Annotated in this window: 49 protein-coding genes and 5 tRNA genes (2 of these 54 only partly in view); 9 read left to right on the top strand and 45 right to left on the bottom strand. The window is 55.0% G+C overall.

The genetic code is table 11. From position 1 onward, the window contains the following. Positions 1-147, bottom strand: partial view of a tRNA preQ1(34) S-adenosylmethionine ribosyltransferase-isomerase QueA gene (queA, locus tag ACAM29_RS18195; protein WP_369625158.1) — the start only. 906 nt of this gene lie to the left of the window's left edge; the window shows 147 of its 1,053 coding nt (coding positions 1-147); it begins with the start codon at positions 145-147; its stop codon lies beyond the left edge, outside the window. Between the two features lie 147 nt (positions 148-294). On the opposite strand from queA, the gene ACAM29_RS18190 reads away from it, so the two are divergent. Then, positions 295-381: transfer RNA gene (locus ACAM29_RS18190), tRNA-Leu, on the top strand. A gap of 325 nt (positions 382-706) precedes the next feature. Beyond that, entirely contained in the window at positions 707-1,780 is a 1,074-nt protein-coding gene (locus ACAM29_RS18185; RefSeq protein WP_369624977.1) for a type I restriction endonuclease, read from the top strand. A gap of 518 nt (positions 1,781-2,298) precedes the next feature. On the opposite strand, the gene ACAM29_RS18180 is transcribed toward ACAM29_RS18185, so the two are convergent. The 10 genes from ACAM29_RS18180 to ACAM29_RS18135 form a co-directional block, all read right to left on the bottom strand. Beyond that, positions 2,299-3,009: a hypothetical protein gene (locus tag ACAM29_RS18180; RefSeq protein WP_369624976.1), complete on the bottom strand. Its 711-nt coding sequence runs from the start codon at positions 3,007-3,009 to the stop codon at positions 2,299-2,301. 38 nt (positions 3,010-3,047) lie between these two features. Continuing rightward, complete coding sequence (locus ACAM29_RS18175) at positions 3,048-4,388, bottom strand: hypothetical protein (RefSeq protein ID WP_369624975.1); 1,341 nt, start codon at positions 4,386-4,388, stop codon at positions 3,048-3,050. A 43-nt stretch (positions 4,389-4,431) separates the two neighbouring features. After that, on the bottom strand, positions 4,432-7,659 hold the full coding sequence (locus tag ACAM29_RS18170; RefSeq protein ID WP_369624974.1) for a type I restriction endonuclease subunit R: 3,228 nt from the start codon (positions 7,657-7,659) through the stop codon (positions 4,432-4,434). A gap of 48 nt (positions 7,660-7,707) precedes the next feature. Beyond that, positions 7,708-8,730 (bottom strand): virulence RhuM family protein, encoded by a 1,023-nt coding sequence (locus ACAM29_RS18165; protein WP_369624973.1) that lies wholly within the window; start codon positions 8,728-8,730, stop codon positions 7,708-7,710. 92 nt (positions 8,731-8,822) lie between these two features. Then, positions 8,823-10,172, bottom strand: a complete 1,350-nt coding sequence (locus tag ACAM29_RS18160; protein ID WP_369624972.1) for a restriction endonuclease subunit S — start codon at positions 10,170-10,172, stop codon at positions 8,823-8,825. Continuing rightward, complete coding sequence (locus ACAM29_RS18155) at positions 10,162-11,808, bottom strand: type I restriction-modification system subunit M (RefSeq protein WP_369624971.1); 1,647 nt, start codon at positions 11,806-11,808, stop codon at positions 10,162-10,164. Before ACAM29_RS18155 ends, ACAM29_RS18160 begins: the two co-directional genes overlap by 11 nt. A 104-nt stretch (positions 11,809-11,912) precedes the next feature. Continuing rightward, a complete protein-coding gene (locus tag ACAM29_RS18150) occupies positions 11,913-12,656 on the bottom strand; it encodes a DUF4197 domain-containing protein (protein WP_369624970.1) in 744 nt (247 codons plus the stop codon). Between the two features lie 84 nt (positions 12,657-12,740). Then, positions 12,741-14,051 carry a guanine deaminase gene (gene guaD, locus ACAM29_RS18145; protein ID WP_369624969.1) on the bottom strand — a complete coding sequence of 437 codons (1,311 nt, stop codon included), beginning with the start codon at positions 14,049-14,051 and terminating at the stop codon, positions 12,741-12,743. Positions 14,052-14,078: 27 nt separating this feature from the next. Next, a complete protein-coding gene (locus ACAM29_RS18140) occupies positions 14,079-14,267 on the bottom strand; it encodes a DUF4113 domain-containing protein (protein ID WP_369624968.1) in 189 nt (62 codons plus the stop codon). After that, on the bottom strand, positions 14,260-14,799 hold the full coding sequence (locus tag ACAM29_RS18135; RefSeq protein ID WP_369624967.1) for a hypothetical protein: 540 nt from the start codon (positions 14,797-14,799) through the stop codon (positions 14,260-14,262). Before ACAM29_RS18135 ends, ACAM29_RS18140 begins: the two co-directional genes overlap by 8 nt. An 86-nt stretch (positions 14,800-14,885) precedes the next feature. Between ACAM29_RS18135 and ACAM29_RS18130 the strand changes: the two genes are divergently transcribed. From ACAM29_RS18130 to ACAM29_RS18115, 4 genes are all read left to right on the top strand, one after another. Further along, positions 14,886-15,122, top strand: coding sequence for a hypothetical protein (locus ACAM29_RS18130; protein WP_206836180.1), 237 nt, complete (start codon positions 14,886-14,888; stop codon positions 15,120-15,122). A gap of 195 nt (positions 15,123-15,317) precedes the next feature. Beyond that, positions 15,318-16,649, top strand: coding sequence for an FAD/NAD(P)-binding oxidoreductase (locus tag ACAM29_RS18125; RefSeq protein WP_354406798.1), 1,332 nt, complete (start codon positions 15,318-15,320; stop codon positions 16,647-16,649). Positions 16,650-16,658: 9 nt separating this feature from the next. Beyond that, a complete protein-coding gene (locus ACAM29_RS18120) occupies positions 16,659-16,973 on the top strand; it encodes a hypothetical protein (RefSeq protein ID WP_091828120.1) in 315 nt (104 codons plus the stop codon). 82 nt (positions 16,974-17,055) lie between these two features. Next, a complete protein-coding gene (locus ACAM29_RS18115) occupies positions 17,056-18,597 on the top strand; it encodes a cryptochrome/photolyase family protein (RefSeq protein ID WP_369624966.1) in 1,542 nt (513 codons plus the stop codon). Here ACAM29_RS18115 and ACAM29_RS18110 read toward each other — a convergent pair. Continuing rightward, complete coding sequence (locus ACAM29_RS18110; RefSeq protein WP_206836189.1) at positions 18,594-20,207, bottom strand: response regulator; 1,614 nt, start codon at positions 20,205-20,207, stop codon at positions 18,594-18,596. The two genes, ACAM29_RS18115 and ACAM29_RS18110, sit on opposite strands and share 4 nt — an antisense overlap. 328 nt (positions 20,208-20,535) lie before the next feature. On the opposite strand from ACAM29_RS18110, the gene ACAM29_RS18105 reads away from it, so the two are divergent. Then, positions 20,536-21,468, top strand: coding sequence for a histone deacetylase family protein (locus tag ACAM29_RS18105; RefSeq protein WP_369624965.1), 933 nt, complete (start codon positions 20,536-20,538; stop codon positions 21,466-21,468). A 74-nt stretch (positions 21,469-21,542) separates the two neighbouring features. Here the strand turns inward: ACAM29_RS18105 and ACAM29_RS18100 are convergent, their stop codons facing one another. From ACAM29_RS18100 to ACAM29_RS18035, 14 genes are all read right to left on the bottom strand, one after another. Beyond that, a complete protein-coding gene (locus ACAM29_RS18100; protein WP_369624964.1) occupies positions 21,543-22,844 on the bottom strand; it encodes a sodium ion-translocating decarboxylase subunit beta in 1,302 nt (433 codons plus the stop codon). Between the two features lie 11 nt (positions 22,845-22,855). Beyond that, positions 22,856-24,640: a sodium-extruding oxaloacetate decarboxylase subunit alpha gene (oadA, locus tag ACAM29_RS18095; protein WP_369624963.1), complete on the bottom strand. Its 1,785-nt coding sequence runs from the start codon at positions 24,638-24,640 to the stop codon at positions 22,856-22,858. A gap of 44 nt (positions 24,641-24,684) precedes the next feature. Beyond that, the gene (locus ACAM29_RS18090) at positions 24,685-24,927 is read right to left on the bottom strand and encodes an OadG family protein (RefSeq protein ID WP_091828125.1); all 243 of its coding nucleotides are present in this window, start codon (positions 24,925-24,927) and stop codon (positions 24,685-24,687) included. A gap of 349 nt (positions 24,928-25,276) precedes the next feature. After that, the gene (thiI, locus tag ACAM29_RS18085; protein WP_091828126.1) at positions 25,277-26,737 is read right to left on the bottom strand and encodes a tRNA uracil 4-sulfurtransferase ThiI; all 1,461 of its coding nucleotides are present in this window, start codon (positions 26,735-26,737) and stop codon (positions 25,277-25,279) included. Between the two features lie 65 nt (positions 26,738-26,802). Next, positions 26,803-26,879 (bottom strand) — tRNA-Arg (locus ACAM29_RS18080). A gap of 21 nt (positions 26,880-26,900) precedes the next feature. Next, positions 26,901-26,977 (bottom strand) — tRNA-Arg (locus ACAM29_RS18075). Between the two features lie 31 nt (positions 26,978-27,008). Next, positions 27,009-27,085, bottom strand: a tRNA-Arg gene (locus ACAM29_RS18070). A 4-nt stretch (positions 27,086-27,089) separates the two neighbouring features. Then, positions 27,090-27,177 (bottom strand) — tRNA-Ser (locus ACAM29_RS18065). 64 nt (positions 27,178-27,241) lie between these two features. Beyond that, a complete protein-coding gene (gene csrA, locus ACAM29_RS18060) occupies positions 27,242-27,430 on the bottom strand; it encodes a carbon storage regulator CsrA (protein ID WP_354470474.1) in 189 nt (62 codons plus the stop codon). A 185-nt stretch (positions 27,431-27,615) separates the two neighbouring features. Further along, positions 27,616-28,851, bottom strand: a complete 1,236-nt coding sequence (locus ACAM29_RS18055; RefSeq protein ID WP_206836204.1) for an aspartate kinase — start codon at positions 28,849-28,851, stop codon at positions 27,616-27,618. 59 nt (positions 28,852-28,910) lie between these two features. Continuing rightward, complete coding sequence (gene alaS / locus ACAM29_RS18050) at positions 28,911-31,505, bottom strand: alanine--tRNA ligase (RefSeq protein ID WP_369625157.1); 2,595 nt, start codon at positions 31,503-31,505, stop codon at positions 28,911-28,913. A 158-nt stretch (positions 31,506-31,663) separates the two neighbouring features. Continuing rightward, entirely contained in the window at positions 31,664-32,128 is a 465-nt protein-coding gene (locus ACAM29_RS18045; protein ID WP_369624962.1) for a regulatory protein RecX, read from the bottom strand. 70 nt (positions 32,129-32,198) lie between these two features. Next, positions 32,199-33,242 carry a recombinase RecA gene (gene recA, locus ACAM29_RS18040; RefSeq protein ID WP_091828129.1) on the bottom strand — a complete coding sequence of 348 codons (1,044 nt, stop codon included), beginning with the start codon at positions 33,240-33,242 and terminating at the stop codon, positions 32,199-32,201. Between the two features lie 89 nt (positions 33,243-33,331). Then, positions 33,332-33,808, bottom strand: a complete 477-nt coding sequence (locus tag ACAM29_RS18035) for a CinA family protein (RefSeq protein ID WP_091828134.1) — start codon at positions 33,806-33,808, stop codon at positions 33,332-33,334. A 116-nt stretch (positions 33,809-33,924) separates the two neighbouring features. Here ACAM29_RS18035 and mutS point away from each other — a divergent pair, with 116 nt between their 5' ends. Beyond that, positions 33,925-36,525, top strand: a complete 2,601-nt coding sequence (gene mutS, locus ACAM29_RS18030; RefSeq protein WP_369624961.1) for a DNA mismatch repair protein MutS — start codon at positions 33,925-33,927, stop codon at positions 36,523-36,525. Positions 36,526-36,581: 56 nt separating this feature from the next. After that, on the top strand, positions 36,582-36,905 hold the full coding sequence (fdxA, locus tag ACAM29_RS18025) for a ferredoxin FdxA (RefSeq protein WP_091828131.1): 324 nt from the start codon (positions 36,582-36,584) through the stop codon (positions 36,903-36,905). A 56-nt stretch (positions 36,906-36,961) separates the two neighbouring features. Here fdxA and rpoS read toward each other — a convergent pair whose 3' ends face one another. From rpoS to bamA, 19 genes are all read right to left on the bottom strand, one after another. After that, positions 36,962-38,011: an RNA polymerase sigma factor RpoS gene (rpoS, locus tag ACAM29_RS18020; protein WP_091826898.1), complete on the bottom strand. Its 1,050-nt coding sequence runs from the start codon at positions 38,009-38,011 to the stop codon at positions 36,962-36,964. Between the two features lie 63 nt (positions 38,012-38,074). Continuing rightward, the gene (locus ACAM29_RS18015; protein ID WP_369624960.1) at positions 38,075-38,899 is read right to left on the bottom strand and encodes a peptidoglycan DD-metalloendopeptidase family protein; all 825 of its coding nucleotides are present in this window, start codon (positions 38,897-38,899) and stop codon (positions 38,075-38,077) included. Between the two features lie 15 nt (positions 38,900-38,914). Further along, a complete protein-coding gene (locus ACAM29_RS18010; protein WP_206836321.1) occupies positions 38,915-39,835 on the bottom strand; it encodes a DUF368 domain-containing protein in 921 nt (306 codons plus the stop codon). A gap of 19 nt (positions 39,836-39,854) precedes the next feature. Beyond that, positions 39,855-40,520, bottom strand: a complete 666-nt coding sequence (locus ACAM29_RS18005; protein ID WP_242530025.1) for a protein-L-isoaspartate(D-aspartate) O-methyltransferase — start codon at positions 40,518-40,520, stop codon at positions 39,855-39,857. Further along, positions 40,517-41,272 carry a 5'/3'-nucleotidase SurE gene (surE, locus tag ACAM29_RS18000; RefSeq protein ID WP_091826896.1) on the bottom strand — a complete coding sequence of 252 codons (756 nt, stop codon included), beginning with the start codon at positions 41,270-41,272 and terminating at the stop codon, positions 40,517-40,519. The genes ACAM29_RS18005 and surE overlap by 4 nt, the downstream gene beginning before the upstream one ends. 14 nt (positions 41,273-41,286) lie before the next feature. Further along, entirely contained in the window at positions 41,287-42,327 is a 1,041-nt protein-coding gene (truD, locus tag ACAM29_RS17995; RefSeq protein ID WP_369625156.1) for a tRNA pseudouridine(13) synthase TruD, read from the bottom strand. Continuing rightward, positions 42,327-42,623 (bottom strand): cell division protein FtsB, encoded by a 297-nt coding sequence (gene ftsB / locus ACAM29_RS17990; RefSeq protein WP_091826894.1) that lies wholly within the window; start codon positions 42,621-42,623, stop codon positions 42,327-42,329. Before ftsB ends, truD begins: the two co-directional genes overlap by 1 nt. 59 nt (positions 42,624-42,682) lie before the next feature. Next, positions 42,683-43,978: a phosphopyruvate hydratase gene (gene eno / locus ACAM29_RS17985; protein WP_369624959.1), complete on the bottom strand. Its 1,296-nt coding sequence runs from the start codon at positions 43,976-43,978 to the stop codon at positions 42,683-42,685. A gap of 32 nt (positions 43,979-44,010) precedes the next feature. After that, positions 44,011-45,639, bottom strand: a complete 1,629-nt coding sequence (locus ACAM29_RS17980; RefSeq protein WP_091826892.1) for a CTP synthase — start codon at positions 45,637-45,639, stop codon at positions 44,011-44,013. A 77-nt stretch (positions 45,640-45,716) separates the two neighbouring features. Beyond that, the gene (gene tilS, locus ACAM29_RS17975; RefSeq protein ID WP_369624958.1) at positions 45,717-47,000 is read right to left on the bottom strand and encodes a tRNA lysidine(34) synthetase TilS; all 1,284 of its coding nucleotides are present in this window, start codon (positions 46,998-47,000) and stop codon (positions 45,717-45,719) included. A gap of 19 nt (positions 47,001-47,019) precedes the next feature. Next, entirely contained in the window at positions 47,020-47,979 is a 960-nt protein-coding gene (gene accA, locus ACAM29_RS17970) for an acetyl-CoA carboxylase carboxyl transferase subunit alpha (RefSeq protein ID WP_091826890.1), read from the bottom strand. Between the two features lie 89 nt (positions 47,980-48,068). Beyond that, positions 48,069-51,566, bottom strand: a complete 3,498-nt coding sequence (gene dnaE / locus ACAM29_RS17965) for a DNA polymerase III subunit alpha (RefSeq protein ID WP_369624957.1) — start codon at positions 51,564-51,566, stop codon at positions 48,069-48,071. Beyond that, entirely contained in the window at positions 51,559-52,167 is a 609-nt protein-coding gene (gene rnhB / locus ACAM29_RS17960; protein ID WP_369624956.1) for a ribonuclease HII, read from the bottom strand. Before rnhB ends, dnaE begins: the two co-directional genes overlap by 8 nt. Continuing rightward, on the bottom strand, positions 52,154-53,314 hold the full coding sequence (gene lpxB, locus ACAM29_RS17955; RefSeq protein ID WP_369624955.1) for a lipid-A-disaccharide synthase: 1,161 nt from the start codon (positions 53,312-53,314) through the stop codon (positions 52,154-52,156). Before lpxB ends, rnhB begins: the two co-directional genes overlap by 14 nt. Before the next feature lie 8 nt (positions 53,315-53,322). Further along, positions 53,323-54,093, bottom strand: a complete 771-nt coding sequence (gene lpxA / locus ACAM29_RS17950; RefSeq protein ID WP_175527647.1) for an acyl-ACP--UDP-N-acetylglucosamine O-acyltransferase — start codon at positions 54,091-54,093, stop codon at positions 53,323-53,325. 2 nt (positions 54,094-54,095) lie between these two features. Beyond that, positions 54,096-54,533: a 3-hydroxyacyl-ACP dehydratase FabZ gene (fabZ, locus tag ACAM29_RS17945; protein ID WP_091826885.1), complete on the bottom strand. Its 438-nt coding sequence runs from the start codon at positions 54,531-54,533 to the stop codon at positions 54,096-54,098. Then, complete coding sequence (lpxD, locus tag ACAM29_RS17940) at positions 54,520-55,584, bottom strand: UDP-3-O-(3-hydroxymyristoyl)glucosamine N-acyltransferase (RefSeq protein ID WP_369624954.1); 1,065 nt, start codon at positions 55,582-55,584, stop codon at positions 54,520-54,522. Before lpxD ends, fabZ begins: the two co-directional genes overlap by 14 nt. 9 nt (positions 55,585-55,593) lie before the next feature. Beyond that, positions 55,594-56,088 carry an OmpH family outer membrane protein gene (locus ACAM29_RS17935; protein ID WP_091826883.1) on the bottom strand — a complete coding sequence of 165 codons (495 nt, stop codon included), beginning with the start codon at positions 56,086-56,088 and terminating at the stop codon, positions 55,594-55,596. A gap of 9 nt (positions 56,089-56,097) precedes the next feature. After that, a protein-coding gene (gene bamA / locus ACAM29_RS17930) for an outer membrane protein assembly factor BamA (protein ID WP_369624953.1) crosses the window boundary here: on the bottom strand, positions 56,098-57,671 show its 3' portion. The gene runs 715 nt beyond the window's last position; only the last 1,574 of its 2,289 coding nucleotides appear in the window; its start codon lies beyond the right edge, outside the window; its stop codon occupies positions 56,098-56,100.

The following is a 57,671-nucleotide window of genomic DNA, read 5'->3' as shown; positions in this document are numbered from 1 at the left end:
CAATGTAAGAAGGTCGGTAAACTGTCGGTGGGTCCGTTCACCGGTATTGCCGTCAAGGCAGAGCAAGCGGCTGGCACTGCGCTGTTCCAGTGGATAACGCGCAATCAGCTCTTCCGGCAGCTCGAAATAGAAGTCTTTTACCTGCATGGGACTCAAACTGGAAACCTGTTGGAAAGATTGAATTCTACCTGAGTAACAGGTTTTTTTCAGTCCTGATTGACGAACCAGCAAAGACAAATATAATATGCGCCTTCACTGCAGGGGCTTCACACTTCGAAACCCCGTCGATACAGTGCCAGCGTGGTGAAATTGGTAGACACAGGGGATTCAAAATCCCCCGCCTTAACGGGTGTGCCGGTTCGAGTCCGGCCGCTGGTACCACTTAAAAGCTTTTCATTTCAGCAGGTTACAACGCTGAAGCCACATCCTAGCAAACAACTTATATGTCCACACTCGTCTGAGTGTCCACAAAGTGTCCACTTTGATTCAGTATAGCCGCGCGAAATTTTTGACAACGATTAGCGCATAATTTGGCACAAGCATAAAACGAAATGGCACGTTAGAAACACCCTAATCATCCTCATATCCAGCCCCTCCTTGCGCCTCCAAGATATTTGTCGCAAGCTTGCAGCACTGCCTTGCATGATCGGAGGGGATCGATTGCTCACATGCTTGGCGATGGATCTAGCTCAACATGGAGTGAATTATGGATATCAGTAGCGCCCTAGCCTCACTGGCCAAGAAAATTGAACAACGCGGCAGCATAATCGAAACGGAAGAAGCAACCAAAAACGCATTTGTAATGCCATTCCTCAACAACGTCTTAGGGTACGACGTTTTCGATCCTTCGGAAGTAATCCCTGAGTTCACGGCCGATACTGCAACAAAGAAAGGCGAGAAAGTAGATTATGCCATCATCAAAGACGGCATAGTGCAAGTTCTGATTGAATGTAAAAAGTTTGGTGAGCAACTATCACTGAAGCACGCCTCTCAACTTTATCGATATTTCTCTGTGACCAATGCTCGAATTGCCATCCTGACCAACGGCGTTGTATATCAGTTTTTCACTGATTTAGACGCGCCCAACAAGATGGATGAAAAGCCATTCCTAGAACTAGATCTATCCAACATTGACGAGCACATTGTTCCAGAAGTCGCAAAGCTGACCAAGGAAGACTTCGATGTTAACTCTGTGATCAATTCGGCAGGCGAACTGAAATACATGAACCAGATCCGTAAGGTGATTGCAGCGCAGCTGGCAGAGCCTGACGACGACTTCATACGGTTCTTCGCATCTAGAGTTTATGATGGGGTGATTACGCAGAAAGTCCGTGAGCTATTTGCGGACTTAACGGTCAAAGCATTTAAGCAGTATCTCAATGACAAGGTCAATGAACGTCTCAAATCAGCTCTTCAGCGTGACTCAGAGTCTACAGCCTCCACCAAGGAAGCAGAAAACAAAGACGATGAAGATGACTCTGAAGAAAGCAAGGTTGTGACAACCGAAGAAGAAGTCGCAGGTTTCAACATTGTCCGCGCAATTATGTGTCAGAATGTTGATATCGAACGAGTGACTCCACGAGATACACAAAGCTACTTCGGTGTGCTGCTGGATGACAACAACCGCAAACCTATATGTCGTCTGCATTTCAATCGCTCACAAAAATATATCGGTATCTTCGATAAGGATAAAAAGGAAACCCGTCATGCCATTGACAGAGTTGAAGACATCTTCCAATTTGCGGATCAACTCAAAGAAACCTGTTCATTCTACGAATGATTAAGCCTACTCGGCAGCATGTTCAGTAAAGCATCAACTCATGCCTCGGCAGTGCCGGGGCTTTTTGTATGACCGCCCACCTCTGATAAACACCATTTCCCCCCGTTGCGACACCCACTCCGTCACTCACGTTTACCCTGTACCCTAATACCCGTGGTGCTCAGAGTGCGGCAGACTCGCTATGAATCAGAGCAAAAATTAGAACAAGGTCTTGGTGTAACCCTCCCCTAACATCCGTACATGTGTGTGCAAGCCCTCTATCCATATCAACATTCATCGCACCAGATATTAAACCACCGGGTATCCATTCCCGGAGGTTTCAATGTACAAGCAATTCAAGTTCACTAATGCCCGCATACGGGCATTACCCGCCGACCCTGCCTCATCACTCAGTACCGAGTGACCGACCGTGCCTGTCGGCAAGAATGGCAGCAAGCGCTTTTAGCCGGCTTCCTGTATCTTTGCCGGGCACACACCGGGACAGCCCCGCTGGTAACACTCTTTTGGTTTTGCTCACCTCACCGCCAAGCAGAAATTTTCCTCTGCAGCTCTATCCGTTGTTGCACCAGCGCCTGACTGACTTCAGGCCCTACAAATGCTGCTTTTGCAGATGTTCGAAGCATACTTTCAGGGACATCATGATACTGCCCCGGCTGTAATGGTTTGATTTTGAGACAACCTCGACACAGGTACTTATTCAGAATACCCAAAGAATCCTGGAATTCCTCTTGCCTCTCCACCCCGCGCTTGGTCAAGGGACGGGGCTTATCCGGACACACTCTGTTCCATGCATAGCGGTCTGCCAGTACCTCATTCACGCAGGTGATCCGTCCATGGCATTCATCTCTCGCTTCGACATTCTGCATACACATCAGATCAACAAGGCTAAAGTTATCGACTCTATGCCCGATCTCATGCCACAGAACAAAAGAGTAGATTTCGTCGTCGGCAAGTGCCGACCAATCCAGTTCGGGCCGGGTCCTCCCGCACTCACGAAAGGTTCGTGTATTAATAGCAGACGCCAGTGAAATAACACCTCGCTCATGTGCCACCTGCCTTTCCTCACGAACATCGGGAAAAATCGGCATCGCCCAAAGACTATACCGTCCCCATGCCTTTTCCGGCTCCGTATAGGTACAGATTTCCAGCGCGACACCGGAACATTTGGCAATTTCGGCGAATTTACGGTACTGGCCTCGGGTAAGACGCAAAATCACATCACTTTTCATGACTGCCACCTCGACAAACTAAGCCAGAACAGCAAAACCTATAAATAACTCACGGATGCCACTTCCTGATTATAGTTCAATCGCGACCTGGGATCATTTTCGCCTGTAAAGTATAGGCAGCTTCGAAAATTTATTACCAATGTTTCAGCAACCCACTGTGCATCACGGATATCTTTCGTTTTTTTGGACTGCCTATAGTCCTGCAAAATTCGAAAGGCATTTAATGCCGACCATTTTGAAAAGTAGCTGTCGATTATTTTTTCAGCTGGCTGTCCATCAAAAAGAATAAATGGATATTTTGAGGTATCCAGCTTAATGTCTTTTATGGTGTGCAAAAGTGCCTTCCGTGGTTGCCTTATGCTATTTTTAAGATCACTTAGCCATACTTTTTCATTATCCACAAAATCATGACTGGGCGGTATTTCATCTACTGGTATTTTGCTCTTGATATATTCATCTATAGCCTCCAGCATTAAATTAATGGACGCTTCATACTCAGAGCGATTGAATAAAAACTGGATATACCCACTCTTTCCCTGCAGGTCAGACGACCACCAGGCATCATATCCCTTAATGTCCATTTCCCAGGCAATAGTTTCTTTGTCAGGATGGCTGACGCACACCCTTTCATGAATATCGGTATCTTCAGGAAATCCGCATGAGCAGTTGAATACATGGTACCCTCCTGGCTCGATCGTTGATTTCACCAGAGCCCCGATATCCCACACCAGATCATCGTTATCGAATACATTTTCACCTGCAGAGAAGGGAAGTGGATCTTGTGTTTTACCGGTATCGATCTCGTACTTGGTACGTTCAGAGGACAGCTGCAATCGGGGCTGAAAAAAAAGATCATGGCCCGGAGGATCGGAGTATGTTTTTCTGACATCCAAGTGCCAATCCAGTTTCACTCTGTATGACTGACGGGCAAGCCTGGCGAGACAAGGAAGGTCTATTTCACTTATGGCTTGCCATTGTGTTTCGATTTGCTCTGACGACTGTGTATTCATTAACAGGTCATAAGCCTGCCTCAGTTCTCTTTTGGCTTTTTGCGCTCTGTGACTGAACAGTTGCCACCGGAATGAAGGAGAAAAATCATCCTGTTCATGCCAGTCCCACACACATAAGGTTTGCTCAAAATATTGGCGTGCCTCCGACAGAGTATTGTCGTTGGGCGGGGCCATATCATCTGCATTTGACTCCCCCCTGTAATCCCAACTGTCCCAACCGCAAAAAAAACAGTAATAGTCGGGCGATGGACCAAGCGTCGGATAGCCACAGGCCGGGCAGACTCCATGCCCGTTACAGTAGTCGGGGTGACTACAAAAAAACCGGTATCTTGCCGTAAAGTCGCTGAGCTGCCGGGTATCAGTATCCATCTTTCCGCCTGATGTTTTTCTGTTATTGATATTCAGGCGTCATTCAAGCCAGCTGCATCCGATACTTCTTGAATGACTCGGCCTGCTCGAAGATGTCCTTGTATACCTCGTCACGATCAACCGGTGGATAACCGTGCTTGGCCAACAGCAGAATCAGCTCCACTTTCAACTCTGCCTTGATACTCTCGCGCTGGCTCCAGTCGGTATACCTGGCCTTGTCATCCACAACCAGTTTCACGGCCTTGGCCAGTTCGATCAGCTTATCATCCGGATAGCTGAAATCGTACTTGGCCGCCAATGCCTTCAAGATGTCGTAGAACGCCTTTTCCTCGAAATCGATGCCAAGCCCTTCAAAGGATTGAATCTCCTGCCGAAGCTGGTGATACAGGTCAATGATCTCATCGGAGAAGTCTTCCAGCACATTACTGACCAGCACATCATCTTCCTTGCGCTCATTGTACCTCTCGACCAGTGCCTGGAAGCGCTTGGAGAACTCGATCGCCTGTGCCCGGTTGGTCTTCTTGAACTGGCCGATCGCTTTGGCCAGCAGTTGCTGCAATAGCTTGATTTTGGTGTTTGGCAGTTTGATTTTCTCGATCTTGGCCAGGTAATCGTCATCGAAGATATCGATCTCCGACTCATCATCACTGCCGACCTTGAACACTTCCTCCACCCCATCACTTTTCAGCGCGTCTTCGATCATCGCCCGAACCCTGGCGTTCATTTGCGCAGTATCCGGCGCGTTGCCCTTGGTCAGTTTGAACACTATCGAACGCACTGCCAGATAGAAGTGAACCAGGTCTCGATCTGACTGGGACAAGTCCTCACTGCCGCAGCAGATGTCGTAGGCCGCTTTGAGACGCTTCACCAGCGCCATGAACCGCTTTTCCTGCTTATCGGTCAGCATGGCGAACTCGGCGGCCATGTTGAGGCAACTCAACTGCGCCAGCGGCTCACCGGTAAAGTAGGGCTGCATATCGAATCGGTGGAACAGCTTGTTCAACAGGTCCAGATGATCCTTGACCGCAATAACCGACTGGCGAACATCCTCGAAGTTGGTCTCTTCGGTTTTGGAATACTGTGCCAGCGCCTTGTTCATCTGCGCCTTGATGCCGATGTAATCGACCACCAGCCCTTTTTCTTTGCCTTCGTACTTGCGGTTAACCCGCGAGATGGTCTGAATCAGGTTGTGCCGCTGCACCGGTTTGTCGATATACAGGGTATCGAGGAAAGGTACATCGAACCCGGTCAGCCACATATCCACCACGATGGCGATCTTGAAATTGGACTTGGAGTTCTTGAACTGACGATCCATCTCTTTGCGGTCATCCTTGGTACCCAGCAGGTCCCAGAGCGCCTTCTTGTCATCCTTGTTGCGGGTCATCACCATCCGTACCCGGGCCGATGGCTTGATCTCCTTGCGCTCCTGTTCGGTCAGCTGAACACTATCATCACAGGCTTTGACCTCAAACCACTCGGGCCGAAGGGTCTCCAGCTCCTGATACAGCTGCCAGGCGATCTCGCGGGAGCTGCTGACAAACATCGCTTTGCCCCTGATCGTCGCACCTTCCGTGACCCGTTTCTCGTAGTGCTGTACAAAATCGGCAGCCAAAGCACGAATACGGTCCTGGTCACCCAGAATCGAGTTCATGTTGAGCATCGCCTTCTTGCTCTCGTCAATCTGGTACTCGCTGGAACCCTCCTCGGCGCACTGTTTGTAGTATTCCTCAATCTCGGTCAGCTTGCCGTTATCCAGCGTGACCTTGGCAGCACGGCCTTCGTAGACGATACGCACGGTGATTTCATCGTGAACCGACTCGGTCATGGTGTAGGCGTCGACTACCTCACCGAACACATCCAGCGTGGCGTCGATGGGCGTGCCGGTGAAGCCCACATAGGTCGCATTGGGCAGGGAGTCGTGCAGGTACTTGGCAAAGCCAAAGGTACGAATGACCTCGGTTTCGGTCACTCTAACCTTCTGATCCAGATTGATCTGGCTACGGTGAGCTTCGTCAGAGATACAGATCACATTGCTGCGCTCGGTCAGCAACTCGGTATCTTCAGTGAACTTGTGAATGGTGGTCAGAAAGACACCGCCACTGTTGCGCCCCTTCAACAGCTCACGCAGATGCTGGCGGCTCTCCACACTGATCACATTCTGGTCACCGATATAGGCCTTGGCGTTGGTGAACTGCGCCGACAGCTGATCATCCAGATCGGTACGGTCGGTGATCAGCACGATGGTCGGGCTTTCCAGCTCCACGCTTTTCATCGACAAGCGGGTCAGGAACTGCATGGTGAAGCTCTTGCCGCAACCGGTCGCCCCGAAGTAGGTACCCCCCTTGCCATCACCCTCGGGCTTACGGTGGGCCAGAATATTGCGGTAAAGCTTGTTGGCCGCGTAGTACTGGGGATAGCGGCAGACAATCTTCACTTCATGTTTGGAGCTGTCCGGAAAGTAGATGAAGTGACGGATAACGTCTCGCAGTCGGTCCTTGTCGAACAGGCCACGAATCATGGTGTAGAGACCGTCGATGCCATCCCTTTCCACCGACTCATCACCGGTAATCTTGCGCCAGGCATAGAAGAACTCGTAAGGCGCAAACAGCGAGCCCATCTTGTTGTTCACCCCGTCGCTGATCACACCGAAGGCGTTGTAAACCAGCAACTGAGGAATGGCACGGCGGTAGCGCGTCGCCAGCTGGACGTAGGCATCGTGGATGGTCGCTTCTTCGCGGATGGCGCTCTTGAATTCGAACAGCACCATCGGCAAGCCGTTGATGTAGAGGATACAGTCGGGAATGCGCTTCTCGCCGGTCGGCCCCTCAATTTCAAGCTGATTCACCACCCGGTAGATATTGCTGTCCAGGCCGAACCGCCCCGAGGCATCCGCGGCCATGGCCAACTCGGGCAACACCGCTGCAAAGGCACGCTCGGTGCCCTGGTAGTCCACCAGTTGGATATACAGGTCTTTCTGGTTGCGGTCTTCACGCTTGAGCAGGAAACCATCCGACAGCCACTTCATGAACTGGCGGTTGCTGTCGTAGAGATCACTGGCCGGCAGGGTTTCCAGCTGCCGCACAACGGATTCGATTTCAACCGACGTGATGTTATCGGCGGCATAGCGTTCCGCCAGATAATCCCGCAGATCATCCTTGAACAGCACTTCGTGCAGTGGACGCACAAGATCGCCACCGGGTTGATGGGCATAGCCCTGCTCGCCCAGCAGTTGAATAATCGCCGCTTCCAGCTTGGCTTCGGTGAACTTCATATCCTTTTCCCTGTACTGTCCGGCCGCGCCCCTGCCCGCGCCGTTACATCAATGCTTGCCTTTATTCGTTAGCTGTTGGGTATGCTCGATAAAGGCATCAAAGTCACTTTTCTGGCCCGCCAATGTTTCACGGCACCGGGTTTCGTACTTATCGTACTCCGCCTCGGCCAGCTGCTTGGCCACTGTTGCCGATACCTGCCCTGCGTTCTGCAGGATCTCATGTTCGTTAAATTCAAGGAAGGCGTCCAGCTTGCTGGCCCAGTCCTGCATGGTCATCGGCCTTTTCTTGGCAGCTTGGCTAGCTGCGTAATCCAAATACATCGTTACAATTTGGTTGAGGGCGGCCATTTCATCCTGAGTCAGGTAGTTCTTGGCAACGGATACATCCCTTTTGCTTACCCGGGCACCGGACCAGCTGGTGAGGCCCATATTGGGCTGGGTGCTATCGGCCCGCTCCCGGATCAGCTCCGGTGCGGTATGGCCATGGATCGCCCAATGCAGCTTGTTCTGCACGGTGGCGAAGAAGCGCTGACTCAGCTGGGCATTCTGGTTGTAGTCCACCGCTGTGGCATAGATATCGGTGATCTTCTGGTAGAAGCGCCGCTCCGATGCACGGATATCCCGAATCCGCGCCAGCAGCTCATCGAAGTAGTCCGCGCCCAAATCCCGGTCGGGATTTTTCAGGCGCTCGTCATCCATGGCGAAGCCCTTGATCAGGTACTCTTTCAGCACCCGCGTGGCCCACTGGCGGAACTGAATACCCCGGTTAGACCGCACCCGATAACCCACCGCCAACACCGCATCCAGGTTGTAGTGATCGAGCAGCCGTTCCACGTCTCGCGTGCCCTCCCGGGCAACTGTCCGGAATTTCCGGATAGTTGAGTCCGGCTCCAGCTCGCCTTCATCGTAGATGTTGTTCAGGTGCTCGCTGATGGTCTTGGACGACTTTTCGAACAGTTCGGCAATCTGCCGCTGGGTCAGCCATAGGGTGTCATCCACCACCTTCAGTTGCAGGCGGATAGAGCCGTCTTCAGAGGTGAAGATCTCCATCGGCAAGGGGGCTTGGCGCATCGGGTTCTCCTTTTTGTGATCGGCCTTCCCTGGCCGGTGCGTGGGTCCCGGTGGCATTGCTCCGGGATGGATGTTTTTTTCGGGCGTGTGGTTTAATTCACCGCTTCTGCGATCTGCCGCTCGGCATCCGGGATATGGAGTTCGCCGGAGATGAGTTTGGGTAATAAAGTATCTCTGACATTCTCAAGAAAACACACATTCTCAAGATTTAGGCTTCTTTTATTAAACATAGAAGAAACCTTTTTTGAAAAAAAATCGATCAAATCAAAATCAGGGACACATATTTTTATAAAATAGGCATTATTTCTATTTAGACCAGGAACAGCAGCATCAGTATTCATATGCTCCAAACCTAAATTCTTAAGCAAATAGAAACAATATTGGAGGGGATATCCTTCCTTACTCTTAACATAAAAAACTGTATCAATTGGATGGAAAGGTTTATCCTCCCAATATAAAGACCCCACAGTTCCTTTCCGCCCAACGATGACGCCTGGGCCGTCCACTAAAGAAACATTGTGATTACCATTAACCCCCCCTGACCCATAGACAGGAAATTCACCTTCCATACGGTCACTTTTTTTAAGTGCTTTTCCGTAGATTAACTCAAGCACGGAGTCCAATCTAGAAACTACCCACCCCTCCGGAACCCACCCCATTTCGTCCGTAAGTTCAAACTCACTGGGAAACAGCGCACGAATCTCATCCGGCAGTCCGGGCACTGACGCCTCACCCTGAGCCACTGCATCACGAAACTGCCTGCGCTGTTCAGCACGGGCTTCCAGCTCTTCAGGTATCGGATTGCCTGCGTCCAGCGCATTATCGATCACCGGATCGAAATCCACGAACCAGCTCTTGAACAGGGCTTGCGCCATCTGTTCAAGGGTCTGATTTATTTGGCGATTAAGTTCTAGTTTTTCATCAAAAACGCCAAGAACACGTGCTATATTTTTTTGATTTTCAAGGTCGGGTATTTTTAGCGGAATATCTCCGAGAATACTTGTATTCAGATTTGGCATTGTCGCGCCGATAGCATGACGTATTATCCACTCATGATTCCAAGGACTACTAAGATGATAGGCCAAATATCTTGGGTCGATATACTTTCCAGGTCGTACAAGAAGGCAACCCGTTCCACAAAACATCCCTTCTTCATGCTGTCTAATTAAGGCTTTTCTTGTTACATCACCTCGGCGGGAATACACAATATCACCGGCTTTCACGATGTGCTTGGATAAACGCTGAGCATCAGCATGTGATATATATGCAATATCTGCGAGATCGATGGTCCCATCCACTATATTAGCTGGCATAATGCATGGAACACCCGTTGGAACGTAGTCAGAGGCATGAAGTTGACTTCCGAACGGGCCTGTTTGAATGAAGCCTCCACCACGCTTTGTAATCTGCCCTAGGGTGACACTTTCAAACTCAATTCCCATAACCCAACACCCCCAGATTCTTCCGAATCACCGCATCCAGCTTCTCGGCTTCATCCATCTGCTGGTAAAGGGTCCGGCTGAGTTCGGCCATCTTGGTCTCGAACGGGATACCATCATCTTCGATTTCGGCAGCACCGACATAGCGGCCCGGGGTCAGCACAAAATCGTTGGCCTCAATTTCATCGAAGGTGGCCGACTTGCAGAAACCCGCCTTGTCTTCGGTCGCTCCCGGCATCCTGCCTCCCGCGACACTCGCGCCTCCCTGTGCAGCGTACTCACCATTCCATCTACCTGTACGCCAGTTGTGATAGGTGCCGGCGATCTCGGCGATATCCTCGGTGGTCAGTTCCTTGTGGATACGGCTGGTCATGGTGCCCATCTGACGGGCGTCGATGAACAGGGTCTGATTTACGCGACTGCGGAAGCCACGTTCCTTGTCGGCCTTCTTGTTCCTGGTCAGGAACCAGAGGCAGACCGGAATCTGGGTGGTGTAGAACAACTGCCCCGGCAGCGCGATCATGCAATCCACCAGATCGTTCTCGATGATCTCGCGACGGATATCGCCTTCGCCGCTGGTGTTGGACGACATGGAGCCGTTCGCCATTACGAAGCCCGCAGTGCCGTTCTCACTGAGCTTGGCGATCATGTGCAGAATCCAGGCGTAGTTGGCATTGCCGGTGGGCGGCACTGTATAGCCGGCCCAGCGAGGGTCCTTGGTCAACTCGTTGGCGGCACGCCACTCCTTCTGGTTGAACGGCGGGTTGGCCATGATGTAGTCGGCCTTCAGATCCGGGTGCTGATCCTTGAAGAAGGTATCCGCGGCTACGTCACCCAGATTGCCCGAGATTCCCCGGATGGCCAGGTTCATTTTGGCCAGTTTGTAGGTGGTGCCGGTGTATTCCTGGCCGTAGATGGAGATGTCTTTCTGGTTGCCGTTGTGGCTGTTCACGAACTTGATCGACTGCACGAACATACCGCCGGAGCCACAGCAGGGGTCGTAGATCTTGCCCCGGTAAGGCTCAATCATTTCCGCAATCAGGGTAACGATCGATTTGGGTGTGTAGAACTCGCCCCCGCCCTTGCCTTCACTGGCGGCAAACTTGCCCAGGAAGTATTCGTAAACGCGACCGACCAGATCCTGCTCGGTCATGTGGCATTCGTTGGCCATCGTTTCAATGTTGTTGATGGTATCGACCAACGCGGCCAGCTTGGCGGCATCCAGTCCCAGACGGGAGAAGTAGTTGTCCGGCAGGGCACCGCGCAGCGCGGGGTTGTTCTTCTCGATGGCATGCAGGGCGGTATCGATCTTGACCGCAATATCATCCTGTTTGGCATGCTTGAGAATATGGCTCCAGCGGGAGGTCTCCGGCAGGTAGAAGACGTTCTTCATGGTGTAGAATTCCACCATGTCGACGTAGTCACCCTGCCCCTCATCCATCATTTCCTGACGGCGGGCCTCGAACTTATCGCTGATAAACTTGAGGAAGATAAGACTGAGTACGATGTGCTTGTACTCAGAGGATTCGACGCTGCCACGCAGCTTGTTGGCGGCGTCCCAGAGGGTCTCTTCAAACCCTTTTGCATTTTTTACAGCTGCTTTTTTTGCCGGTGCTTTTTTTGCTGGTTCAGTGGCCATGTGTACTCGTTGTCAATGCGTCCCTTTAATGACGGATAGAGTACCCCATTGGCCGGAGGGAATGAACGCACCGGCACAACTGTAGTGGTCAAGTCATTTTGGACTCAAGACCCAAACACCTGCTTCAGCAGTTCGGTTGTCCGTGCCGCAGGCTGCTGACGTATCAAGCGTTCTTCCTCACCCAATCGAAGAAACAGCCCTTCAAGCGCCCGCGAAGTGACATGCTCATTCAGGTCTGGGCTGAACCCCTGCAGCATTGGCAGATATGACTCGGCCTGTTGCACCAGTGCTTCATAGGCGAGGCTAACGCCGCTGGCAGACATGGCCTCGCTGATCAGCGGCTGCATACGCTGCTGTAGCCGGGTTGACGTTTTGTCACGAAAATACTCGGTTGCGGCGTTATCGCCACCGGAGTAAATACGTCGGGCATCTTCCAGTGTCATCTGTTCAAGTGTATCCAGAAACACGGGCGTGGCTTCACTGATTGCCTGCTCTGCAGCGCGGTTCATGCTGCGCTCAAAGGTTTCCACGTAAGACTCAAGCCCGGCACGACGCAGCAGCCCGGCCCCGCTTTCCAGCATGCCCGGCAACGGTATCCGCACGTCGGGGCGGCCATAGTAGCCATCGGTTGTGGCAAGCTGGCCGATGGCACGCTCGCCACCCACTCGCAGGGCTTCTTTGAGTCCGCGTGCCAGAGTCGCTGTGTCCATACCCGCCGGCACTGCCATTTCGCTTTGCTCTGCGCGGTTTTGCCCCTCCAGCAATTGCTGACCCTGTTCGAGCAGGTCATCCCAGGCAGCCGTGGCCTGTGGCACAACCATGGCACTGGTCCAAAGGGTTATTGCCATTATGTGCACTGCATTGCGTCGTATCATTTTGGGTATCCCTGAATAGCGAATCAGCAGGCAGTATAGAGTAGTACGGATCAAGCTTCAGTCGTTCAACTCCACCGGACTGCCCAGTATGTTGACCTCGGTAACCAGCCGATCATCGCCCAGCAGAATGATCAGCGCCAGCAGTTCATCAATGCTTTCCACCGCCTCACCGCGCACAGCCAGTTCCGGAACAGCGGACATATCCAGCAACAGAAAGTCTGCTTCGGTCCCCGGCTGCAGGTTTCCTGCATATGCCTCCAGCTGCAGCGCTCTGGCACCACCCAGAGTTGCCAGGTAGAAGGCATAAAGCGGATTCAATGGCTCGCCGCGCAGTTGTTGCACCCGTAACGCATCTGCCAGTGTTTTCAGTATTGAGCAACTCGGCCCAGCACCTACATCGGTCCCGACCGACAGGGAGACGCCCGCCTGCCGCAGGGCCTGCAACGGCATCAGTCCAGAGCCCAGCAGCAGGTTGGACGAGGGGCAATGTGCCACACTGGCGCCACTGGCACCCAAGCGCTGCTGTTCGGCGGCACTCAGATGGATGGCATGTGCGAACAGGCTGCGCGGGCGCAACAGTCCATAGTGATCATAGACATCCAGATATCCCTTGCACTCGGGAAAGAGTTGCTGGACGCGGTCACATTCAGAGGGCGTTTCCGCAAGGTGGGTTTGCAGGTAAAGGTCGGAATGACCATCAAGACGGTCGCCACACCAGGCCAGCAAAGCTTCGGAACAGGCTGGCGCAAAGCGAGGGGTCAGTGCGTAGCTGAGCCGGTCAACCCCATGCCAGCGTGCGATCAGCTCATCGCTATGTTCACGTGCCTGCTCCAGAGGCTCACGCAGTTCAGTCGGTACCAGTCGATCCTGCAGTACCTTGCCACTGATCGTGCGCAGTTTGTATCGCTGCGCCACTCGAAAAAAGGCATCCGCACTCCAGGGCTGCACTCCGGCGAATACCATTGCGGTTGTCGTACCGTTGCGCAGCAGCTCACGGATAAAGCGCTCTGCCATCGCCTCTGCCGTCACGGCATCATGAATGGCGGCCTCGGCGGGAAAGGCTCGTTTGGATAGCCACTCAAACAACGCTCCGGCCGGGCTGGCCGCGATACTCAATTGTGGATAGTGGGTGTGGGTATCGATCAGTCCAGGTATCAGAAGGCAGCCGCGACGATCTTCAATAACCTGTCCCGCAGGCAGCTGTGCCTGCAGCGCTTTATACTCCCCAAGCGCTTTGATCCTTCCCTGTTCGATCCAGAGCAGGCCGTCCTGCAGGTGCTCGATTGCTTGCTCACCCTGTTCGGCTGGACTGGCCAAACAGTGCAGGACAGTCGCACGGATCACGCGAGAGGATGTAGTCTGACTCATGGCACGCAACACCTTCAGTTCAGCTGGCTAACGTACACAGGGTATATCCTCCCAGCGCGTGGTGTAAGAGGGAGACAGCCGCTCCCGCTTCATCGCCCACCCGGTGCGCATGCCCTGCCCTGCAAAAAACACCTGCCCACGACCGCTTTGGTTGATGTGATCCAGCACCTGCATCAGCTCTCGACTGCCAGGGGACGCCGTCGGTGTATCAAACATCTGCAACCGGTACCCGTCGCAACAGGCGCCGTTGGCGCTCGGGGCAGCTCAGATCGACGACTCCGCCTGTGGCCGAATACTGCTTGGCTGCATGATTGGCAAGCTTAGCCAAGGTTTTGGTCGGTGCGATGCCAACACCGGTGGCAATTCCTGTCCAGCGCATGACCCGTTGGCGCACTTGCAGACCAAATGTTTCAAGGCAATGAATGTGACTAACGCCAGTGAGATCAAGGAAAGCCTCATCGATGGAATAAACCTCGACTGCCGGTGCCATGTCTTCAAGTACACTCATCACTCGGGCTGACATGTCGGCATACAGGGCATAATTGGAAGAGAAAACCGCCACCCCATAACGCCGGGCCAGTGCCTGAATCTGAAAAAACGGCACAGCCATACCAATTCCCAGCGCTTTGGCCTCAGGCGAACGTGCTACCACGCAGCCATCGTTGTTCGACAACACCACAACCGGAGAATATTTAAGGTCAGGCCGGAATAGCTTCTCACAGGAGGCATAGATCCAGTGAAGATTCACTCACTTGTCATAACACCCTCTTGTGCAGCGCAGCAGACGTCACTATAATACTAATGTCTAACACACAAAGCTTGGGGAGTGTTGTTATGAAATTCAATCAATACACCGGTATTCCAAATGATGATCGCCGCATCCAGCAGGAGCTGATCGCCATGGGATATGCAGATCAGCCCTACAAGGCTGAGCCCGGCGCACTGTCGAAGCTGCTGTCTCAGACCGCAGAATTTCTGACTTGGATGCGCTGGAAGGGTGAAGTTGGCGTATACGGATGCCGTATCGGGGCAGACGCTGCCCGCCGGATGGAGGCAGTAACGGCTGCCTGATCCTGACACTTCGGTGTTTTTCCTTATCTGTTGTTTGTTGTTATTCCATCCGCTCCGGCTTGCCTGAGCGGATTTTTTTTGCCCGTCTATACTGCATTGACCTGCGACAGTATGCCGCAGGTTGTCAAAGCGCTACGTTGTGTATACTTTATAAGTAATATACTTATTATTAAAAGTAATAACGGAGGCGCAACCATGCACCCCTTTAAGGCTTCAGTACCTCAAAATCCCGGACGCCGCCGAATTCTGCAGATGGGGGCAGGCGCAACCGCTCTGTCTGCTCTGCCCTTCGGCTCAGCCTTTGCTCGTCAGGGCAGCAATGCACGCATCGTCATTCTTGGTGCTGGAGCTGCAGGCACCGCCATTGCCAATCGCCTCAACAACTCGCTTTCAGGCGCCAAAATCACCATCGCAGGTGAACGTCAACAACACCTGTACCAGCCCGGTTACACCCTGATCGCGTCAGGCCTCTGGCCCACTGACAAGGTCGCAACCAGTACCGCTGAATGGCTGCCATCCGGTGTCAGCTGGATTCCTTCTGATGTCAGCGAGTTCATGCCAGACCAACGCAAGGTCAAACTGACAAATGGTCAGGTACTGGAATATGACCTGCTGGTCATCGCCACTGGCTGCCAGTTGAACTACACCGATATTGAGGGCATGAGTACTGACCTTATCGGCCAAAAGGGTATCGGTAGCGTCTACGCCAGCCCTGCTGCGGCCAGTGCCACCAACATCCAGATCGAGTCACTGATCAGCAAAGGGTCGGGACGCGCCATTTTTACCCTCAGCAATACCGCCATCAAATGTGCTGGCGCCCCACTGAAAATGACGTTTACCACCCTGTCACGACTGGAGGATACCGGCAAGCGTGACCAATTCCAGGTGGACTTCTTTACTCCATTCCAGAACCGCGTGTTTTCAGTACCTGTATACAACGATTTCGTGCTGAACCGCTGGCAGGAGCAACAGGTCGGCCTCCACGATCAGCGCACGCTGGTCGGTATTGATGCGAGCAGCAAAACTGCATTGTTCTCGTCAGCAGATGGCCAGACAAAACGGGAATCCTATGACTTTATCCATGTCGTTCCTCCAATGAGCGCACCGGATGCAGTACGCCAGAGTGAACTGGCCTGGCAGGAAGGACCCATGGCTAATCAGTGGCTTGAGATTGACCAGTACAATCTGCAACACCGCCGCTACCCCGAGATTTTCGGTGTCGGCGATGTTATCGGCACTCCCTTCGGCAAAACGGCCGCCAGTGTGAAGAAACAGGCTCCCGTAGCAGAGGCAAATATTCTGTCCTATCTGGCGGGCCAGCCCCTGCTGGCGAAGTATGACGGCTACACCTCCTGCCCACTGATTACTTCAATTGGCCGTGCCGTGCTGGCCGAGTTCGGTTATGGCGGCGAACTGATGCCATCCTTCCCCTTCATCAGCCCGACCGAAGAGTCCTGGGCAGTGTGGGTAATGAAGGAAAAAATGCTGCAGCCGGCGTATTACGCCATGCTCAACGGACAGGTGTAGGAGGCAACAATGACTTTTGAAGGCGTCATCACGATTATTCTTTACTCGCTCAAGCCTTACTGGTGGTTATTGGTGCTTCTGCTGGTACCGCTGGTACTGACTCAGCTGTCAGGCTGGAAAAAGCATGGACCAAGACCCGGCTTCCTATACTTGCTGTGTGTCGTTGTAGGCATTGGAGCTGCACTGGTGGCCCCCGCACTGACAATGTCAAAACTGAGCTATGTTGCGACAACAACCGATTGGCTGTCGCTGCTGGCCGTTGCTGTCGGGGCAGCCATTTACTGCTTCCTTCTGCTCAGCCCGGTACTGCGCCGAGCCTCCTGAGAACGATCGGCTTGAAACTACCCGGAATCCATCCGGGTAGTTTCTGCGTACCCCAGACTGAATAATTGTCGATGAGGTATGCATGTCACTCCCCTGCCTGCGTCTGATTCTGGGCGACCAGTTAACACCGAACATCTCCAGTCTCAGGGATATGACCCCTGAGCAGGATATGATTCTGATGTGTGAACTGGCCACCGAAGCCACCTATGTTCACCACCACAAGCAGAAGCTGGTATTGGTGTTGTCTGCCATGCGTCACTTTGCCCGTGAGTTGCGCCTGCTGGGCTTCAAGGTGCATTACGTTACGCTGGATGCACAGGACAACAGCGGCAGCTTCTTCAGCGAAATTGAATCCGTACTAGCTCGCTCAGGCTGCCGACATGTAGCACTGACGGAACCGGCCGAGTATCGCCTGCAGGATCAGTTCCGACATTGGCAGCAGCAGCACCCGCAGTGGCAGATTGATATTCGCGAGGATGATCGTTTTCTCTGCAGCCATGATAACTTCCGACGCTGGGCTCAAGACCGCAAGCAGCTGCGAATGGAGTATTTCTATCGACAGTTACGCCAGGAATACGGCATTTTGATGGAGCAGGGCCAACCGGCCGGCGGGCAATGGAATTTCGACCGGGAAAACCGCAAGCCGCTGCCGGCCAATAGAGTCATGCCGACACAACCTCAGTTCATGCCTGATGAGATCACGCTGGATGTCATCAAACTTGTTGAAAGTCGCTTCGGGCAGCACTTCGGGTCTCTTGAGTCGTTCAACCATGCCGTCACACGGGAACAGGCCCTGCTGCAACTATCACATTTTTTGGACAGCTCACTCCCCCTGTTTGGCGACTACCAGGATGCCATGCGTCAAGACGAGCCCTGGCTGTACCACTCTTTGCTCAGCACCAGCATCAACCTGGGATTACTCCATCCACTGGAAGTGATTCAGGCGGCACAGGAGCGATGGCAGCAGGGGCAGGCTCCCTTGAATGCCGTTGAAGGTTTCATTCGCCAGATTATGGGTTGGCGTGAGTATGTTCGGGGCTTGTACTGGCTATATATGCCCGAATATGCCAGCCGCAATTACCTGAATGCCTACCGCTCGTTGCCCTCGTTTTTCTGGAGTGCCGACACCGATTTGAACTGTTTGCAGCAGTGCATTTCACAAACACGTGACTACGCCTACGCACACCATATTCAGCGTTTGATGGTGATCGGCAATTTCGCTCTGCTCGCCGGGCTTGACCCAGAACAGGTCAGCCGCTGGTATCTGGAAGTCTATGCCGATGCCTACGAGTGGGTTGAGTTGCCGAACGTACTGGGCATGGTACTTTTTGCGGACGGTGGCGAGATGGCCAGCAAGCCCTATGCTGCAAGCGGCGCCTACATCAACCGCATGTCGAATTACTGCAAACACTGTCGCTATGACGTACGCCGCAAGTCCGGACCCGATGCCTGCCCATTCAACTACCTGTATTGGGACTTTATGGCGAGGCATGAGTCATTGCTGAGCCAAAATCCGCGACTTGGACTGACCTACCGGCAGCTGCACAAAATGGATGAAGAGCAACAACAGGTGCTGCAGCAAAGTGCCCGTATATTTCTGAAGTCGCTCGATCAGACAGACTAGCGCAGCAGCACCCCTAGAGAGCCTTCCGGCAGTTCGGACAACGGCATGCGACGGAAGGTTTTCAATTGGCTTTGACGCAGTTTTTCCACCGCTTCAAGTGGCAGGCGGTCTGTCAGACGCAGGTAGCGATCCACCATTTTGAGGCGCTCGTCTCGTTTGGCTTCCTGATCCCGCGCAACCTCAAGAAACAGCTGTGCCAGATTAAGCAGGGCCGGCACATTGCCGGGATCATATTCGATGGCAAGACCAAAATAGCGGATCGCCTGAGATCCCTTGCCGGCCAGGTAGTGTTTGACCCCAAGCCGATTGACCTTGTCGCTCATCTCCGGGTCTCGACGAACCTGACGAGGCGCCTCTCTGGCCGAGTCGTGCTCTGGTTCCGGTTCCAGCACAGGTACCGGATCGCCCGACAGGGTCAGACGCTCGCGTTCAAGCTGCAAAGGCTGACTGAGAGCAGCATTTCGGCGCTGAGCCTCCTCACTCAACCGCCGCGCCTCTTCCTGATCGCCCATATCCTCGCTTGCCTGAGCCCGCAACAGGGCTGTTCTGACCTTCAGCGCAGGATCCTTGGAAAAGTTGTATTCGGCATTGTTCAGAATGGAGTCCATATCATTGCGCAGCTCGATCTGGCGCCGCGAATCTGCACTTTTCATTTCGAGCCGCCTGATGTTCGCCAACCGCAGGTAGGGCTCCGGTGAGCGGTAGCAGCTGCGCCGACCCAGCACGATCGATTTTCGGTAAGCACCTTCGGCCAGTTCAAGCACACGAGTCTGGGTCGCAACCCGCCCCAGCTCCATCTGCCGAGGAATACCCAGCGGAGCCTTGGCGGTCGCAACTTTAAGTGTCTCTCGCGCCTGTTCCAGATCACCGTTCTTTTCATGCACTTGAGCGCGCAGATCATATGCCGCGATCAGCAGTGGATAACTCTCGATCAAACTGTCGAGTAGATCGCCTGCTTCACTCAGCCTTTGCATTCCAATTAATGCCTGCGCCATGCACAGCCCCGTATCCTTGTCGGGGTCTTGCCAGAAAATCGGTTCAAGCACCTCATAGGCCTCGTCCGCTCGACCCAGCTGAGTCAAAAGGTTGGCTTTAATACGGCGTGCATAGTCAATGTTGGGATCATGCCGAGGGATGTCATCGCAGGCCAGGACAGCACCCTCAAGGTCACCCACCTCAATCGACTGCTCTACCGGCCTCAGCATCTGTTTGCGCAGCACCAGCTGGTCGAGCCGACTCTTGAGCTCATCAATGGAAAAAGGGCGTGTCAGCAGGTCATCAGGCCGACTGTCGATAGCGTGAAGCACCACCTCCTGTGAGGCATCACTGGTCATGAAGATCCAGCCAGCTGTAGGACGGATATAACCGAGAAAGCGAGCTTCCTCAAGCAGCTGCATACCCGTCACGGCGTCACTGCTGTTATGACCAAGCAGGATAATATCGAATTGTTCCTCCTCGATCAGCTGCAACACTTTTTCGTTCACGGTGGTTGCTTTCAGGTTTCTGACGCCAAGCTCACGCAGCATGTAGTAGATCGTAGAGCGCAGGTTACCGCTGCTGTCGATCAGCAAAACGTTCTTGTCGGAGTAATCTACCTTGCGTGAAGCCACCGTGGCCTATCCACCCTATGCCAAACACTGTGTACCGACACACAAGGGCCGGCAATCAGCAATGAGTATACAGGGCATGGGCACACGCAAGAAGTATTCACGCAATGAGGAGGGGGATAAAAAAACACCGAGCGTTGGGTGAGAACACTCGGTGCAGAAGACAGTTCTATGCTGTGTGGACACTATAAAGAACCTGATGGCGGCACGGCATGACATCGATCAATAGTTGGGTTAACCGCATGATAAAGACCGTCTTAAGACCAAGGCCTAAGCCTCTCGGGACGCCTTTTCCTCTAGAATGTTGACAGTAGAGGAGTATGCTAAAGCCATGACAACAGCATTTATCACCCACAAGGACTGCATGCTGCACAATATGGGGCCGGAACACCCGGAGAGCCCCGTGCGGCTGGTTGCCATTAACAAGGTACTGCAACGCACCGGGTTGCTGGATCAGCTGGATCAGCTGACCGCTGTTGAGGTAACTGAAGAGCAGATATTACTCGCACACCACCACCTGCACCAGAAGCGGCTGGAAATGAAAGTGCCGGACTCGGGCGTGGTCTATACCGATGACGATACGGCCCTGTGTCCAGATTCTCTGAAGGCGGCAAGCCTGGCTGCCGGTGGCGTCATTCTTGCGACCAATCGCGTCCTGAGCGGTAAGGCCGAAAACGCATTTTGTGCGGTCCGCCCGCCGGGCCATCACGCCGAATACAATCTGGCCATGGGCTTCTGCTTCTATAACAACATTGCCATCGGCGCTGCCCACGCACTGCAGCAAGCAGGCATAGAACGAGTGGCCATTCTCGATTTCGACGTACATCACTGCAACGGTACTGTCGATATTTTCAAAGACCGCCCGGAAGTGCTGGTCTGTTCGACGTTCCAGCACCCCTACTACCCGGAGCGCTATCACGAAATCGATCGAGCCAACATCATCAACTGCCCAATACCGGCTCACAGCGATCCAAGTCTGTTTCATGATGCCATTGAAAAGTGCTGGCTGCCGGCACTTGAGGCGCACAAGCCCGACATGATCTTTATCTCGGCAGGCTTTGATGCCCACAAGGAAGACCCGATGGCAGACCTGAATCTGGATGAAGAGGATTACCGCTGGGTCACTCAGAAAATAAAAGCGTTTGCCGACCGCCACTGTCAGGGCCGAATCGTGTCTGTCCTTGAGGGCGGATATAACCCGGTGCCGCTAGCCTTCAGTGTACAGGCACACTTGGAAGTACTGGCCGGATTTTCAGAAGGCTGACGCCAGACACGACACTCGCACAAACAAAAAAGGCTGCCGATAGGCAGCCTTTTTTGGTATGTCACAGACAATTGTCAGCCGACAAACTTGATCATCACACCTGCCGCAACCGCCGAGCCGATAACACCGGCCACGTTCGGCCCCATGGCGTGCATCAGAAGGAAGTTCTGCGGGTTGGCTTCGAGGCCAAGCTTGTTGGAAACACGCGCCGCCATCGGCACCGCCGAGACGCCGGCAGAACCGATCAACGGATTGATGGCATTGCCGCCCTGCAGCTTGTTCATCAGCTTGGCCATCAACACACCCGCTGCCGTACCGATACCGAAGGCCACGATACCCAACACCAGAATACCCAGCGTCTGCATATCCAGGAATTTGTCAGCCGACAGTTTGGAGCCAACAGACAGACCCAGGAAGATGGTCACGATGTTTATCAGAGCGTTTTGCGCAGTATCGCTCAGACGATCAACCACGCCACACTCACGCATCAGGTTACCGAAGCAGAACATACCCAACAGTGGTGCAGCATCCGGCAGCAGCAACGCGACCAGAATCAGCAGCAGAATCGGGAACAGAATCTTCTCGGTCTTGGATACATGACGCAGCTGGCTCATGCTGATCTTGCGCTCGGCCTCAGTGGTCAACGCACGCATGATTGGCGGCTGGATCATCGGTACCAATGCCATGTAGGAGTATGCCGCGACCGCAATGGCGCCCAGCAAGTGGGGCGACAACATGCTGGCAACATAGATCGCAGTCGGGCCGTCAGCGCCACCAATGATACCGATGGCCGCCGCATCCTGAATACTGAAATCCATAATGCCGAAGGCACTCAGAGCAACAGCACCCAGAACGGTTGCAAAGATGCCGAACTGCGCGGCAGCACCCAGAAAGAGTGTGCGCGGATTTGCCAGCAGCGGACCGAAGTCGGTCATGGCACCAACACCCATGAAAATCAGCAGCGGTGCCGCACCCGATGCAATTGCGATGCTGTAAAAGTTGTACAACATGCCGTTGCTATAACCGGCATCCTGAGCAACCAGACTCGCAGCCGCATGAATGCTTGCATTGGAGCTGTGATACGTCTCAGTGATCGCGTGTGGATCGTTACCGGCCACACCCAGCACGGAAGCAAGCTCACTTAGCACATGCGGTTTGGCAAAGTGAATTGCGTTCTCGACCGCCGAGAATGCCATACCGGCTTCTGGAATATTCGCCAGAATACCGCCGAAGCCGATCGGAACCAGCAGGAGCGGCTCAAAGTTCTTGCGGATCGCAAGATAGAGCAGCACCAGGCCGATGACTATCATCGTCAGCTGACCAACAGAGATATTGTATATCCCCGAGGCCTGCCAGAGTTCAATCAGGTTATCCATGCGGTACCACCTCAGGCCAGAGTCAGCAGGGAATCACCGACCTGAACGGCATCACCCTCTTTGACATCAACTGACACAACGGTACCGGCACGCGCAGCACGTACTTCGGTTTCCATCTTCATCGCTTCCAGGATCACCAGCACGTCGCCTTCCTGAACCGCCTGACCGGCAGCTACCTGAACTTTCCAGATGTTACCTGCCAGCGGTGCTGGAACCGGCTCACCTGAACCGGCAGCGGGAGCAGCTGCAGGAGCCGCTGCAGCGGGAGCAGCCGAAACGGAAGAGATGTCACCGCCTTCGGTAACCTGAACAACATAATTCTGGCCGTTGACGTTGATGGTATAAACTTCGGGACCGTTGTTTTTCTTGGCTGCCATGGGTTGTGCGTCCTCAAGCGTGGGTACAGGTTCAAAGGCGTCAGGGTTGCCGCGGTTTTCAAGGAATTTCAGACCGATCTGAGGGAACAGTGCATAGGTGAGTACGTCGTCAATTTCGTGCTCGCCCTGCTCCAGCTTGATCCCCTTGTCGGTAGCAATCTGCTTCAGTTCGGTGGTCAGCTTGTCCATTTCCGACTCAAGCATATCGGCCGGACGGCAGGTAATTGCTTCCTTGCCATCAAGTACACGGGCCTGCAATTCGGCATTGTAAGGCGCTGGTGCAGCACCGTACTCGCCTTTCAGAATCCCCTGCACTTCCTTGGAGATGGTCTTGTAGCGCTCACCCATGAGTACGTTGATTACCGCCTGAGTACCCACGATCTGGGAAGTCGGAGTCACCAGCGGAATGTAGCCGAGATCTTCACGTACACGCGGGATTTCGGCCAGTACTTCGTCAAACTTGTCTGCTGCGCCCTGCTCCTTGAGCTGGCTTTCCATGTTGGTCAGCATGCCGCCCGGCACCTGAGCCACCAGAATACGGGAGTCGGTACCCCGCAGCGAACCTTCAAACTTGGAATACTTTTTCCGTACTTCACGGAAGTAGGCTGCAATTTCTTCCAGTGCCAGCAGATCCAGACCGGTATCACGATCCGTACCGGCCAATGCGGCAACAACTGACTCGGTGGCCGTATGGCCATAAGTCATGGACATGGAAGAGATCGCTGTATCAACCCGATCAACGCCAGCTTCAACCGCCTTAAGGATGGTCATGTCTGACAGACCGGCTGTCGCATGCGCGTGGAACTGAACTTCAAGGCCGGTCTGGGCCTTGAGACGAGAGATCAGATCAAAGGCATTGTACGGTGTCAGAATGCCGGACATGTCCTTGATCGCGATGGAGTCCGCGCCCAGATCTTCAAGTGTCTTGGCATAATCAACCCACATCTCGATGGTGTGCACCGGGCTGGTGGTGTAGGAGATGGTACCCTGAGCATGCTTGCCACAATTTTTGACCGCCTTGATGGCGCGATCAAGATTGCGAGGGTCATTCATTGCATCAAAGATACGGAACACATCAACGCCATTAGTGGCAGCACGCTCAACAAACTTGTCGACTACGTCATCAGCATAATGGCGGTATCCCAGCAGGTTCTGACCGCGCAGCAACATCTGCTGGCGCGTGTTGGGCATGGCGGCCTTGAGCTCGCGAATGCGTGTCCAAGGGTCTTCACCCAAATAACGGATACAGGAGTCGAAAGTAGCACCACCCCAGCTTTCCAGGGACCAGTAACCAATCTTGTCCAGCTTCTCGGCAATCGGAAGCATGTCGTCGAGTCGCATGCGAGTGGCAAACAGAGACTGATGCGCATCACGCAGGACGACGTCGGTAATGCCTAGCGGTTTTTTTACGTCGGACATGAGTTAGCCTTTATCTATCAGAGGTTCTTGTTCTTTGACCCGACTCACTTGGAGCGGTACTTGTGTACCGCTGCGGTAAGGACAGCGATCAGCTCATCATTGTTGCCGGTCTGCACGCCAGCAGCCTGGGGGCGTGCTTTGACGACCTTGGGCGCAGGTTCAGGCAGATAACGGCCTATCAGCCGGGACATGATGCTGGTAATAAACACCAGTAGCGTCAGAAAGACGAAGACGAAACCCATGCCGAAGACCATCAATGTGAGGCCTTCCGAGAACAGATTATCCATCTGTGGGTGCTCCTGTTGTAATTCGAAACCCTTTGGCCTGCCGGCGGCTTTTGGCCGCGCCCGGCTCACTGGGTTAGCAGAGCCAGAACGACAGACAGATGCTCAGACGGCATGCACCTGAACGTTCAGACTATCAGGTACACATGCACAATCAACCTGAGCTATTCTAACTCAGACCCCGGGGGCCATTGCAAGATTGTCGACAATCTGTAATTTTTTTACAGAAACAGGCCTTTAGAGCACTTGGCGCGACAATAATGTCGACATAAGTCTTTTTATGTCACGTTTAGGGGAACAATACCTATTAGCCTTTTGGCTAATTTACAGACAGGATGCAGAAAAAAGCCACTCAATGAGTGGCTGGACGGTAGACTTTGACGTTGTTGTGGCCCTGTTCGCGCAAATGCTGCGCATGCATCTGCGACATTACACCCTTGTCGCAATACAACAGGTACTCACGCTCCGTTTCCAGATTCGGGAATTCACTTTCCAGCTTGTAGAAAGGGATAATACGAATATCACAGCCAGGCATGTTGAGCGGCTTGCGCTCCTGCTCGCGCGGGGGACGGATATCAACCAGCGTCTGATTCGGTTCGACTCGCGTCATCGCCTCAATCTCGGCATTGATGTCACGATTTTCTACGATTTCGTCAATACTGATCATCTCGGCCTGCTCCAACGCCCGGTCAAGAGTATCAAAATCGAATTCCGCCTCTTCGCGCTCAATCCGATCGCGCTTGGCATGGGTTGTAGGCTTGTCAGAAATCACACCACAGTACTCAGGCATGGCACTGGCAAAATCAAACGCACCGATCTGGCGCGAGATTTCAATAATGTCCGGCTTGTCCATGGTCACAAGAGGACGCAGCACCAGATGCTCGCAGCTTTCATCAATCAGGCGCAGGTTCGGCAATGTCTGGCTGGACACCTGAGCCACACTCTCACCGGTCACGATGGCGTTCAGCTCCATTCGGTCAGCGACCCGGTCAGCGGCGCGCATCATCATGCGCTTGAGCACCACACCCATATGCGAGTGATGAACAGATTGCAGAATTTCACCTACCACCTCCTCGAACGGAACCGTGATGAACTTAACCCGTGCCGATGCGCCATAGCGCTTCCACAGATACAGCGCTACCTGCTTGACGCCGATTTCATGGGCATAGCCACCCAGATTGAAGAACAGGAAGTGCGTTTTGCTGCCGCGGCGCATGGTCATGTATGACGCCACAACCGAGTCAAAACCACCCGAAATCAGCGACAGTACATCTTCCTGAGTCCCCAGTGGATAGCCTCCCAGCCCCTGATGAATGGCCGTAACGACAAACAGGGTCTCGTTGCGCACCTCCAGATCGACCCAAACCTCTGGGTTGCGAACATCAACCCCAGCCGCATCGGTATGCTGGCGCAACCCGCCGCCGACATAGCGCTCCAGTTCAACCGAGGTAAAGTCATGATCACCACTGCGCCGCACTCGCACCTTGAAGGTTTTGCCGCGCAGGCGCTCTGCATAGGCATCACGTGTCAACTGAAAGACCTGATCGAAGTCCTCCAGGGGGTACTCCTGCACCTCCACGATCGACTGAATGCCCGGCACTCGCTGCATCTCATCAACCAGACGCGCACTCAACTCGATATCCTGACCCGGAAAACTGATCTCCACTTTGTCCCAGTGACCACTGACCTTGACGCGCTCATCGACACGCTGCAGCAGGATTTGAAGATTGGTTTGCAGGCGCTGAATCAAGCGACGGCGAACAGGACGACTCTTGATCGTAATCTCGGGAAAAAGCTTGGCAATGAATTTCATGAGTGTTCCGGAATCTGTGATTCGGGTCGGGTAACCAGGTTGATCGGGAAGGGGTAAAAAACGGATGGCGCGCCCGAGAGGATTCGAACCTCTGACCGCCTGGTTCGTAGCCAGGTACTCTATCCAGCTGAGCTACGGGCGCATACCGATGGGGAAGAAAAGATGGCGCGCCCGAGAGGATTCGAACCTCTGACCGCCTGGTTCGTAGCCAGGTACTCTATCCAGCTGAGCTACGGGCGCACACATGTTTTTCTAAAGCATTGTTGAGTAATGGCGCGCCCGAGAGGATTCGAACCTCTGACCGCCTGGTTCGTAGCCAGGTACTCTATCCAGCTGAGCTACGGGCGCACAATGGCGGTGAGTGAGGGATTCGAACCCTCGATACCTTGCGGTATACGCCCTTAGCAGGGGCGCGCCTTCAGCCACTCGGCCAACTCACCTCGTCAACAACGGCGCATATGTTACAAGACTGATTTTAAAAAGAAAAGGAATATTTTGAAAAACTTATTCCTGATCAGACTCTTGTGACTTTTCACGCTGAATACGCTGATAGATCTCTTCGCGATGAACGGAGACATCCTTGGGTGCATTAACACCAATACGTACCTGATTGCCTTTTACACCAAGCACAGTAACAGTGACATCGTCACCTACCATGAGGGTTTCGCCTACGCGGCGGGTTAGAATCAGCATTGTGGCTCTCCTTAGTTTAGTCCTGGGGTGCTGAGTTCCGGTTTTTCTGAAACGAGCACAGCCCCTTCCACCTTATATGTCCTTAGACCATCCAGGTATCATGGCGACGCTGGCCGTTTCAGGCCTTGGGGGCCTGCAGCCGTTACTATAGAACAGATGCAGGCCGCCGTCATCTGATACTGTCGTTACTCGCGGACTGTATCAGAAGAGTCCAGATCGAACGCCGAGTGCAACGCCCGTACTGCCAGCTCCAGATATTTTTCGGCGATCACTACTGATACCTTGATCTCAGACGTTGAGATCATCTGGATGTTGATATTTTCACCTGCAAGTGCATCAAACATCTTGCTGGCCACCCCCGCATGGGAGCGCATTCCAACACCTACGATCGATACCTTCGCGATCTTATTGTCTCCGACACATTCGCGGGCGCCAAGTTCCTGCACAACCTGCTCAAGCACCTGCTGTGCTTTATCATAGTCGTTTCTGTGCACTGTAAAGGTAAAATCGGTGGTCTGATCAGCACCAATGTTCTGCACGATCATGTCCACTTCGATATTGGCACGGCTGATTGGCCCCAGTATCCGGGACGCAACGCCCGGAATATCAGGCACACCAACGACAGTCAGCTTGGCTTCGTCACGATTGAACGCTATACCCGAGATAACCGGCTTTTCCACAGTTTCATCATCCTCTATCGTAATCAGTGTACCGGGACCATCCTGAAAGCTGGATAACACCCGCAGCGGCACCTTGTACTTGCCGGCAAACTCAACGGAACGAATCTGCAACACCTTGGAACCAAGGCTGGCCATTTCCAGCATCTCTTCAAAGGTGATTTTCTCCAGTCGACGCGCACCTTCGACCACACGCGGGTCGGTGGTATAGACACCATCCACATCCGTATAGATTTGGCACTCATCCGCTTTCAACGCTGCTGCCAGTGCAACGCCCGTCGTGTCGGAACCACCACGCCCCAGAGTCGTAATATTGCCCTCAGGATCAACACCCTGAAACCCTGCCACAACCACAACTCGCCCCTGGTCCAGATCAGACCGTATACGGTCTGTCTCGATATCCTGGATGCGGGCCTTGGTGTGATATTGGTCAGTCAGAATGCGTACCTGACCTCCCGTGTAGGAACGGGCGTCCACGCCACGGGCTTTCAGCGCCATGCACAGCAGTGCAATGGTCACCTGTTCACCGGTAGACACAAGCGTATCCATTTCACGCGGATCAGGACGCTCCTGGATCTCGTTGGCCAGCGCAATCAGTCGGTTGGTTTCACCGCTCATTGCGGATACAACAACAACCACGTCATGCCCCTGCTGACGAAAGCCCTTGACCTTTTCGGCCACCGCTTCGATGCGCTCCACAGAGCCGACCGAAGTGCCGCCGTATTTCTGTACGTATAACGCCATTTCAGTGTTTCCATCCGGCTGCCGGTGCATTGAACACCGGCAGGCGCCTGTATTTTCAGTTACAGGCTTGCCGCAACCAGTTCGGGCACCGCCTGCAGCGCAGCGGGAACAGCACTTACATCGGTGCCTCCACCCTGCGCCATGTCTGGGCGCCCGCCCCCCTTACCACCCAGCCGTGAGGCCAGCTCACGCACCAGGTCACCTGCCTTGATCTGACCGGTCAGATCCTTGGTCACCCCGGCTATCAGGCTGACCTTGTCATCCTGTGCAGTCAGCAGAACCACGACACCGCTGCCCAGTTTGTTCTTAAGCTGATCAAGTGTGTCGCGCAACGCCTTGGGCTCAACACCTTCCAGCTTCGCAGCCAGCACCTTGATACCGTTTACGTCCTGTACCTGGCTAAGCAGATCACCACTTTGAGCACTGGCAAGCTTGGCTGCCAGACGCTCAAGCTCTTTCTCCAGTTGACGTGCGCGTTCGTTCAGACCGCGCACTTTTTCCAGCGCGTTCTCACGCGAACCCTTCAGCAGGGCCGCGATTTCGCCAAGTGCCTGTTCGTTGCTGTTAACCCAATTCAGCGCCTGAACCCCGGTGACGGCCTCAATACGGCGCACACCCGAGGCAATACCGCTCTCAGCGACGATTTTAAGCAAACCGATATCACCGGTGCGACGGGCATGAGTGCCGCCACACAGTTCTACCGAGAAGCCTTCGCCCATGGTCAGAACACGGACATCGTCGTCATACTTTTCACCAAACAGAGCCATGGCCCCCCGGGCCTTGGCGGCTTCCAGCTGCATCAGCTCGGTTTCAACCGCCGAATTGGCACGAATCTGGTCGTTGACCAAGGTTTCAACCGTCTGGATCTGCTCGGCTGTCATCGCCTCAAAATGGGCAAAGTCGAAGCGCAGGCGCTCTGCATTCACCAAAGAGCCCTTCTGCTGCACATGATCACCCAACACCTTGCGCAGGGCTGCGTGCAACAGGTGTGTCGCTGAATGGTTCAGCGCCGTTGCCTGACGCTTGGCCATGTCAACTTCTGTTACAACCTGATCCCCAACCTGCAGCACACCTTCGCCAAGCTGACCATGGTGCAGGTGGTGACCGCTTTCTTTGGTACAGTCGCGGACAGTGAACTGGCCACGATCCCAGCGCAACACACCCTGATCACCCGCCTGACCACCGGATTCGGCATAAAAGCTGGTATTTTTCAGAACCACTACGCCGCTCTCGCCCGCGGAAAGCTGATTCACTTCCTCGCCCTCGCGGAACAGTGCGATTACCTCAGAGCGGTCTTCAAGGCTGTCATAGCCGTTGAACGCCGTGCTGCCCTCCAGCTTGATCTGTTCGTTGTAGTCGACCGAAAACTGGCCTGAGGCACGAGCACGCTCGCGCTGAGCATCCATTTCACGCTCGAAACTTTCCATATCGATACTCAGATCATGCTCACGCGCCACATCAGCTGTCAGGTCAACCGGGAAGCCGTAGGTATCGTACAGACGGAAAACGGTTTCACCCGGGATCACATTGCCTTCGAGGCCGCTGATCGCCTGCTCAAGCAGTTGCATGCCATGCTCAAGGGTCTTGGCAAACTGCTGCTCTTCCTTCAGAAGGATACGTTCAACCTGGTCCTGCAGCTTGGCCAGCTCGGGATAGGCCTCGCCCATCTCCTTGACCAGAGGCGCTACAAGCTTATGGAAAAACGGCTCTTTTGCACCCAGTTTATTACCGTGGCGGATGGCACGACGCATAATGCGGCGCAGCACATAGCCGCGACCTTCGTTGGACGGCAACACACCATCGGTAATCAAAAAAGCGCATGAACGGATATGGTCTGCGATCACGCGCAGGGATTTGCTGTCGGTATCATCCAGACGAAGCACTTTGGCGGTAGCAGCGAGCAGGTTGAGGAACAGATCAATCTCGTAGTTGCTGTGCACGTTCTGCATTACCGCAGCAACACGCTCAAGCCCCATGCCAGTATCGATGCTCGGACGCGCCAGCGGCTCCATGCTGCCATCCGCAGAGCGGTTGTACTGCATGAACACCAGATTCCAGATCTCTATATAACGGTCACCGTCTTCATCCGGGCTGCCCGGAGGACCACCAGCCACATCAGGGCCATGGTCGAAGAAGATTTCCGTGCAGGGACCACAGGGGCCGGTATCACCCATGGCCCAGAAGTTGTCCTCATCCAGTTTTGAGAAGCGCTCGGGGTTAACCCCCATCTCCTCTTTCCAGATTTTCTCGGCTTCATCGTCGGTATAATGAACCGTTACCCACAGGCGCTCTTCCGGCAGCCCCAGGCGCTTGGTCAGAAATTCCCAGGCAAAACGAATCGCTTCGCGCTTGAAATAATCACCGAAGCTGAAGTTGCCCAACATTTCAAAAAAGGTGTGGTGACGCGCTGTATAACCAACATTTTCAAGGTCGTTATGCTTGCCACCTGCACGCACACAGCGCTGTGAAGTCGTGGCACGGGAGTAGGGACGCTTGTCAGAGCCGAGGAACACATCCTTGAACTGAACCATACCCGCATTGGTGAACAGCAGTGTAGGGTCATTACCCGGAATCAGCGGACTCGAGGCAATGATTTCATGCCCCTGCTGGTTAAAGTAGTCAAGAAATGCCTGGCGGATTTCCGCACTTGTCATGTAGTTCATATAAGGTCCGTTGCGTCTGTACTGGTTGGCACGACAGGACCGCCCGCCCAGTTGCAGGAACGGCGGTCATATGTACGCAAAAATAGCGGACAAGTATATAACGCGAACAAAAAATGTACGATAGCTTTTCTGCCCTGCAACGCCTGAATTCACTCACTTCCTTCAGACTTTATCGCGCGTTTGGCGTCATCGAACGAGAATCCACGATTGACCAGAAAACGCATGCGGCGTGCATACTCTTTTGGATCAGCGGGTGGCTGATTACCAAAACGTCTCTGACAACACTCCAACGCCTGTTGATAACTGTCTGGAGACTCATCTTCCAGTGCCTGCTCGATAAGTTCGGGCCCCAGACCTTTTTGACGCAGCTCCTGCCTGATCCGCATGGCACCGTAGCCCGAGCCAAAACGGCTGCGGGTAAAAACATGCGCAAAGCGCTCATCACTCTGATATCCATCTGCCACAAACTGATCCAGTACCTGCCGTAACAGTTCAGCATCTTCACAGCGACGCCCCAGCTTTTGCTCCATTTCGGCACGGCTGTACTCTCGCCGCCCCAGCAGCGCAAACGCTGCATTGCGCAGCTCAGCTTCAGTTTCCAGTAACCTGGCCATGATAAGACTCCATAACGACAACAGGGGCCACAAAGGCCCCTGTTGTTAAATCATCTGCCGTATGCCTGAATCAGAGATCCAGCTGACCGGCTTCTTCCGACTGTTCCTGTGCAGCCTTTGGCTGAGGCACACTCAGAAGCTGAGCACGGATTTCCGCTTCGATTTCCTGCGCGATGTCCGGATGCTCTTCCAGGTATTTGGCGGCATTGGCTTTACCCTGACCGATTTTGTCACCCTTGTAGGCATACCAGGCACCAGACTTGTCCACCAGTCCCTGCTGTACACCCAAGTCAATCACTTCACCCATATGGTAGATGCCCTGACCGTACAGGATCTGAAATTCGGCCTGGCGGAAGGGTGGTGACACCTTGTTTTTTACAACCTTGACGCGGGTTTCGTTACCGGTAATTTCATCGCCCTGCTTCACCGCACCGATGCGACGAATATCCAGGCGTACGGAGGCATAGAACTTGAGTGCATTCCCCCCGGTTGTGGTCTCGGGGTTACCAAACATTACACCGATTTTCATACGAATCTGGTTGATAAATACCAGCAGGCAGTTGGACTGTTTTACACTGCCGGTCAGCTTACGCAGTGCCTGAGACATCAGGCGCGCCTGTAGACCGACATGGGAATCGCCCATTTCACCTTCAATTTCGGCCTTGGGTACCAGTGCCGCAACCGAGTCCACAATGATCACATCGACCGCCCCAGAACGTGTCAACATGTCGGTAATTTCCAGCGCCTGCTCACCGGTATCCGGCTGGGAGACCAGCAGGGCATCCACGTCGACACCCAGTTTTTCGGCATAGTTCGGATCCAATGCATGTTCGGCATCCACAAATGCACACACCTTGCCCTGCTTCTGGGCTTCGGCTATGACCTGCAGCGTCAGTGTGGTTTTACCTGAAGATTCCGGACCATAAATCTCAACCACGCGGCCAAAGGGCAGACCGCCTATACCAAGAGCGATATCCAACCCCAGTGAACCGGTTGAGACCGCAGGGATCGCTTCACGCGGCTGATCGCCCATGCGCATAACTGCGCCCTTGCCGAATTGACGTTCAATCTGCGACAGTGCCGCATCCAGCGCTTTCTTTCTGTTAGCGTCCATCGGTAAACCTTTTTAGCCGGGTGGTTAAAATACTGTATGTCTGAACAGTATTATTTCACAACCTGAGCAGAATGCAACCACTCAATGCCTCACTGTGGCAGGTAAGCCAAAATCCCTTCCAGGGCCTGCTCCACTGCCTGCTGACGAATTGCATCGCGATCGCCATTGAAAAAACTCAGACAGGTTACTGTGGGGTGACCCGTAATGGCCCACGCCAGCCAGACAGTGCCCACCGGACGATCTTCGGTGCCACCTTCAGGGCCGGCGATGCCGCTGATGGCGACAGCAATATCGGCTTCGCTGTTGTGCAAAGCACCTTCGGCCATCTGCGCTACCACCGACTCACTCACGGCACCGTTGCGTTCAAGCACGTCGAGATCCACACCCAGCATTTTTTGCTTCGCCGTATTGGAGTAGGACACGAAACCGCAGTCAAACCAGCCTGAACTGCCGGGCACAGCTGTCACCGCCTGTGCCACCCACCCTCCGGTACAGGACTCGGCCGTCGCCAGTTTGATACCTTTCTGCAATAGTGTTTCACCTACCTTTTGTGCAAGGTTTTTCATCAATCCAACTCCAAGCGGGCGACTACGCAGGCCGCCACGATTCACGTACAATCCTGACATTAAAACCCCGCACGGTGATCGATTCAATCCCCGGACAACAGGACGACCCAAACAGCATGTCAGTGGCAGCACCGAACACCCAACATACTCCCATGATGCAGCAATATTTACGCATTAAGGCTCAGCACCCGGACCAGCTGATGTTTTACCGCATGGGTGACTTCTATGAACTGTTCTATGACGATGCCAAAAAGGCTGCCCAGCTACTCGATATTTCACTGACGGCACGGGGCAAATCAGCCGGTGAGCCGATTCCGATGGCAGGCATCCCCTATCATTCAGCCGAGGGTTATATTGCCCGTATCGTCAAGGCGGGTGAGTCGGTGGTGATCTGTGAGCAGGTCGGAGACCCTGCCACCAGCAAAGGGCCAGTCAAACGCGAAGTTGTTCGCATTGTGACCCCCGGCACATTGAGTGACGAAGCACTGCTGGATGAGCATCAGGACAATATCCTGATGGCGATCAGCACACAGGGTGAACAATTTGGGCTGGCAATGGTGGATATCAGCTCGGGGCGCTTCAGCCTGTTTGAAATAGAGGGACATAATGCTCTGCAAGCGGAGTTGGAACGGCTACGCCCTGCCGAACTGCTCTACCCAGACGACTCCGGTCTGCCGCAGCTGCTTGGCAAGCGTCCCGGCAGTCATGGCCGCCCGCCCTGGGAGTTTGAGCCTGACACCGCTCGACGTCTGCTGTGTGATCAGTTCAATACCCGTGATCTGAGCGGCTTCGGCTGTGACCATCTGCCCCTGGCGATCAGCGCAGCCGGATGCCTGCTGCAGTATGCTCGTGATACGCAGCGCAGCACACTGCCCCATATCCGCCGTATTCAGGTAGAGCAGCATGACGAAGCCGTGATTCTGGATGCCGCAACACGGCGCAACCTTGAGCTGGATCTGAACCTGTCAGGCGGTCGCAGCAATACGCTGGCCTCGGTATTGGACAAGTGCCGTACGCCGATGGGCAGCCGCCTGTTACGCCGGTGGTTGCACCGTCCGCTGCGTGACCGCGTCACACTGGAGGGACGTCAGGATGCGATTCGTTGGCTGATTGAGCCAGGCCGCAGTGAGGATATCAGTGAGCAGCTGCGCTTGATCGGTGACATGGAGCGTATTCTGTCCCGTGTCGCCCTGCGCTCTGCCCGCCCACGAGATCTGGAACGCCTGCGCAACGCACTGGCTTCACTTCCGGATCTTCAGCTATTGGTCCAGCCCGCTGATGCACCCTTGATCAAGCAGCTCGCCAGCTCAATTGCCACCTTCCCTCAGATGACCGAATTGCTGCAACGTGCAGTCATTGATGGTCCGCCGGTCGTAATCCGCGACGGCGGTGTGATTGCCACCGGTTACGACGCCGAGCTGGACGAGCTGCGCGGCCTCAGTGAAAACGCCGGCGATTATCTGCTGCAGCTGGAACAGCGCGAGCGTGCACGCACCGATATCGCCACACTCAAGGTGGGGTATAACCGGGTGCATGGTTACTATATCGAAGTGACCAAGGCACAGGCGATCGACATGCCGGCAGACTACATCCGCCGCCAGACACTGAAAAATGCCGAGCGCTTCATCACGCCGGAACTGAAAGAGTTTGAGGACAAGGCTCTGAGCGCCAAAAGCAAGGCTCTGGCACGGGAAAAAGCACTCTATGATGAATTGATTGAAACGCTGGCAGCCGAACTCGGGCCTTTGCAGGAATCCGCCTCGGCACTGGCTCAACTGGATGTACTGAACACTCTGGCCGACCGTGCCGCCGCCCTTGAATACCAGCGGCCGCAGCTGGTTGAGGAGCCCTGCATTCGTATCGAGGGCGGCCGTCATCCGGTGGTCGAGGCGGTGCTGGACACTCCGTTTGTAGCCAATGACCTGGAGCTTCACCCAGAACGGCGAATGCTGATCATCACCGGCCCCAACATGGGCGGCAAGTCCACCTACATGCGTCAGGCTGCACTGATCACGCTGCTGGCACATATTGGCAGCTACGTACCGGCTCAGGCTGCCCGAATCGGAATTGTCGACCGGATTTTTACCCGCATGGGCTCTTCGGACGACCTGGCTGGCGGACGCTCTACCTTCATGGTCGAAATGACCGAAACCGCCAACATTTTGCACAATGCCACCGAGCGCAGCCTGGTGCTGATGGACGAGGTGGGTCGGGGCACCAGCACTTTTGATGGCCTGTCACTGGCCTGGTCCTGTGCCGAGTATCTCGCCCGTGAAGTTAATGCCTTCACCCTGTTTGCCACCCACTACTTTGAGCTTACCGCCCTGCCCGAGCAGGCGACGGGCGTCGATAACGTGCATCTGACCGCCGTCGAGCACAATGATCACATTGTATTCATGCACGAAGTACAGCAGGGCCCGGCCAGCCAGAGCTATGGCCTGCAGGTTGCTCAGCTGGCCGGCATTCCGGCACAGGTCATCCGTCAGGCTCGTGACAAGCTGGTACTGCTGGAGCAGGACAGCCGCAGCAGCGCCTGCCAACCGGCCCGAAATCCCGAGCCACCTGCAACAAGCCAGAACGGCCCGGTTCAGAACGACCTGTTTGTGACCGCAGCCCCCTCTGCTGCCGAGCTGCAGCTGCGCGAGCTGCAACCGGATGAGCTGACACCTCGTCAGGCACTTGAGGCACTTTACAACCTCAAGCAGCTGCTGCAATGAGACAAACAACGCTGGGGCACTATACTGCAAACAGAATGATCAACCGGAGCTGATCCATGACCTATATCGTGACCGAGAACTGCATCCGCTGTAAGTACACGGACTGTGTCGAGGTATGTCCCGTGGATTGTTTCTACGAAGGACCAAACTTTCTGGTGATTCACCCGGACGAGTGCATCGACTGCGGACTGTGTGAGCCGGAGTGCCCAGCCGACGCCATTCTGCACGAGGATGACCTGAGCGATGCGCAGGAAATTTACTTTCAGCTGAACACGGAGCTGTCCGAAATATGGCCCAATATCAATCAGCGCAAGGCGCCACTCACTGATGCGGACAAATGGAATGGTGAGCCGGACAAGCTCCAGTATCTGGAGCGCTAGCGGGGCTTGAAGCGCTCATATTTGAAAAATGTGCCGGTCGCCATACCGGCACATTTTTACTGCAGCAGATCTTCTCCGCTCAGACCGTTCTTCTCTACAATTTCACGCAGCTTGCGCAGAGCTTCAACCTGAATCTGACGTACTCGTTCACGCGTCAGGCCAATTTCCTGCCCGACCTGCTCCAACGTGCTCATTTCATAGCCGCGCAGACCGAAGCGACGCGACAGTACATCGGCATGCTTTTCAGGCAACATCTCCATCCAGCGATTGAGATTGCCGCTGATGTTATTGTTCTGCAACAGCGTTTCGGGATCAAGCGCATCCAGATCGGGGATCGTATCCAGCAGAGGCTTGTCAGCTCCCTGCCCAGCCGGGATATCTACCGAGCTGACACGCTCGTTCAATCCCAACATCCGCTCTACATTCGCGACGGGCTTGTCAACGAGTGCTGCGATCTCTTCAGCTGTAGGCTCATGATCCAGCTTTTGTGCCAGCTCACGGGAAGCCCGCAAGTACACGTTCAGCTCTTTCACTACATGTATCGGCAGGCGAATCGTGCGTGTCTGGTTCATGATGGCGCGTTCGATAGTCTGTCGAATCCACCAGGTCGCATAGGTCGAAAAACGGAAGCCCCGCTCGGGATCGAATTTTTCCACCGCGCGAATCAGGCCGAGGTTACCCTCTTCGATCAGATCAAGCAGTGTCAGCCCACGGTTGATATAACGCCGTGCGATCTTGACCACCAGACGCAGGTTGCTCTCGATCATCCGTTTCCGGGAGGCCTCGTCTCCCTTGAGTGCACGCCGGGAAAAGTAAACCTCTTCTTCCGCTGTCAGCAATGGCGAAAAGCCGATCTCGTTGAGATAAAGCTGAGTTGCATCCAGCGACTTGGCGTTAACCAGGTCCTGATGCGCCATGGAACCTCTGCCGCGCCCGCTGTTCAGAAACTCTGGCGGTTCAGACTCGCTGCTGTCAGCGTCATCACTGTCTTCATCGGCAACATTGAGCGTTTCTTCTTCATCGTAGCGGTCTTCAGTGTCATCAAACTCAGCATCGTTGCTCTGGGCTGACACGCGGTATTCTGTACCTTTACCTACGGTTTCCATTTTTCACCCCCAGGTAGTCAAGATGATCAGATCATCTCTGCATGGCCATCATTATTGTTTTTATCATTGTTTGGGCAAATATCGTAATGGATCCACCGGATTCCCGTCACGGCGAATCTCGAAGTGAAGCATCGTACGCGTTGCCCCCGTATTGCCTATCTCGGCAATTTTCTCACCCGCTTTAACCTTATCACCCTCACGCACAAAAATGCGACTGTTATGCGCATATGCACTCAGATAGCGCTGGTTATGGTTAAGAATCACAAGATTGCCGTAACCCAACAAGCCATTTCCGGCATAGACCACTTCGCCACCGGCCGCGGCCTTGACGGGTTCACCGGCGTTACCGGCAATATCCAGGCCCTTGTTTGCAGGTTCTCCACCACCGAAACGACTGATGATTCTGCCCTTGTGCGGCCATTGCCAACTGACGGCACCGTTACCTCCGGAGCTGGCGGAAGAAGGCTTGGATGGTGCTGGACTGGAAGAAGGGGTGCGGGCAGTCGCTTCTGAGCGGTTGGTGTTGGTTACGGTTCGCGCCGTTGTTGTTGAGGCAGCCGGAGCTGGACTTGAGGGCTTGGGTGCAGCTGTCGAGCCGGATGCGGCCTTTGAGCCGCCGGGCGACCTCAGCGTGAGCGACTGCCCCGGGTATATAAAGTAGCGACTGTCGATGCCGTTCCAGCGGGCAACTTCGCGGTAATCAAGCCCATAACGAAACGAAATGGAATACAGGGTATCACCGCGCTGGACCCGATAGCTGGCAGGCGCAGGGCCTCTGGCCTCGCTGCGCGCACCCAGAGAGCGCTCGGACACGGGAGCATAGCCGCTCGAACATCCCTGCAGCAGGAGCAATAGCGATATCAGCCAGAGCAGCAGAGGATTCGGCAACAGGGTCTCCCATTTTCAGGTTTTCTGTCGATCCAACAGTATACCCAGTGCAGCACCAACCAGCATCAGCAGCAGCGCGGGCCAGAACCAGTCATTGAGCCCGGTCAGAGCTTCGAAACTGCCCGGCAGCAGATTCTGCTGCAGCACCGGCACTTCTTCTCCCTTGCTGTTGATGGTGTAGGACAGCGTGTATTTCCAGGGCCATACCTTGTTGAGGGAGCCAAGCATAAAACCACCTAGCAGGGCCAGTGTCATCATTCGATGGTGGTGGAACGCCCAGCTCAATACACGGGAGAAGCTCAGCAGCCCGACCACACAACCTGCCATAAACACCAGCAGAATAGCCCACTCCAGAGCCTTGATTGCACCCAGAATGGGCGCATACATCCCCATCAGCAACAGAATGAAACTGCCTGAGATGCCCGGCAAAATCATGGCACAGATAGCAATCATACCCGCAAGGAATATAATCAGGCTTGAGGGTTCTACACTGCCCGGTGCCTGTTCGGTAATGATGTAGGCCAGCAACACCCCTGTGGCGAATGTAGCCATGAGGTTCATATTCCAGCCTCGAATATGCCGGGCGACACTCCAGGTAGACGCCAGTATTAAGCCGAAAAAGAATGACCAGAGCAGGATCGGGTACTCGTCCAACAGATAGAGCACAACCCGCGAGATGGTTAACAGGCTCAGTAAAATACCTGACACCAGCGCCAACAGAAAACTGCCGTTGATGTAGCGCCAGCAGGACATCAGTCCTTCGTTGAACAGAATACGCACCGCTTCTGGGTTAAACTGTTTAATACTGTCGATCAGCTCTTCGTATATACCGGTGATGAATGCAATGGTGCCGCCGGAAACACCGGGGACGACATCAGCAGCTCCCATCATCATCCCCTTGCCGGAGAGGACCAGATAATCCTTCTTGCTTCGCATCGAGCCTCCTTGCAACCCGTCAGCGCACAGTACCGCTGAGCAGTGGCACAAAGCGCACGGCTTCCAGCGTTTCGGTTTCGTACTTGTCTTCGGTCACACGTGTAATCCGCTTCAGTATCTGTTCGTCATGACCGACGGGGATCACCAACCGCCCTCCAACTGCGAGCTGCTCCAGCAACTCGTGAGGTATTTCGCGTGGCGCGGCAGTCACCAGAATTCCGTCAAAGGGTGCCTTTTCAGGCCAGCCCATGCCACCGTCGGTATGGCGCAGCATCACATTGTGCAACTTCAGCCGCTGCAAACGTTTGCGCGCCTTTTCCTGCAACGGACGAATGCGCTCAACGCTGAACACCTGATCCACCAACTGTGCCAGTACGGCTGTCTGGTAGCCAGACCCGGTACCCACCTCAAGTACCTTATTGAGCGACTCACCCTCCAGCAAAAGCTCTGTCATGCGGGCTACGATATAAGGCTGCGAAATCGTCTGGTTATAACCGATGGGAAGGGCCGTATCTTCATAGGCCCGATGTGAAAGCGCCTCATCTATGAAGATATGGCGTGGCGTATCTCGAACCACATTCAGCACTTCTTCACTGATCACACCCTGATCACGCAAGCGCTGAGCAAGTCGGTCTCGGGTACGGCGCGAGGTCATGCCTATACCCTGCAGATCCATGTCGATCACAGCAGCCCCTCCAGCCAGTCCCCCAGATTGTCCATGCCCGTATAGTGGGTCATGTCGATCTGCAGCGGTGTGACGGAGACAAAGCCGTTTTCAACGGCAAAAAAATCGGTTCCGGGCTCAGCATCCGCTGCCGCACCGGCACCGGCAATCCAATAGCGGATGCGACCACGCGGGTCTTCTACCTGCACCGGTGGCTCGGCACCGTGGCGATGCCCCAGCCTGGTTACATGAATACCGCGAATCTGGTCCAGCGGCAGGTCTGGTACATTCACATTCAGAACCGTACGTGGCGCAACCACCAGACTATCCAGCCGCTGCACCAGAGAAGCAACGATTTCTGCCGCAGTTTCATAGTGTTTGGGGTGAAAGCTGTGCATGGAAACAGCAATCGGCGGCAAACGGCAGTGACGCCCCTCTGTTGCCGCAGCCACAGTACCTGAGTACAGCACATCATCGCCCAGGTTGGCACCGGCATTAATACCCGACACTACAATGTCCGGACGACGCTGCTCAGTGAACAGCCCAGAGCCCCCCAGATGAACGCAGTCAGTCGGCGTGCCATTGATACCGATATAGCCACTATGGTGTTGATGGGCCTCCAGCGGACGGTCAAGGGTAAGAGAGTTACTGGCACCGCTGCGGTTGCGATCAGGAGCAACGACACAGGTTTCAGCATCCTGCTTCAGTCGCTCGGCCAGCGTCGCCAGTCCCGGGGCGTAGACCCCGTCATCATTTGAAATCAGAATCAACATTATCGGTATGTATCTCAGTTCACTTCCGCTGAGGCCGCTGCATTCTGCCACTGGCAGAGTTCGCGCAGCACACTGGTGGCAAAGGCGCCGGACGGCAGTTCAAATTCAAGTATCCATTGTCCTTCAGACGCCTCCCGTGCCGCAAGCGCCTTTGGTATCAAGCGCAGTGCACGCCGCTCCTGGTTGAGGCCGAGTGACTCCAGCCCTTGGCAGATCGCCTGTGCCGGAGCAAGTGCAGCCTGCTCAAAAACAGCTGCCTCATCCCGTGTCATCAACTGCCCACGCCCCCACATGGGGCCGGTCAGATGCACGTCGCCGCGCTGCAACCGCGCCATCAGGTCAGGCGCATCATCGGCCATAAAGCAACTTTGACTGCCATCAAGCATCAGTACGTCACCAGGCAGAATACGATCCCAGATCTCCTGTCGCAGGCGGGCATTGATCACCTGATTGAACAGCCAGGAACGCAGGGCAGAGATATACAGCCCCTTCTTGTGGCGCTGGCGTTCACGCAACCTGCCTTCGAGCAGAGCCAACCCCTTGTCGAGGTTGCCACCGGCATTACCGAAACGCTGCTCACCAAAGAAGTTGGGGACACCCTGGCGGATCTTCTCCACCCGCTCGACAAAGGCTTCCGGCTCAGTCAGGTCACGCAGACGGATTACGAACCGGTTGCCCGACAGAGCCCCCAGTCGCAGCTTGCGACTGTGGCGACAGCTGTGCAGCACGTCGATACTGTCGCCGCCAAACAGGGACCAGTTCAGGGTACGGCCGATGGGCAGGCGTACACTGAACCATTGCTCGGTAACGGCATGGCGATCCTTTTTACCGGCATACCCCACGTCACGCGGACTGATCTGACAGAAGTTGGCCAGCTGACGTGCTACCCAGTCGGTATTCTCGCCCCGTTTGCGAATATGGAGAAACAGGTGTTCTCCTTCGCCATCAGGCTCAAAAGGCAACTGCTCAAATACTTGAAAGTCTTCAGGACAACTGCGGATGATTGCAGTGGAAGGTGGCTCGCCCAACAGCCATTCGCAGGCGGAATCAAACATCACGGCCTTGGTTGCTCCGGCTCGGGTTCTATCAGTTGGAAAAAGGTTTCGCCCTTGCGCACCATGCCCATTTCACTGCGAGCACGTTCTTCCAAGGCGCCCAAGCCACGCTTGAGGTCCTGTACTTCAGCCTCAAGGCGCTGGTTGCGTTCGGCCAGTTGCTGGTTTTCGACCTGCTGTTGCAGTATCTGCTCTTCCAGTTGCCACACCTGACGCAGGTTGGCCTCGCCGAACCAGAGTCGGTACTGAAGCCCTGCCAGTAACAGCAGTAATATCAACAGTAGCCAGCGATACACTGTTCTTCCCCGGGGTCAAAAAAGGGGGCCGGAGCCCCCTCGGATCACACGTCAGTCTATCAGGCCTGACCCTTGATCTCTTTCAGTCCGTTGTAAACTGCCTTGTCGCCCAGCTCTTCGGCAATGCGCAGCAGGCGGTTGTACTTGGCCACACGGTCGGAACGACACAGGGAACCGGTCTTGATCTGACCAGCAGCGGTACCCACGGCCAGATCAGCGATGGTGGTATCTTCAGTCTCACCGGAACGGTGAGAGATTACCGCCGTGTAGCCGGCATCCTTGGCCATCTTGATCGCATCCAAGGTTTCGGACAGGGAGCCGATCTGGTTGAACTTGATCAGGATGGAGTTGGCGATGGCGTTGTCGATGCCACGCTTGAGGATTTTGGTGTTGGTCACGAACAGGTCGTCGCCCACCAGCTGTACCTTGTCACCGATCTTGCGGGTCAGGCTGGCCCAGCCGTCCCAGTCGGATTCATCCATTCCGTCTTCGATGGAGACGATCGGATAGTTTTCGCACAGCTGCGCCAGGTAGTCGCCGAAGCCTTCAGCATCGAACACCTTGCCTTCACCAGCCAGATCGTACTTGCCGTCCTTGTAGAATTCGGAAGAGGCGCAGTCCAGAGCCAGGGTCACGTCGGTGCCCAGCTTGTAACCGGCCTTGTCGATCGCTTCCTTGATCACCACGAGCGCTTCTTCGTTGGAACCCAGGTTCGGCGCAAAGCCGCCTTCGTCACCAACGGCTGTATTCAGGCCACGAGTTTTCAACACCGCTTTCAGGGCATGGAAAATTTCGGCACCACAGCGCAGGGCATCACCAAAGTTGTCGAAGTTCACCGGCTGAACCATGAACTCCTGAATGTCGACGTTGTTGTCAGCATGCTCGCCACCGTTGAGAATGTTCATCATCGGCACCGGCATGGAGAACTGACCGGCGGTGCCGTTAATTTCGGCAATGTGCGCGTACAGCGGGATGCCCTTCTCGGTTGCAGCAGCCTTGGCCGCCGCCAGAGACACGGCCAGAATGGCGTTGGCGCCCAGATTGGCCTTGTTTTCGGTACCATCCAGCGCCAGCATTTTGTCATCCAGCGCACGCTGGTCGGTCACATCCATACCGATCAGTGCTTCACGGATAGTACCGTTAACGGCGGCTACCGCCTTTTGTACACCCTTGCCCAGATAGCGGGATTTATCGCCGTCACGCAGTTCCAGTGCTTCACGCGAACCGGTGGAAGCACCTGAAGGTGCACAGGCTGTTCCCATCACGCCGGAGGTCAGGATGACATCGGCTTCTACGGTCGGGTTACCACGGGAATCCAGTACTTCACGTGCCTTGATATTCGCAATCTGAGCCATTGTGCTTGTGTCTCCAGTTAACGCTTGAAAGATTACTGCTGCGCCTGACGTGTCAGCGCGGCCTTGATAAATCCGGTGAACAGGCCATGTCCATCACGCGGCGTCGAGGTAAACTCCGGGTGGAACTGACAGGCCACAAACCAGGGATGATCAGGTGCTTCAACCACTTCAACCAGCTCGCCATCCACTGAGCGACCGGTAATTTTAAGACCGGCCTCTTCCAGCAGAGGTACGTAATTGTTGTTCACTTCATAACGGTGGCGGTGACGCTCGCGGATCTCGGTGCTGCCGTAGGCCTCGGCTACGTTGGAGCCTGCGGCCAAATGACAGGTTTGAGCCCCCAGGCGCATGGTGCCGCCCAGGTCGGAGTTCTCGCCACGCACTTCGATTTCACCGGTATGGTCGGTCCACTCGGTGATCAGGGCAATCACCGGATGCGGTGACTGACGATCAAACTCGGTAGAGTTGGCACCGTCCAGCCCTGCCACATGGCGGGCGTATTCGATCACAGCCACCTGCATGCCAAGGCAGATTCCCAGGTAGGGCACTTTGTTCTCGCGTGCGAAGCGCACCGCTTCAATTTTGCCTTCTACACCACGCTCACCAAAGCCGCCCGGTACCAGGATGGCGCTGAAACCTTCCAGAATGCCGCAGCCCTCGCGCTCGACCCGTTCGGAGTCGATATACTCAATACGTACTTTTTGACGCAAGGCGATGCCGGCATGCGAGATCGCTTCGATCAGTGACTTGTAGGCATCCAGCAGCTCCATGTACTTGCCAACCATGGCGATGGTCACTTCGCCATCCGGGCGCAGGAACGCATCCGCTACCCGGTTCCATTCAGCCAGATCCGCAGCCTTGCAGTTGATGCGGAAACGTTCGGTGACGATCTCGTCCAAATGCTGTTCCCACAGCATGGCCGGGATGTTGTAGATGGTGTTGGCGTCGGGCAGAGAAATAACGGCACGCTCTTCCACATTGGTGAACATGGCCACCTTGCGACGGGAAGACTCGTCCAGCGGCTTCTCGGAACGACAGACCAGAATATCCGGCTGTATACCGATTGAGCGCAGCTCTTTAACAGAGTGCTGGGTCGGCTTGGTTTTGGTCTCGCCAGCCGTTGCGATGTACGGCACCAGTGTCAGGTGCATGAACAGTGCGCGGGAGGCGCCCACTTCAGCCTTGAGCTGACGTACTGCCTCCAGGAACGGCAGCGACTCGATATCGCCCACAGTGCCACCGATCTCGACCAATGCCACATCCGCATCGCCGGCCCCCTCGATCACCCGGCGCTTGATCTCGTCGGTGATGTGCGGAATCACCTGTACGGTTCCGCCCAGGTAATCGCCACGACGCTCCTTGCGCAGCACATGTTGATACACACGGCCGGTGGTAAAGTTGTTGCGCTTGCTCATGGTGGTGCGAATAAAGCGCTCGTAGTGACCGAGGTCAAGGTCGGTCTCGGCGCCATCCTCGGTTACAAATACTTCACCATGCTGGAAGGGGCTCATTGTGCCCGGGTCCACGTTGATATATGGGTCCAGCTTGAGCATTGTAACTTTGAGGCCACGAGCCTCGAGAATAGCCGCCAGAGAAGCTGATGCGATGCCTTTGCCCAATGAGGACACAACACCGCCTGTGACGAAAATATAACGCGTCATGCGGAACCTGTCAGATCAAGATATTGAGGGGAGAAAACGTACTCAAGATGGGACTGCAGGATAGCAAAAGGTACGCCTCAGGACAAACCAAAACCGCTCCAGATCGGCAAGAGACCACCCTCACTAGTTACCGCCTCACACAGAGTGATACCCGGAACCGCAATAATTTCACCCTCATTCACCAGCAACGGCTGACAGGAGCGCAGCCAAGGTGGCTGTCCCGCCTCCTGCAGCAACTGTTTCAGGCTGACCGAACCGCCACGCCCCAGCGGGCGTAGACGTTCCCCGCCCCGGCGGAACTGCAGTGTCAGTTGCTGACCGACAGGCAGGCCCCGTTGGGCCGGTTGCCACTGCAAACACCCCAGCGGCAATTCAATTGATTCCCCCACCACCAGGTCGCGCTCACCCTCGTCTACCACCGGCAGCGGATCAGGCAACAGATAAAGCACTTCCTGATAACGCCTCAGCTGGTGACCATCCAGACGAAAAACGGGCTGGGCATCCGATCGAGCATGCAGGAAGTCCTTCTCCAACTGCAGTAACTGTATCCGACCCAACCGGTGCCCGCTCTGCTCACTGACCCAAACATGCAGCAGATTGCGCTGCCGTGCCTGACTCAGGAGATTCAAGCGTGCAAGACCGAGGCCACCTCGCTCTTCACACCGGGAAATATCTTCCTGCGCGCGCTCGGTTAGCAACTCACTGGCCTCACGCATCACTGCAGCGGTTTCACAGCAGCGCGAGAGCAAAGCCGGCCAGCGTTGTTTGAGAGTCGGCAGTACCTTGAGCCGTAGGAAGTTGCGATCATAACGTGAACTGGCATTGCTGGGGTCTTCAATCGGCTCAAGCCCAAGCTCAAGCGCCCCCTGCTCCAGGCGGGCACGTGACTGCAGCAACAGGGGCCGCAGCAGCACGCCTTGCCCCAAAGGGCGTGAGCATGGCATGGCCGCAAGACCCGTCACCCCAGCGCCACGTAACAACCGCAACAGCAGGGTTTCTGCCTGATCATCCGCATGCTGCGCCAACAGCAGGCAATCACCGGGCTGCAGAAAGGACTCAAAGGCATGATAACGCGCCGTGCGGGCGGATGCTTCCGAAGCGGAGCCAGGTGTCACGCGGATCAGATTAAACGGGATCTTCAGCCGGCTGCACAACTGGCGGCAGTGTTCGGCCCAAAGGGCGGAATCGCTATGCAACTGATGATCGATATGCAGGGCGATAACCGGCTGCGACGGTTCAAGCCGTTGCAGCAGAAACAGTAACAGGGAGGAGTCCAGCCCACCGCTGAGTGCAACCACCCAACGGCGGACTTTTGGGCAGGTATCAAGCTGCTGCCTGAGCCCAACAAGCAGGTCAGGCACAACGCCCGACCCGGTGCTATCAGTCTTCGAACACACCGTAGGACATCAGACGCTGATAGCGGCGCTCCAGCAGTTCTTCAGCGGGCAGGTCCGCCAGACGATCCAGAGTTTCCAGCAGGTGTTTTTTCAAATTTGCCGCCATCAACTCGGGGTTGCGATGCGCACCTCCCAGTGGCTCGCTGATGACTTGATCCACCAGACCCAGCTCGTGCAGGCGCCCGGAGGTGATGCCCATCGCCTTGGCGGCATCAGAGGCACGCTCTGCACTTTTCCACAGGATGGACGCGCAGCCCTCCGGTGAAATCACGGAGTAGGTACCGTATTGCAGCATCAGCAGTTCGTCACAGACACCGATTGCCAGTGCACCGCCAGACCCTCCCTCACCGATTACGGTGGAGATGATCGGGGTGTTCAACTGTGACATCTTCGCCAGGTTGAATGCGATCGCTTCCGACTGACCACGCTCTTCGGCGTCGATCCCCGGATAGGCGCCCGGGGTGTCGATGAAGGTCAGTACCGGCAGTTTGAAGCGCTCTGCCATCTCCATCATGCGCAGCGCCTTGCGGTAACCTTCGGGACGCGGCATGCCGAAGTTGCGGCGCACCTTTTCCTTCACTTCGCGGCCTTTCTGATGACCAATCACCATCACCGGGCGACCATCAAGACGGGCCAAACCACCGACAATCGCCTGATCATCGGCAAAGTGACGATCGCCATGGATTTCGTCAAAGTCGTCGAAGACATGTTGGACGTAGTCCAGCGTATAGGGGCGCTGCGGGTGGCGCGCCAGCTGGGAGATCTGCCAGGCCGAGAGATCCTTGAAGATCGATTCGGTCAGACTGCGGCTCTTGTCCTGCAGTTTTTCCAGCTCATCACCCAGATTCAGACCGTCAGTACCTTCGTTGACGTGACGCAATTCACTGATCTTGGCTTCAAGTTCTGCGATCGGCTGTTCGAAATCCAGATAATTGGGGTTCATGCGGGTCTGCTTCTGTTCTGTAACATGGGGCCCGGGGGCACTGAATAATTGCACGATTTTAACGGTTGCGCGGGTGGATCACCACCCCATCAGTCATAACACAGGCGCACAGCCTTGTTACCGAACTGTTCCTTCAACTGCAACAGCAGCTCATCAGTCGGCGAGACGGACCACTCACTGCCCAGCCAGACCCGTGCCTCGGCGTCTTCACGACGGTACCTCAGCGCCACGGACAGGCTGATCAGCGGGCTACGCCCCTTCGCCAGAGTATCAGCCAGCTGTCGTAACTGCCGCGGCCCAAGCTGGCGGGTATCGCACTGCACTTCAACACAGCGCGCCTGTGCCGCACGTACCTGAGCCATGCTTTGCACTCGATTACAGCGTACCTTGAGCCCACCATTGTAGTCATCCTGTACCACTTCGCCTTCTACTACCAGAACCGCGTCCTTGTTGATGACGGTGCGGGCTTCTTCATAGGTATCACCAAACAGAGTGACTTCAAGCCGCGCACTGCGATCGTCCAGGGTCAAGAAACAGAGGTTATCGCCCTTTTTGGTCTTTTTCAGCCGCATGTCGACGACAAGACCGGCCATCTTCTGGCTGCGACCACGATCTGGCTGAATCTCCACCAGCTTACGACTGACCAGATGTTTCAGCTCCGCTTCATACTCATCGATCGGATGGCCAGTAACATAGAGCCCCAGCGTATCCTTTTCACCCTGCAGGCGCTCCTTGTCGGTCCAGTCACGCGCCTTGTGAAACTCGGCATAGGGGTCCGAGGGCGCTTCAGCCTCCACCGCGCCAAACAGGTCCATCATGCCGGCATCTTCGTTGCGCGCACTCTGATCGGCCGCCTTCAATGCGGCCGGAATCGCATCCCAGAGAACTGCACGCGAAGGGCCCACACTGTCCAGTGCACCGCACCTCACCAGCGCCTCCAGCACTCGCTTGTTGAGTTTGCCTGCCCCCACCCGCTCACAGAAGTCAAACAGGTCACGGAAGGCCCCCCCTTCCTGACGGGCACGTACGATGGCTTCCACCGGGCCTTCACCCACCCCCTTAACGGCCCCGAGGCCATACACCACTTCATCGGCGTCGTTGACGGTGAACATGTATTCACTGTCATTCACGTCCGGCAGACGTACCGTCAGTTTCATCTGACGACACTCTTCGATGAAGATCACCACCTTGTCGGTGTTCTGCATATCGGACGAGAGCACGGCAGCCATGAAGGCAGCAGGGTAGTGCTGCTTCAGCCAGGCAGTCTGGTAGGACACCAGCGCATAGGCCGCCGAGTGGGACTTGTTGAAGCCGTAACCGGCGAATTTTTCCACCAGATCGAAGATATTGCCCGCCAGGTCCTTGTCGATTCCCTGATTGGCACACCCTTCCAGGAAGATGCTGCGCTGCTTGGCCATCTCTTCGGGCTTTTTCTTGCCCATGGCACGTCGCAGCATGTCGGCGCCGCCAAGGGTGTAACCCGCCATCACCTGGGCGATCTGCATCACCTGTTCCTGATACAGGATGATGCCGTAGGTAGGCTCCAGCACAGGCTGCAAGCTGTCGAGCTGGTAATCAGGGTGCGGCCAGGCCAGTGGAGCACGGCCATGCTTTCGGTTGATGAAGTCGTCCACCATCCCCGATTGCAGCGGCCCCGGACGGAACAGGGCCACCAACGCGATGATATCCTCAAACCGGTTTGGCAAAAGACGGCGAATCAGATCCTTCATGCCGCTGGATTCCAGCTGGAACACCGCAGTGGTCTGGGCACTCTGCAGCAGCTTAAACGTATCAGGATCTTCCAGATCGATGGTTTCGATCTCAAGCGCGGCTTCGCCGGTTTTCCTGCGCTTGCGATTGATGGTGTCTAACGCCCAGTCGATGATAGTCAGTGTACGCAGGCCCAGAAAGTCGAACTTCACCAGACCCGCTTCTTCCACATCGTTCTTGTCAAACTGGGTCACCAAACCCTGACCGTATTCGTCACAGTAGGTAGCGGAGAAGTCGGTCAGTTTGGTGGGCGCAATCACGACACCGCCGGCATGTTTGCCGACGTTGCGGGTGACGCCCTCCAGCTTGTAGGCCATTTCCATGATTTCCTGCGCTTCTTCGCTGCCATTCACGAAGTCGCGCAGAGTTTCCTCCTGCTCCCAGGCCTTGTTCAGAGTCATCCCCACTTCAAACGGGATCAGCTTGGAGAGGCGGTCAGCCAGACCGAAGGGTTTGCCCTGTACACGTGCGACGTCACGTACCACCGCCTTGGCGGCCATGGTGCCATAGGTGATGATCTGCGATACCGCGTCGCGACCATAGGTGCGCGCCACGTAGTCAATCACCTTGTCACGGTTATCCATGCAGAAATCGATATCGAAGTCAGGCATGGACACACGTTCCGGGTTCAGGAAGCGTTCGAACAGCAGGTCATATTCCAGCGGGTCCAGATCGGTAATCTTCTGCACATAGGCCACCAGAGAACCGGCACCAGAGCCGCGCCCCGGCCCTACCGGAATGCCGCTTTCCTTGGCCCACTTGATGAAGTCCATCACTATGAGGAAGTAGCCGGGAAAACCCATCTGAATGATGATATCCAGCTCAAACTCCAACCGCTCTTCGTAGGGCCTGCGCCGCTCCTGATAGTCCGGCGCATCCTTGTCGAGCAGAAATGCCAGTCGTTCCTCCAAACCTTCCCAAGACACCTGACGGAAGTAGTCATCCATCAACATCCCTTCCGGCACGGGGTAGCGCGGCAGGTAGTACGTTCCCAGTTCCAGCTCGATGTTGCAGCGCCGAGCGATCTCGACCGTGTTTTCCAGTGCACTGGGAATGTCACTGAACAACTCGGCCATCTCATCAGCGGAACGGAAGTATTGTTGATCGGAGTAATTGTGCGGTCGTTGCGGATCATCCAAAGTGCGACCCAGGTTGATACACACCCGAGCCTCATGCGCCTCAAAGTCATCCTGCTTGAGGAACATCACTTCATTGGTGGCCACCAGTGGGCAGCCCGTTCTTGCAGCCAGTTCAACACTGGCATGCACCAGCGCCTCATCACCTGAGCGTCCGGTACGCTGAACTTCAAGGTAAAAGCTGTCCGGAAAGACCTTACGCCAGCTGTCGAGGATTGCTTCGGCATTGCCGCTTTCGGATAGCAGCGCCCGGCCTATCTCGCCCTGACGCGCACCGGACAGGGCGATCAGACCTTCAGCCTTTTCCCGTATCCACTCCACCTTGACCAGCGCACGCTCAGGGTCAATATTCTGCCCTTCGGCATAGGCGCGGGATACCAGCTCCATCAAGTTGCGATAACCCTTGCCTGTACGTACCAGCAGGGTCAGCCGAAAGGGCTCACCCTCGGGCTCAATCGGGTTTTGTACCCATAGATCAACACCGCAGATCGGTTTGACGCCAGCGCCCAGTGCCGCCTTGTAGAATTTGATTAAGGCAAACAGGTTGGTCTGATCAGTGACAGCAACGGCCGGCATTTTCTGCGCCGCTGCGGCGGCCACTAATGGTTTGATTCTGACCAGACCGTCGAACAGTGAATATTCGGTATGTACCCGAAGATGGACAAAGCGTGGATCAGACATGGGGCTCTCGGTTCAGTTGTTCTCGCACCGGGCGAAAACTGCGTCGATGCTCAGGCAGCGCCCCCAGCCGGGACAGCGCTTCAAGGTGTTCGGGCGTCGGGTACCCCTTGTGTCGTGCAAAGCCGTATTCAGGGAATTGCAGATGCAGCTGTTGCATCTGACGATCCCGTTCAACCTTCGCCAGAATCGAGGCTGCGCTGATTTCGGCCACACGGGCATCACCCTTTACAACAGGCTCCGCCGGGCAAGACAGCACCGGGCAGCGGTTACCGTCAATCAATGCATAATCGGGAGCGACCTGGAGTCCGGCCACGGCGCGTTGCATCGCCAACAGGGTGGCATGCAGAATATTCAATTCATCGATTTCAGCTGGGCTGGCTTTGGCAACACACCAGGCCAGGGCACGCTCGCGGATCAATTCGTACAGATGCTCCCGACGTTTTTCGCTGAGTTTCTTGGAATCGGCCAGCCCTTCAATGGGACGTTCCGGATCCAGGATTACGGCCGCCGCCACCACATCCCCCACCAGCGGGCCGCGACCGACCTCATCCACACCCGCGATCAAACCGCTGGGGCGAAATATAATCTCAGTGTTGTGCATGGCGGGTCTCCAAAAGTTCCAGCACGGCATCAGCGGCACGCTCACTGGCATTGCAGCGCAGCTCAGTACCAATAGCGGCAAAAGTTTGCTCGACTCGGTTACGATAGGCCTGATCTTCCAGCGCACGCAGCAGCAGCGGTCCAAGCACCTCAGGCGTCACCCTGTCCTGCAACACCTCCGGCACCACCTCCTCCTGAGCCAGCACATTGGGCAGCGAGATCCAGCGGCTCTTGATCATGCGCGAATAGATCGAGTAGGTCAGGCCAGCCATTTTGTACGCCACCACCATTGGCTTCTGCAGCAGACAGGCTTCAAGCGTGGCCGTACCTGAAGCGATCAGAATCGCATCGGCCAGCGCCATCACTTCACGAGAGCCTTGCAGTACCAGTTTCAGATTCAGCTCGGGATATTGCTGTACCTGCTGCGCCAACTGTTCATAGCGGCGCTGATTGGCCGCCGGCAGAATAAACTCCACCTCCGGACGCTGCTGTGCCAGCCAACGTGCCGTTTCCAGGAAAGGCTCGGCTAGATATTTCAGTTCAGAACCGCGACTGCCGGGCAAAATGGCAATCAGTGGCCCCTGATCAGAGCGGTCGCGTCCATAGTGCTGGCGCGCGCTTTCCAGGTCCAGGTCAGCCGGTATTTGATCAGCCAACGGATGGCCGACAAAGCGCAGATTCTGTCCGGTGGGTGCGTACACCTCTGCCTCAAACGGGAACAGGGTCAGCAACAGGTCCGTGCTCTGCTTGATCTTGAAGATCCGCTTACGCTTCCAGGCCCAGACTGACGGGCTGACATAATGCACCGTTGGAATCCCCGCCTGCTTCAATGCCTTTTCCATACCAAAGGTGAAATCGGGTGCATCGATACCAATGAACAGATCGGGCGGGTTATCGATAAAATGACGAATCAGACGCTTGCGCGCACGCAAAAGCTCCGGCAGCCGACCCAATACCTCAACCAGACCCATCACCGAAAGGCGTTCAAGCGGAAACAGCTCGGCGCAGCCCTGCTGCTGCATCAATTCGCCGGGGATACCTTCAAACTGGATGTCGGGATTACGCTGATGCAGGGCCGAGATCAAGGCAGCACCCAGAATATCCCCGGATGCCTCACCTGCAACGATGCCGATCCGCAAGGGGTGCATCGATAACCTCAGCGGATAATGCCGCGACTGGACGTCTGCAGCGAATCGATCAGAGCACGTACTGAAGGTTCTTCAGATGCCATGGCTTCAAGCGTCTCAAGCGCCTGATCAACAGTCAGCCCCTGACGATAGATTGCCTTGTAGGCGCGCCGCAAAATGGCCAGCGCCTCGGTTGAGAAACCACGCCTGCGCAGTCCTTCAAGGTTGATTCCGTGGGGACGCGCACTGTTGCCACTGGCCATTACATAGGCCGGTATATCCTTAAGCACTACCGTCCCGGCACCGCACATTACATGCGGACCTATATGACAAAACTGATGCACAGCCGTGAAGCCGCCCAAAATGGCATGGTCACCCACGTGCACATGCCCGGCCAATGCCGCGTTATTGGCCAGAATCACGTGATCACCCACGATGCAGTCATGGGCTACATGGGCATAGGCCATCAACAGGTTGTGGCTGCCGATGCGGGTAATACCCGCATCTTGAATTGTACCTCGGTGGATCGTGACACCTTCACGTATCACGTTGTGATCACCAATCTCCAGCCGAGTTGGCTCACCCCGGTATTTTTTGTCCTGGCAGTCCTCACCCACAGTCGAGAACTGGAAAATCCGGTTGCCTTCACCAATACGGGTTGGCCCCTTGATCACCACATGTGAAGCGATGCGCGTGCCGGCACCAATCTCCACATCCGGACCAATCAATGTCCAGGGGCCGACTTCAACATCACTGGCCAGACGGGCTGATGGGTCGACAATGGCTTGCGGGTGAATCAATGTCACACCTTTCTGTCTGCACAAAGAATGGTGGCACTGCTGACGGTTTCGCCATCGACGCTGGCGCGTACATCGAACTTCCAGATACCGCGACGCTCGGAAACCACCTTCGCTTCCAGCTGCAGCTGGTCCCCTGGCACCACCGGGCGCTTGAAGCGCAGATTATCGGCACCGACGAAGTAATAGATCGACCCGTCTTCCGGCCCCTTGTTCATGGTCTTGAAACCCAGAATACCGGCGGCCTGAGCCATGGCTTCCACAATCAGTACACCCGGCATCACCGGATGATCGGGAAAGTGGCCGTTAAAGAAGGGCTCGTTTACTGTTACATTCTTGATAGCGGTGATTGACTCACCTGGCTCAAGAGCCAAGACCCGGTCCACCAGCAGAAAGGGGTAACGGTGGGGCAGGTATTTCCGGATCTCTTTAACGTCCATCATTATTTTGACCTTCAGTAGAAATTTGTTCGACAGCCTGTTCGATTCTGCGCACACGTCGTGCCAGATCATCCAGCTGACGGAAACGGAACACATTGCGCTTCCATTGCTGATGCGGTTCAAGCCCTGTACCAGAGGAGTAGGCCCCCGGCCGGGTAATGGACTTGCTGACCAGTGACATGGCAGTCACATGGGTGTCATCAGCAATTTCAAGATGACCGGTGATACCGGTCATTCCGGCGATGGTACAGCGCTCGCCAATTTTAGTGCTTCCGGCTACGGCGGTACAGCCTGCAATGGCGCTGTCCCGACCAACAATCACGTTGTGGGCTATCTGGATCTGATTATCGAGCTTCACACCCGCTTCGATCCGAGTGTCATCCAACGCACCACGATCAATCGTGACACCTGCACCGATTTCGACCCTGTCACCAATCACCACTCCGCCAAGCTGGCAAATTTTCTCCCAGCCCTGCTGATTGCGCGCAAAACCGAAACCATCACTGCCCAGAACGGCTCCACTGTGAATCAGAACCTGCTCACCCAGGGTCACGTTGGGATAAAGCGTGACATGCGCCTCAAGCCGACAACCCGTACCAATCTGACAGTCGCGTCCGATCACTGTACCGGCACCCACACTGACGCCGGATGCAATCTCCACATTCTCGCCAATCACCACGTAGGGACCAATTTCCACACCGGAAGCCAGTCGGGCCGAGTCGGCAATAACGGCAGTACTGTCAACACCCGGGGATACTGGAGAGCGCCAGTCAAACAACTGACTGGCCTTGGCAAAGGTAAAATAGGGATCATCAACGATCAGCGCGGCTACCGGGCAGTGGCCGACCTGCTCGGACCGCACCAGCACAGCCTCGGCGGAAGTGTGCTGTAATTGCCTAAGGTAGCGGGGATTGGCAAAGAACGACAGCTCACCTGGGCCAGCCGAATTCAGGGTTGCCAGAGTCACAATGCCCGCTTTGGGGTCCCCACCCTGCAGCGTTGCGCCCAATCGCTGCGCAAGATCTCCCAGAGTATAGCGGGCAGTCGATACCATAGGTGCGTATTACTTGTTCAGCAATTCGATAACTCTTGGCGTGAGATCTACACTATTGGCACTGTAAACAGTCGCCTGCTTGGAGATCACCACTTCAAAATTCTCGCCTTCTATCAGTTCTCGAATCGCTTTATCCAGGCGCGGGCGCATCTCGGCAATAAATGCCTGCTCACGCTCTCCACGCTTCTGCTGCAATTCCTGGCCACGACGCTGGTACTCGGCAAATGCCTTTTGGAACTGCATCCGCATCTGTTTGATATCGTCTTCAGAGGCAAGACCTGCGTTTTTCTGCAGTTTTTCTCTTAGTTCGCGGGCCTGTTTCTCGAGTGCGACAAGCTGCTTTTCGTCATCCGCGAATTCCTTTTTCAGCTCTTCGCGGAAGTTTTTTGCGGCATTGGAGTTAAGCAAGGCTTCTTCCACACCCAGTACAGCCACTTTCTCGGCCATGGCATGGCTACTGAACGCCAATAAGACAGCAGTAAACAGTTGTGCAGCAAACTTCATGATATCTCCTTAGAAAGTCTGACCGAGTGCAAACTGGAACACTTCGGTATCGTCATTTTCCTTGTCATTCAGCGGCATGCCCAGTGACACGGACAGAGGACCAATAGGCGTCAGCCAGCTGACGCCCACACCGACAGAATAACGCAGGTCACCCAAGTCCACATCCGCACCACTGCCGGTAGAGTAGACGTTACCGGCATCCATGAATACCAGACTGCGCCAGGCACTCTTATCGTCCAGGAATGGCATCGGGAAAATAAACTCGGCGCTGCCGGCGAGCATCAGGTTGCCGCCAAAGGGATCTTCATTGGAATCCTGTGGACCCAGCGAGTTGTTGGAATAGCCCCGCACGCTTTTAAGACCGCCGGCATAGAAATTTTTGAAGAACGGATACTGATTATCTCCCCAACTGTCGCCATAGCCAGCACGCCCGCGCAGAGCGAAGATCCAGGTTTCATCTTCATCCAGCGGTTTGTAAAAACGGTTGTTGTAGTTGGCACGAAAATAGGTCAGGTCACTGCCCGGCACGGCCACCTCGAAACTGGCACCCTGGGCATAGCCACGGCTTGGGAAAAAGCCACGGTTAAGACGGTTATCACTCCAGCCGGCGGTCAGCTTCCAGTTAAAGAAGGAGTCACCCTCATCATCAATGAAGTCCTTAACCTCAGATGCGGTCTGAGGGTAAGTATTGAGCTGGATAAATTCGAGATCACCACTGAAGCTCAAACGCTGAAAATCATCGATCGGATAGCCAAAGGTGATACCACCTCCCGCTTCATCCGCCGTATAGGAGCTGATATCGTCTTCTTCGTAATCGCGTTCACGGTAATAAACGTTAAAGCCACGGCTCACCCCATCCAACGTATAATAGGGATCCAGATAGTTGAAGCTGTACTCGGTACGAGTTGAGCTGTTGGAAATATTGAAGCCGATTTTCTTGCCACCACCCAGAAAGTTATCCTGCTGCACGCCGAGATCAATAATGATGCCGTCGTTCTGAGAGAAGCCAATACTGGCCGAGAACTGGCCCGACTGCTGTTCTTCGACACTGTACTCAATATCAACCTGGTCATCCGTACCAGGCACCGGACGCGTTTCAACATTGACGGTCTTGAAGTAACCGGTCTTGTCCAAACGGGTACGAGAGCGCTCAATATCCCGAGTTGAGGCGATACCGGCTTCCATCTGCTCCAGCTCCCGCCGGATAACCTCATCCGCCGTGCGGGTATTGCCCTTGATCGCGATACGACGAACATAAGTACGCTTGCCGGGCTCAATAAAGTAACGAATGGATACGGTGTTGTCTTCATGCAGCTCCGGCACAGGGCTTACATTGGCAAACATGTAGCCCTCATCACCAAGCAGGCGAACCAGACGCTCCTGGCTTTGAGTCATATCCTTGCGAGAAAAAACCTCTCCCGACTTAACACTCAGCTCACCCAGCATCACATCCTGAGGTACCACCATTTCGCCGGCCACACTCACATCACGCACTGAGTACTGCTCACCTTCGGTGATGGCAACACTGATATAGACGTGCTTCTTGTCCGGTGTAATGGAAACCTGTGCCGAATCGATCTCAA

Origin of the sequence: Marinobacterium sp. BA1 (genome assembly GCF_041155135.1) — a bacterium.
GTDB lineage: Bacteria > Pseudomonadota > Gammaproteobacteria > Pseudomonadales > Balneatricaceae > Marinobacterium > Marinobacterium iners.
The sequence above is the reverse complement of the archived record's forward strand: the minus strand, read 5'-3'. Positions and strand labels throughout refer to the sequence as shown.

What these genes read in the sequence shown, in the direction of transcription:
- ACAM29_RS18185 (WP_369624977.1), top strand. Translation starts at nt 707, where the DNA reads ATGGATATCAGTAGCGCCCTAGCCTCACTGGCCAAGAAAATTGAACAA.
- ACAM29_RS18180 (WP_369624976.1), bottom strand. Translation starts at nt 3,009, where the DNA reads ATGAAAAGTGATGTGATTTTGCGTCTTACCCGAGGCCAGTACCGTAAA.
- ACAM29_RS18175 (WP_369624975.1), bottom strand. Translation starts at nt 4,388, where the DNA reads ATGGATACTGATACCCGGCAGCTCAGCGACTTTACGGCAAGATACCGG.
- ACAM29_RS18170 (WP_369624974.1), bottom strand. Translation starts at nt 7,659, where the DNA reads ATGAAGTTCACCGAAGCCAAGCTGGAAGCGGCGATTATTCAACTGCTG.
- ACAM29_RS18165 (WP_369624973.1), bottom strand. Translation starts at nt 8,730, where the DNA reads ATGCGCCAAGCCCCCTTGCCGATGGAGATCTTCACCTCTGAAGACGGC.
- ACAM29_RS18160 (WP_369624972.1), bottom strand. Translation starts at nt 10,172, where the DNA reads ATGGGAATTGAGTTTGAAAGTGTCACCCTAGGGCAGATTACAAAGCGT.
- ACAM29_RS18155 (WP_369624971.1), bottom strand. Translation starts at nt 11,808, where the DNA reads ATGGCCACTGAACCAGCAAAAAAAGCACCGGCAAAAAAAGCAGCTGTA.
- ACAM29_RS18150 (WP_369624970.1), bottom strand. Translation starts at nt 12,656, where the DNA reads ATGGCAATAACCCTTTGGACCAGTGCCATGGTTGTGCCACAGGCCACG.
- guaD (WP_369624969.1), bottom strand. Translation starts at nt 14,051, where the DNA reads ATGAGTCAGACTACATCCTCTCGCGTGATCCGTGCGACTGTCCTGCAC.
- ACAM29_RS18140 (WP_369624968.1), bottom strand. Translation starts at nt 14,267, where the DNA reads ATGTTTGATACACCGACGGCGTCCCCTGGCAGTCGAGAGCTGATGCAG.
- ACAM29_RS18130 (WP_206836180.1), top strand. Translation starts at nt 14,886, where the DNA reads ATGAAATTCAATCAATACACCGGTATTCCAAATGATGATCGCCGCATC.
- ACAM29_RS18125 (WP_354406798.1), top strand. Translation starts at nt 15,318, where the DNA reads ATGCACCCCTTTAAGGCTTCAGTACCTCAAAATCCCGGACGCCGCCGA.
- ACAM29_RS18120 (WP_091828120.1), top strand. Translation starts at nt 16,659, where the DNA reads ATGACTTTTGAAGGCGTCATCACGATTATTCTTTACTCGCTCAAGCCT.
- ACAM29_RS18115 (WP_369624966.1), top strand. Translation starts at nt 17,056, where the DNA reads ATGTCACTCCCCTGCCTGCGTCTGATTCTGGGCGACCAGTTAACACCG.
- ACAM29_RS18105 (WP_369624965.1), top strand. Translation starts at nt 20,536, where the DNA reads ATGACAACAGCATTTATCACCCACAAGGACTGCATGCTGCACAATATG.
- ACAM29_RS18100 (WP_369624964.1), bottom strand. Translation starts at nt 22,844, where the DNA reads ATGGATAACCTGATTGAACTCTGGCAGGCCTCGGGGATATACAATATC.
- oadA (WP_369624963.1), bottom strand. Translation starts at nt 24,640, where the DNA reads ATGTCCGACGTAAAAAAACCGCTAGGCATTACCGACGTCGTCCTGCGT.
- ACAM29_RS18090 (WP_091828125.1), bottom strand. Translation starts at nt 24,927, where the DNA reads ATGGATAATCTGTTCTCGGAAGGCCTCACATTGATGGTCTTCGGCATG.
- thiI (WP_091828126.1), bottom strand. Translation starts at nt 26,737, where the DNA reads ATGAAATTCATTGCCAAGCTTTTTCCCGAGATTACGATCAAGAGTCGT.
- csrA (WP_354470474.1), bottom strand. Translation starts at nt 27,430, where the DNA reads ATGCTGATTCTAACCCGCCGCGTAGGCGAAACCCTCATGGTAGGTGAC.
- ACAM29_RS18055 (WP_206836204.1), bottom strand. Translation starts at nt 28,851, where the DNA reads ATGGCGTTATACGTACAGAAATACGGCGGCACTTCGGTCGGCTCTGTG.
- alaS (WP_369625157.1), bottom strand. Translation starts at nt 31,505, where the DNA reads ATGACAAGTGCGGAAATCCGCCAGGCATTTCTTGACTACTTTAACCAG.
- ACAM29_RS18045 (WP_369624962.1), bottom strand. Translation starts at nt 32,128, where the DNA reads ATGGCCAGGTTACTGGAAACTGAAGCTGAGCTGCGCAATGCAGCGTTT.
- recA (WP_091828129.1), bottom strand. Translation starts at nt 33,242, where the DNA reads ATGGACGCTAACAGAAAGAAAGCGCTGGATGCGGCACTGTCGCAGATT.
- ACAM29_RS18035 (WP_091828134.1), bottom strand. Translation starts at nt 33,808, where the DNA reads ATGAAAAACCTTGCACAAAAGGTAGGTGAAACACTATTGCAGAAAGGT.
- mutS (WP_369624961.1), top strand. Translation starts at nt 33,925, where the DNA reads ATGTCAGTGGCAGCACCGAACACCCAACATACTCCCATGATGCAGCAA.
- fdxA (WP_091828131.1), top strand. Translation starts at nt 36,582, where the DNA reads ATGACCTATATCGTGACCGAGAACTGCATCCGCTGTAAGTACACGGAC.
- rpoS (WP_091826898.1), bottom strand. Translation starts at nt 38,011, where the DNA reads ATGGAAACCGTAGGTAAAGGTACAGAATACCGCGTGTCAGCCCAGAGC.
- ACAM29_RS18010 (WP_206836321.1), bottom strand. Translation starts at nt 39,835, where the DNA reads ATGCGAAGCAAGAAGGATTATCTGGTCCTCTCCGGCAAGGGGATGATG.
- surE (WP_091826896.1), bottom strand. Translation starts at nt 41,272, where the DNA reads ATGTTGATTCTGATTTCAAATGATGACGGGGTCTACGCCCCGGGACTG.
- truD (WP_369625156.1), bottom strand. Translation starts at nt 42,327, where the DNA reads ATGTTTGATTCCGCCTGCGAATGGCTGTTGGGCGAGCCACCTTCCACT.
- eno (WP_369624959.1), bottom strand. Translation starts at nt 43,978, where the DNA reads ATGGCTCAGATTGCGAATATCAAGGCACGTGAAGTACTGGATTCCCGT.
- ACAM29_RS17980 (WP_091826892.1), bottom strand. Translation starts at nt 45,639, where the DNA reads ATGACGCGTTATATTTTCGTCACAGGCGGTGTTGTGTCCTCATTGGGC.
- accA (WP_091826890.1), bottom strand. Translation starts at nt 47,979, where the DNA reads ATGAACCCCAATTATCTGGATTTCGAACAGCCGATCGCAGAACTTGAA.
- dnaE (WP_369624957.1), bottom strand. Translation starts at nt 51,566, where the DNA reads ATGTCTGATCCACGCTTTGTCCATCTTCGGGTACATACCGAATATTCA.
- rnhB (WP_369624956.1), bottom strand. Translation starts at nt 52,167, where the DNA reads ATGCACAACACTGAGATTATATTTCGCCCCAGCGGTTTGATCGCGGGT.
- lpxB (WP_369624955.1), bottom strand. Translation starts at nt 53,314, where the DNA reads ATGCACCCCTTGCGGATCGGCATCGTTGCAGGTGAGGCATCCGGGGAT.
- fabZ (WP_091826885.1), bottom strand. Translation starts at nt 54,533, where the DNA reads ATGATGGACGTTAAAGAGATCCGGAAATACCTGCCCCACCGTTACCCC.
- lpxD (WP_369624954.1), bottom strand. Translation starts at nt 55,584, where the DNA reads ATGGTATCGACTGCCCGCTATACTCTGGGAGATCTTGCGCAGCGATTG.
- ACAM29_RS17935 (WP_091826883.1), bottom strand. Translation starts at nt 56,088, where the DNA reads ATGAAGTTTGCTGCACAACTGTTTACTGCTGTCTTATTGGCGTTCAGT.